Consider the following 48,157-nt stretch of genomic DNA (forward strand, 5'->3'; position numbering starts at 1 on the left):
CAAGGAATGCGGCGGGGAGCTGGTCGGAGAAGGCGCGGCCATGCGGCAGCTCAAGCGCACCATCGCGGCCGTGGCCCAGTCCGAATACACGGTGCTGGTCCGGGGCGAATCTGGCACCGGCAAGGAGCTGGTGGCCCGCATGGTGCACCATCTCGGCGCACGGGCTTCCCGGCCCTTTCTGGCGGTGAACTGTCCTTCCATTCCCGAGAATCTGCTCGAAAGCGAACTCTTCGGCCACGTCAAGGGCGCCTTTACCGGGGCCGACCGCGACCACAAGGGGCTCTTTGCCGCCGCTGACAAGGGGACCATCCATCTGGACGAAATCGGGGACATTTCCCCGGCGGTCCAGACCAAGCTGCTGCGGGTCATGCAGGACGGGGAGGTCCGGCCAGTGGGATCGAACAGATCCTCACGCGTGGATGTGCGCGTGGTCGCCTCCACCAATCAGAACCTTGAAGCCGCCATTCAGGCCAAGACCTTTCGCGAGGATCTGTATTATCGGTTGAACGTGCTGACCATAACCCTGCCGCCCTTGCGCGAAAGGGCCGAGGACATTCCGCTTTTGGCCGGGCACTTCTTCCGGGCGGCCTGCCGCGAGATGGGGCTGGCCGAAAAACAGGTCGATCCGGAGGTCATGCACTGGATGGCCACTCACTCCTGGCCCGGCAACGTGCGTGAGTTGCAGAATTTCGTGCGCCGTCTGACCGTTTTCGCCACCACGGAGCGGGTAGACATGAATCTGCTGCGCATGGTGCAGCAGGGCGGATGTCTGCCCGTGCCCATGGGCAAGAGCCTGGGCGGAGGCGAAACCGCGCTGGAACCCTACAAGAACGCCAAGGCCGAGGCCGTGGCGGCATTCACCCACTCCTACGTAAACGAGCTTTTGGCCCAGACCAAAGGCAACGTGTCCGAAGCGGCCCGCGTCTCGGGCCTGTCCCGCGTGGCCCTTCAGAAAATCCTTTTGCGCATGGGCGAAAGCGCTGCGCGATTTCGGGATTGACCCGCCTGCCTTGCTTCTTCCTCTGAGTATAGCCAAGCGCTTTTCGCGGTTTTCATCGCTGTAGTCTTTGTGTATGCGCAAGTATCTCAAAACATGATATGCGCTTTGCCGCCGATGCCGGAATGAACAGCTGTCTGTAGGCCGTCACGTATTTCCATTTGTAACTCCAATCATGTTTTGAGATTGGAGGATACGCTTTTGAACGTGATGAACGCGGTATTTCCGTCCGCCCTGCATTTTGACGCCGGTCTTCCTGCTTTCCTTGCTCTCCTGCTGTCATTCGGCACGATTTCGCTTCTGCTTGGTGCATTGCTTATTGTCCTTGCCCGCCTTCGATCAAACAGGAGCTCCCTGGAAACTCGCATTCGCGAATTGCGGTCTGCCTACGAGAAAATCGAGACACTGTCTCATGAAAGACGTGAGTTCGAGGAGAAATTTCAAGCCATTTTCGACAATTCACCGTATTCCATTGCGTTCAACGCGCTCGATGGTACATATTTGGGTGCCAATAAAGCTTTTTTGTCCCGATGGGGCATTTCGCGTGAAGAGGCGCTCACCCGTTCGGTGCAGGACCTTGCTGCGGTCGACAATGATGAAAGGTTGCGTTTTATTCAGATGCTTGAGCGCGACGGGAGCTTCAGCAACATGGAAACGAAGATTTCCAGGCCTGACGGCGCGGTGGGCTATGTGCTGTTTTCCGCATCGCTGGTTTCCATTGGCGGGCTGACAAGCATTTTGTCCACGGCCGTGGATGTCACCTCGCTCAAAGAAGCGGAGCAGAGCGTCAAGCGCTGGCGGCAGAAGTTCGATTTGACCACTGCCGCGGCCAAACTCACCTTCTACGAATATGACGTGGATAATGACGTTCTGAGCTGGAGCGGGAGCATGCTGGATGTGTTGGGGTACAACCCGCAGGAGATGCGGGGGGGCCTCGACGTCTGGACGGAGTTGCTTCACCCGGAGGACGCGGACAGGGCGACGGCTCTTTTCGAAGAGGCGTTGTCGCAAAAGAAGAGGTATATCATCGAGTATCGCCTGCGACGCAAAGATGGGTCGTACGCCGATGTTTTTGAATATGGGCAACTGTTCGCAAGGACACCCGATTCGCCAAAGAGGGTGCTTGGCATCATTCAGGACGTTTCCGAAACCAAACGCACCGAAAAGGCACTGATGCAGAGCGAGGAGAAGTATCGGGCCATCTTCAACAACGCTCCCATAGGGATTTTCCGCACCAGCTACGACGGGCGTTTTCTGGAGGCCAATCCGACTCTTGCCCGCATGTTGGGATACCGGGACCGGGATGAGCTCCTGTCCTCGGTGGAGAGCCTGGAAACAGGCATTTATCCTCATCCCCACACCCGCCGCGACATGCTTGAAGCCCTGCTTGTCTCTCCAGGCGGAATACGCAGGGAAATCGAGTTCAAACGCAAGGACGGCTCCCCTTTTTACGCCGTGATCAACGCTTCCCTGCAATTCGACGACTCGGGACGCCCAGCCTATCTCGACGGCACCATCGAGGACATTACCACCCGCAGGGCCGCCGAGGAGAGGTTGCGGCAGTCCGAGGAGAAGTTCGCGAGCATCTTCCGTTTGTCTCCGGACGGCATCGTGCTTTTCGGGCTTGACACGCAGCGCATTCAGGACGTCAACGATGCCTTTGTCGATCTTTTCGGATTCTCCCGGGAGGAACTCCTGGGCAAGACGACCATTGAACTCGGGATGTACCAGACTCCTGCCGTCAGGGAGCGCCTCTACGAACTGATACACGCCAAAGAGACAATCCGGGATTATGAACTCACGGCATATCGGAAATCCGGTGAAGAAATCGTCTGCCTGCTGTCATGTCAGCTCATAGACATCAATGGCCATCCGACTGTTTTTGCCGTCATACGCGATCTGCGCGAAATGAAACGCATGCAGCAACTCATGATCCAGACGGAGAAAATGCAGTCCCTCGGCGGATTGGCGGCGGGGATGGCCCATGAGATCAACAATCCTTTGGGCATCATTGTGCAGGGCGTGCAAAATACCACGCGCAGGCTCGATCCGTTCTTGGAGCCCAACATCGAAGTTGCCAGGAGACACGAATTGGACTTGCATCGCCTGGCCATGTTTCTCGAAGAGCGCAACATCTTTCGCTATCTGAAGGGGATTCGCGATGCGGGTGAGCGCGCCGCGGATATCGTGTCGAACATGCTTTCCTTCAGCCGTAACAGCGAGCGGACGTTTTCCTCCAATGATCTGAGCGCCATTGCGTCCAAGGCCCTTGAGTTGGCGGGCAAGGATTTTGATTTAAAGAAGCATTATGATTTCAGAAGATTGAATATCGTCAGGGAATATGATCCCGCCTTGCCGCTGGTGCCCTGCGTCGGTACGGAAATCGAGCAGGTGATCCTGAACCTCGTGCGCAATGCCGCCCAGGCCATGGCCCGGGCCGGAACGGAAAGCCCGGCGCTGACCCTGCGCACAAAGAGGATGCAGGATTGGGCGGTGATCGAGGTGGAGGACAACGGCCCGGGCATCCCCAAGGACGAACTCGCCCGCATTTTCGAGCCTTTCTACACGACCAAGAAGATCGGCGAAGGAACCGGGCTCGGGCTTTCGGTGTCGTACTTCATCATAACCAACAACCATCACGGACACCTCTCCGCCTCTTCGCGCGAGGGGCGGGGGGCCAAGTTCGTCATCTCCCTGCCGCTAGGCCAGGACGCGTGATGCGGGCGGCGCCGAGCCGGCCGCCACAAGGGCCGCGATGTCGAGGATGAGAGCCATGCTCCCGTCGCCCTTGATGGTTGCGCCGGAAATCCCGCGTATGTCCTGATAGACCTTGCCCAGGCTCTTGATGACGGTCTGGTGCTCGCCGATGACCCTGTCCACGGCGATGCCGACGCTTTGTCCCTGGGAGTTGCAGACTACGACCTGCTGGATCTTCGGGGCCTGTCCCGGGATGCCGAAATCCCTGCGCAGGCTGACATAGGGCACCATCTGGCCGCGCAGATTGATGAGATCGGCGCGGTCCTTGTCCGTGCGGATGAGTTCCACGCATTCCTCCACGGCGGACAGGGGCATGATGAAGCAGCTGTCCTCGACCTGGACCTGCAGGCCGTCGATGATGGCCAGGGTCAGGGGGATGCGCACGGAGATGGTCGTGCCCTGACCGGGAACACTTTCCAGGCTGATGCGGCCGCGCAGGGCGTCGATGTTGCGCTTGACCACATCCATGCCCACGCCGCGCCCTGAAATGCTGGTGACCTTCTCTGCCGTGGAGAAGCCCGGCGCGAAGATGAGCATGAGGGCGTCCTTGTCCGACATGGGCGTGTCCGCGGCGATGATGCCCTTTTCCACGGCCTTGGCCCGGATGCGGTCGGGGTCGATGCCCGCGCCGTCGTCGGTGATGCGGATGAGCACCTCGCCTCCGGAATGTTCGGCCGAAAGCTCTATGCGGCCCTCGGGATTCTTGCCCCGGGCCATGCGCTCCTCGGGGCTCTCGATGCCGTGGTCGATGCTGTTTCTGAGCAGGTGCACCAACGGGTCGTTCAGGCGCTCGATGACGGTCTTGTCCAGCTCGGTGTCCTCGCCGTGGGTTTCAAGCACGATGCGCTTGCCGAGTTCTTGGGAAAGGTCCCGCACCAGGCGCTTGAAGCGGCTGAAGGTCGAGCCGATGGGCAGCATGCGGATGCCGAGCGTATTGTCTCGCAGCTCGTCGGAGAGCCGCTCGATTTCTTCGGAAATGGCTTGCAGCCGTGCGTCGCTCTGCTCGCTGGCGAATTGGGTCAGCCGCGCCTGGGCCGTGACCAGTTCGCCGACCAGGTCAACCAGAAAGTCCAGTTTCTGCGCCGGAACGCGGATGCTTGAGGTCTGCTGGGCCTCGGCGCTGGCCGTCTGGCGCAGGCGTTTGACTTCCTGCTGCTCGACCAATGCCGCCTCGACCTGACTTGCGCTGACCAGTCCCGCCTCTGACAAAAGCTGGCCGATGGGTTTGCGCTCCAGCAGAATACGCTCCAGGGCGTCCTTGGTGATGTCGTTCTTTTCGACCAGGATCTGGCCGATGAGCTTGTAGGATTCCTCGTCGATGCCCTGGCAGCTTCCGACCATCTGGATGGTCAGGTCGCTGTCTTCCTCCACGAAGATGAACACATCGCGGATCTCTTCCTCGCTGCCGGCCGTGGTCAGGATGATGTCCCACCAGACCAGACAGTCCTCGGGATTGAGCAGGGGCAGGGCGGGGATGTCCCTTAAGTGCATGATGACGTGGTGCTCGCCCATTTCGCACAGCTCTTCCAGCAGGGAGGCGGGGTTGGTCCCGCTCAAGAAAAGATTTTTAGGCGGGGTGAAGCGGATGCGCCAGGTACGCAGGTTCGGGTTCATGGCGCATGTAAGCGGTTCGCGGGTTGGCGTGGCTTCGAGGGGCTTGTGTTCCGGATTGAGTGCCCTGAGGCCCCGGATGACTTCCTCAACCCCCGTGTCCGAATCTTTTCCTTCGACCATGGCCAGGATGTGGTCCCGGGCCAGGAGCGTGAGGCTCAACAGTTCCCTGGTAACTTCAATCCGGCCCGTGCGCGCCAGATCGAAGACTGTCTCCACTTCGTGGGTGAAAGACGCGATATTCTCGAAACCGAACATGGCGCCGGAACCCTTGATGGTGTGCATGGCGCGGAAGACCCGGTTGATGACTTTGTCATTGGTCGTGTCCGTCTCCAGTTCCAACAGCGAGGTCTCAAGCTCGCCTAGAAGCTCCAGCGCTTCTTCCTTGAATGCCTGACGGTGCATTTCTTCTCTGAACATCTCTGACTCCGGGTTGATGGGCTAGCGCAGCAGTTTTCTGGCCACTGCCAGGAGCTGATCCGGTTTGAAGGGCTTGATGATCCAGCCGGTGGCCCCGGCCGCTTTGCCCTCTTCCTTGGCGGAGGCCTGCGATTCCGTGGTCAGCATAACAATGGGCGTAAACTTGTACTGCGGCGTGGCGCGTACGGCGCGGATGAGTTCGATGCCGCCCATGCCGGGCATGTTCAGATCGGTCAGAATCATGTCCACGGCACCGGACAGCCTGGCCATGGCGTCCTTGCCGTCGCGGGCTTCGATGACGGCGTAGCCGGCTTCCTTCAGGGTCAGGCTGACCATCTGGCGGATGCTGGCCGAGTCGTCGACGGTCATGATGGTCTTGCTCATGCGTCATCCCCCGAACGGGCCGAGAGTTCCCTGATGATATCGGCCGCTCCCAGAACTCCGGCAGTGTCGGTCACGTGCGTGGGCAGGTTTGCAATTCTGACGTTCCTGTCCGGACATTTGATCAGGGCGGACAGGATCTGGACAAAGGAAAGGTCGATCCGGGCCGACTCCCCCAGGTCAATGGTCACGTCGCGATCCTGGGACAGGCGGGCCAGCAGTTCGGCGTGGATTTCCCTGGAATGTTCCACAATGAGGTCGCCGGACAATTTTACGACTACATGTCCTGGATCGGCCGTGGCGGTGCACGAAAACATCGAAGTCTCCTGACGGGTGTATGTTCTTTCCGTTCCGCCGGTCCGTGAGGATTCCTGCGGCTCGGAATCTTGGGGTTGGGGCGCCGCGGGGGCGCCCCTGGTCATGAATCGGTTTCGAGGGGTTCGGCCTCACCCGGCAAGGAGAGTTCTCCGGGGGAGAAGACCTTGGCGATGTCGAGGATCATGATGAACTCCTCGTTCTGCTTGCCCATGCCGCTGAGGAAATCCGGACGGATGGACGTGCCCATGCGCGGCGGCGGGGTTATCTGTTCGTTCGCCATTTCAAAGACTTCGAGCACGGAGTCGACGATGGCGCCCATGTGGCACTTCTCGCCCTCGATCTCCACGTCCACGATGATGATGCACGTGCTTACCGTGTCCCGGGCCGTGGGCATGTCGAACTTGATGCGCAGGTCGACCACGGGCACGGCGTGGCCGCGCAGGTTGATGACCCCGCGCATGAACGGGGGAGTCCTGGGAATGCGGGTCACGGGCACGAGTTCGATGACTTCGCGCACGAAGCCCGTTTCCAGGGCGAAAACATCCTCGCCCAGGGCGAAGGTCAGATATTGCTTGATAGCGTTGTCATTCATTTGTCATCCCGTCCTCTGGTTAGAAGCGTTCGAATTCGTCGTCTTCATTGTCGCGCCCCATGTCCAGGGCCAGGCCGCCGACAGGAAAGCTGGAAGTCATCGCCTTGAGCGCTTTAGGGGCAGGCTGTGGCCGATTTCGGCGAGTCGTTTGGCGGACGGTTTTGCCCGTATCGGTACCGAGACGGAAGAAAGCGATGGTGCTTTGCAGTTGTTCGGCCTGACTGGACAGCTCCTCGGATGTGGAGGCCATCTCCTCGGAGGCCGAGGCGTTCTGCTGGATGACTTGATCGAGCTGCTGCAAGGCCTTGTTGATCTGCCCCGCTCCGGCGTTCTGTTCGTTGGACGCGGCGGAGATCTCCTGCACCAGTTCGGCCGTGCGCTGGATGTCCGGAACCAGCTTGGTCAGCATCTGGCCAGCCTGATCGGCCACGACCACCGTGGAAGAAGACAGTGCGCTGATTTCGGCTGCGGCCGTGCCGCTGCGTTCGGCCAGCTTGCGTACTTCCGCCGCGACCACGGCAAAACCCTTGCCGTGCTCCCCGGCGCGGGCGGCCTCGATGGCGGCATTGAGGGCCAGCAGGTTGGTCTGGCGGGCGATTTCTTCGACGATGGAGATTTTTTCGGCGATTTCCTTCATGGCGTCCACAGCCTGGACCACTGTCTTGCCGCTCGCGTCGGCGTCTTGGGCGGCCTTGAGGGCGATCTTTTCCGTCTGCGCGGCATTGTCGGCGTTTTGCCTGATATTGGCGGCCATTTGCTCCATGCTGGAGGAGACTTCCTCCACGGACGCGGCCTGTTCCGTCGAGCCCTGGGAGAGTTGCTCGGCCGATGCGCTCATTTCCTCCGAGCCCGATGCCACGTTTTCCGAGGCGCCCTGTACTTCGGCCACGGTGTCGCGCAGGCGTTCGCACATGCGTTTGATGTCGGCATAGACGCCGATATGGTGCGCGGTGTCATTGAAGGCGATGGTCAGGTCCCCGCTTGCGACCCGTTCCGCGACGGAGGCGATAACGCCCGGTTCGGTGCCCAGCTGGCGGGTGATGATCCGGCCCACGAGAAAAGCGACCAGGAGGCCGATAAGGACGGCGGCGATATTGGCGACGAGGATGGACGTGCGGGCATGGGCGTATGTTGTGTCGGCCTCGGCACTGGCGGCATCCGAGGCGCTCTTCTGGAGATGGATGATCTTGTCCAGGGCGTCCTTGGCCGCGTAGTATTCGGCCCGTGATGTCCCACGCATGGCCGTGACCGCTTCCTTGGTCTTCATGGCGCGGGACAAGGCTATGATCGATGCGTGCTCCTTGATGTAGAGATCCCAATGATTCTTGTACTCCTGGTAGAGACGCTGCTCTTCTTCCAGAGAAGGAAGTTTCTCATACGCAGTCCTGACATTTTGTATGTCCGTTTTGTATTGTTCAATACGTTCTTCGTATTCAGACATGCTTTTTTCATCTTCGGAAATCGCATGTCCATATTCCGCATTGCGTACCTCTAGGATCAGGGAATTGAGCTCCCCGCAGGCCTGGACGCTGGGAAGCCAGACGGTGCTGATTTCCGTGGATTTGTCGTTGATGTCGGACATCTCCGTGCTTGCGAACCAGCCAAGCCCGGCCATGATGGCCAGAATGACTCCAAAGGACAGGACAAGCTTGCTCATGATGCGCATGTTGATAAACCATTGCATGGAAATACTCCTTTCAGGCGGTTATCTTCGTGTGTTGACTGTAAAAACCGTGTGCTGCGGCAGGCGACCCGGCCAGGTGCGGCGTCCCGGCCTCTGGTTTCTGCCCCCCGCACGGCCGTTGTTCCTAGATCTTGAATTGTCCCACCAAGGCGCTGAGATCTTCAGCGAGCCTGGACAACTCCTCGGCACTCGTCTGGACCTGCTCCCCGCCCGAACGGATGTCGTTCGTGATGGTGTCGACGGCCGTGATCTCTCCGGTGATGTCCCGTGAAACCGCGGACATCTCCGTGGATCTCATATTGGCGTCCTGCACATCCTCGGTCGCCTGGGCGATGTTGCTGGCCACCTCGCGTGTGACGGCGGACTGCTCCTCGATGGCGGCGGCGATGTTCGCCACGATGGAATTCACCTCGCCGATGACCTTCACGATGCGGTCGATGTCGCTCACGGCGTTGCCTGTGGCGAATTGAATGCCGCCGATCCGTTCCCTGATGTCGTTGGTCGCTTCGGCTGTCTTGAGGGCCAGTTCCTTGATTTCATTGGCGACCACGGCAAACCCGCGTCCCGCTTCACCCGCCCTGGCCGCCTCGATGGTGGCGTTCAAGGCCAGCAGGTTGGTCTGCGACGATATGGCGGCGATGGTTTCCGTGACCTTGCCGATCTCCTGCGCGGCGTCTCCGAGCTGCCGCAGCACGGAGGCGAAGCTGTCCACCTGCCGCGCGGCGTCTTCCGACGTGCCGCTCGCGCGCTCGGTGTTGCCTGCGATCTCGCTGATGGTCGATGTCATCTGCTCGGTGGCTGCGGCAACGGAAGCGAGATTCGACGTGGTTTGCTCCATCCCGGTGGCCACAGACGCCATGTTCGAGTTCATCTCTTCCGAGGCCGAGGCCACCGTGGATGTCTTGGAGGACAGGGACCGGACGCTCTGGGTTGTCTGGCTGCTCACCGCCGACAGTTCCGTGGCCGAGGAAGCCACGGTGCGGGCGTTGTCGGCGATGCCGGCGATGATGGTCTGGAGTTTCGTGACGAAATTATTGAAATGTTGCGACAGTTGGCCGAGTTCGTCGTTTGTCTCGACAGGCAGGCGCTTTGTCAGGTCTCCTTCGCCTTCGGAAATGTCCTTGAGCAGGTTGGCGCAGGTTTTGACCGGGTTCAAAACCCCTCTGGCGATGAGGATCGCCGTGCCGATGCCGACGGCGAAGAAGAGCAGGGAGGCCAGACCGATCATCCAGCGCATCTGGTGGATAGGAGCCAGAATTTCCTCGGCCAGGCCTCCGACCGCGATGGACCATCCTGTGCCCTCGATGGGCGCGAACCCGAAGAAGCGGTCCTTGCCCATGAACGGGTACTGCTCGAAGCCGGTCTCGCCCTTGGTCATGCGTCGAAGCATTTTCGCCACATCCACGAAGTCGGGGTTGGTCTTGCTTTCCTCGATGAAGTTGCGTTGATCCAGGACGAACTGGCGGTTGGCGTGGGCAATGGCTGCCCCGTTGTCGTCGACGATATAGGAATAGCCGTGTTGGCCGTATTTGATGCCGTCGGTGATGTCGCTGAGCAGATTCGCGTCGAGGCGTGCGACAAGAACCGCCTGGACGTTGGAAGCATGGTCCGTGATCGGCGTCGCGGCCATGATGACCGGGGTATTTGTCACTCTGCTGATGATGACGTTCGAGAAGGTTGTCCGGCCGGCCAGGGCCTGCTTGAAGTAGTCTCTGTCGCTCAGGTCCGCAGTGCTTTCATCGGAGTAACGGGCCAGGCCGTCCGGTTCGACGATGCCCATTCCCAGATATTTCATCCTGGCGATCTCGTTCTCCAGCGCCGGTCGTTGCCGGCTCCATTCCATGGAACGGATCACATCACGATTGGCAATGCCTTGCAGAACGGCGACGTGGTAATCCAGACGGTTTTTGGCGAGTTGCCCGCCGTATTTGGCCACGGCGACGATGTTTTCCTCGGCCTGGGTAAAAGTGGCATGCTTGGCACGGTCAAAGGCAATGTAGCCGAGCCCGCAACAAACCAGGCTGACAAGAAGCAGCATTCCGCCAATCAGTTTTGTTCGAATCGTGAGTTTTGCCATGGTGTCTGTCTCCGCATTGTTTCATGTATTTGGTTATTGATGCGTCTCATTGGATACACGGTCACATGCATTGCGAGTGTTCGTTTCTGGCGATGGCGGAGAGAACTCCCGACCTGTTGGCCGCGGTGAAGGCGCAGGCGCAGAGGGGGCAGAGCGTTTTTCCGGCTTCGCGGATGATGTGGGCCATGGCCTCCTCGTGCGAAAGCGCCTGCCGGTAGGGACGGTCCGAGGTGAGCGCTTCGTAGATATCGGCCACGGAAAGGATGCGGGCTTCGAGCAGTATTGCGTCCTGTTTGAGACCGCGTGGATAGCCCGTGCCGTCGTAGCGTTCGTGATGCTGGAGGACGATTTCCGCCACCGGCCCATGGAAAGGGATGTCCTTGAGAATTTCGAATCCCGTTTCCGGGTGGATCTTGACCTGTTCGAACTCTTCCGGCGTGAGTCTGCCCGGCTTGTTCAGAATTTCTCCCGGGACGCTGACCTTGCCGATATCGTGGAGGTTTCCGGCCACGCGCAGGGTTTCGATGCGGTTCTGGGGCAGGCACATGGCATGTCCCAGGGCCATGGCGATGCGCGCCACGCGTTCGCTGTGGCCGGCGGTGTAGGGGTCCTTCTGGGCTACGATGACGCCCAGGGCGTTGACCGTGGATTCAAGGGCTTGCTTGAGTTGCGCGTTGAGATCCCGCAATTCGTGGGTTTGTTGCTGTATTTCGTCTTTCAAGGCTATCTGGACATGGCGGCTTTCCCGATCAAGGCGCGCTTTATTCATGGCCGAGTCGATGGCCTGCTTGATGCGCTCCATTTCCCGAATCGGTTTGGAAATGAAATCACTGGCGCCTTCGCGCAGTGTGCAGAGCGCTTCTTCCAGGCTGGCTGTTCCGGAAATGATGATGACCGGGGTATCGGGGGCGATGGCCTGCAACTGCGTGACGACCTGGTTCCCGTCACCGCCCGGCATGCGCAGGTCGGTGATGACGATATCGGGCCGTGCGTTATCGAAAATGCGCAAACCATCCGCTGACGATTCCGCCTCGAGAACTGCGTATCCGCTGTCGCGGAGGTAGTCGCCAACCAGAAGACGGTTCATCCGCTCATCGTCGATGAGCAGGACCGTAGGTGTTGTTGTTTGATTTGATGTGTCCATAGGGCACCTCCCGGATTGCGATAACCAAGAGACGTGCCATACTGTTTTTGTATTTTAAGATGATTTAAAACAGCGTGTTGGGAGGGGCGTGCGGAAAAGAGGGCGGTTTATGGAATCAACGTATCTTTATGTTCCATATGTCGCGGGAGGCGCAGGCCGTGTGGGCCGGGGACGGAAAGGAAACTCAAGATTTTGGAATGGGATCAATGTATCTTTACACGGACGAGGACGAGCGCCGTTTGAGCCGTGAATTCAGGGCCTGCGGCGTGATGCCCAGGAGCAGGGCCGCCCGACGTTGATTGCCTCCGGCACGTTTCATCGCTTCGGCGACAAGGGCCTCGGAGCCTTCGTGCAGGGTTGGAAGGCGCAGAAAGGTCGAGAACAGTTGATCTGGAGCGCAGCTTTGCTGTGCAGGCTGGATTTGGGACAGTTTCCCGGCCAGGGCGTGGAGGCCGGGCCGGCCGTTTTGAGATCTTCCCGCCGTGTCGAGGAGCAGGGCTCGCAGTTCGCGGATGTTGCCGGGGAATGCGTATTCACGCAGGAGTTCGAGCAGGCGGGCGGGGAATTCGATGGTGTGGCCGTATGTCTTTGCGGCCTGGGCCAGAAAATGATCCGTCAGGGGGGCGATGTCTTCAGGGCGATGCCGCAGGGGAGGGATGGTCAGGGAGTGGGTGGCGATGCGGAAATAGAAATCGGCGCGAAAGCGTTGAGCATCTTTCAATTCATCGACGGGTCGATTGGTGGCCGAGATGATTCTTGCGGTCAGGGGTTTGGGTCGGTCCGCCCCCATGGGGAAGAATTCCCTTTCCTGCAGGACGCGCAACAGTTTGATCTGAGCCTGCAGAGGCAGGTCTCCAATTTCATCCAGAAAGAGCGTGCCCCCGGCGGCCCGCTCCATGAAGCCGCCGCGCGCCCGGTCCGCGCCGGTGAAGGCTCCCCGCACATGGCCGAAAAGAGTGTCGGAAAAGGCCTGGTCGTCGAGTCCGGCCACGTTTACGGCCACGAACTCCCCCTTGCGGGCGCTGGCATTGTGGATGGCCCGGGCCAGCAATTCCTTGCCTACACCTGTTTCTCCCATGATGAGCACCGGCTCCGGGCTTGTGGCGATGGCTTCGCAATATTGGAAGATGCGCAACATGGCCGGGCTGCAGGTGACGAATTCATGGAAGGCTTCGGATTTGGGCGGAGCCGGACTCAGGAATCCGGAGGAAAGGTTGCGGCGCTCCCGGCGCATGGTGCGCAGTTCGAAGGCCCTGGTCAGGGCGGAGACGATGCGTTCCGAGTCGGCGGGCTTGCGGATGTAGTCGTAGGCGCCTTTGCGCATGCATGAAACTGCCAGGTCCACGTCGTCGACCCCGGTGACCATGATCACGGGCAGGTCGGGCTGGAGGTTCAAGAGCCCTTCGAGGATCTCGTCACCCTTGCGGCCGGGCATGAGCACGTCCAGGAGCGCGGCCTCGACTTCCCTGTCCTGGGCGATATCCAGCGCTGTCGAGCCATCGGGGCAGAGAATGGTGTTTGTGATTCCGGCCAGGGCCAGTGTGAGCCTCAGGCTGGCCAGGATTTCTTCTTCATCATCCACCAGCAGGACGGGATGGGCGGGGTAAAGGTTCATGTTCCCGTCTCCATTGTCGGAAGCGTCACCCGGGCCAACGTGCCTCCGCTCTCTACGGGTTCAAAGCAAAGTTCCCCTCCGTGGGAGTCGATGATGGTCTTGCTGATGGCAAGCCCGAGTCCGAGCCCTCCGCAGTCGCGTTTGGTGGTGAAGAAGGGATCGAAGATGTGTTCCATCACCTGCGGGGAAATTCCCGTCCCTTCGTCGCGGACTGCCAACTCCAGTTGGTGCGGACTCTGCCTGCGCAAGCGGACATGGATACCTGCGCTTTTGTCCGGCAGGGCTTCGGCGGCGTTCATGAGCAGATTGATGAAAACCTGCTCCAGTTGTTGTTGCCTGCCCTTTACTGGAGAAAGGTCATCTTCGATGAAAAGTTCCAGGCGGTCCGTGGCGTTTTTGAGCCTGTTGTGCAGCAGGGAAATGGCGGCGCGCAGGACATCCCCCACGTTGACCGGCAGGTCGATGCCCTGGGTGTCCGTCCGGGCGAAATCCTTCATGTGCTGGACAATGTCGCGGATACGGTCCGAAGCCCCGATCATGCCGCCCAGCAGGCGCGGGATTTCCGTATCGAGCTGCCCCATGCTCATGCCGCCGATGGAAATGGAGGCGATTTCAGGAACCGACTCGTCAAGCTGTTCACGGAGCAGCTTCCATATCTGCTCCAGGGCCTGTGCGTTCAGCCGCAGGAGATGGTTGGGGTTGTTGATCTCGTGCGCCACACCGGCCGCCAGGGTGCCAAGCGAGATCAGCTTGTCGGCCTGGATGAGCTTGCGCTGGTTGTCCTTTTCCCTCTCGGCAGCGGCGATACGCTCGGTTATGTCTTCGGTGATGCCCGCGACGCGGGTGAAGACCCCGTCGGTGTCGGCGATGGGGAATATCTTGGATCGCAGCCAGCGGATCTCCCCGTCGGGCCTGATGAACTTGAAATGTTCATCGGCGGAATTTTCCATGGTCTTGAGCCGAAAGAAGTCTTGGGCGCGACCATGGTCATCGGGATGGATGCGGTCGGCCAGATTTCTGATGTCATGCATAATGGCTTCCTCGGACACTCCGAGAATGTCTTCGCAGGCCTTGCTGACATAGAGTATGCGCGGGGGATTGAGCTGCTGGAGCCAAAATATTTCTTTTATGTTTTCGACAAGTTGGCGGAAAAGCGATTCGCTCTCCCGGAGCTTGCGGTTGGTTTCGGCCAGCTCGGCGGTGCGTTCGAGAACCCGTTTTTCCAACTCCTGCGCATATTCGCGGCGCTCCTGCAGCAGATCGAGGCGTTCCCAGGCCTTGTCCAGGGCCAGGTCAAGGAGGGCGAAATCGAGGATCGGCTTGGTCAGAAAGTCCGACGCCCCGGCGCGCAGAGCCTTGATGACATCGTGCATGTCGCCGGCTCCGGAAACGATGATGACCGGAATCTCGGATGATTTTTCCCTGATTCCGGCCAGGATGGCATGCCCGTCCATGTCGCCGAGCCGCAGATCGAGCAGCACAGTCTCGTGACGGTCGATGTCGAGCAGGCGCAGCCCTTCAGCTCCGCTTGCGGCCTCGTCGACGCAGTGACCGTTGTCTTTGAGATGGTCGGCGACGGTCAGGCGGATGAACTCCTCGTCCTCGATGATGAGGATGGATCGTTGGGATGGTTTGGATTTGGTGCTGTGCTCCATGATCTACTCTCGTATCACCGAGAGGGGTGAAGGAAAAGAGGGAGGGCTGATTGTGGCCTGGCGCCGCAAAGGTGGACTCTGTGTGAAAGAGGGGGCGTTTTGAGTGGCTCTCGACAACGGGATTTGAGGCGCGCCTGAAATTTTCCTCGAATATCGAATAGTTGAATCTATTCGACGCGCAGCGGCCTGGACACGCGCAGGCCGTGTTTCCTGATCTTGTTCAGGATGGCGGTGTGGGACAGGCCCAGGGTTCGGGCGGCCTGGCGGATGCTTTTGGCCCGGGTCAGGGCGTTTTCAAGGATGTCTTTTTCCAGGCGGTCCAGCTGCTCCCTGATGGGTTTGCCCGGTTCGGCGGCCTGGACCTGCCGGGTCTGGCCCGGGATGCCGTCGCCGAGTTCGTGGGCCAGGATCAGGAAGCGTTCGTCAATGTTCTCCGTCGGACAGAGGATGGCGGCGCGATCGACCACGTTCTTGAGTTCGCGCACGTTCCCCGGCCAGTGGTGGGCGCGCAGCTTGTCCAGGCCCTTGGCGGTGACGGCCTTGGCCGGACGCCCCATGCGCGAGGCCAGGGTGAACAGGAAATGCTCGGCCAGGAGGCCTAAGTCGTCCAGACGTTCCTGCAAGGGCGGGATATGGATGGGCAGGACGTTGATGCGGTAGTACAGGTCTTGCCGGAAGGTTCCCTCCTCGACCATTTTCTCCAGATTGCCGTTGGTGGCGGTGATGATCCGTGCCCGAATGGGAATTTCCCGCGATCCTCCGATGCGTCGTACGCAGTGGTCCTGCATGACCCGCAGGATCTTGGCCTGGGAAGCCAGGGGCATGTCGCCGATCTCGTCCAGAAAGACAGTGCCCTCCCCCGCGACCTCGAACAGGCCGGGTTTGCCGTCCCTCAGGCCGCCGGTGAAGGCTCCGCCCACGTAGCCGAAGAGCTCGCTTTCCAGCAATTGCTCGGGCAGGGCCGCGCAGTTGATGGGCACAAAGGGCCCGGACCGTCCGCTTGCCGTGTGCATGGCCCGGGCGAAGAGCTCCTTGCCCGTGCCGGAAGCTCCGCGAATGCAGACGATGGAGTCCGTGGCCGCGATGAGCTGGGCGTAGCCGATGAGGTTGTTGATGTTCTGGTTCTGGCCGACGATGTCCGAAAAGCTGATCTGGGCGGGTTCGGAGATGCTGCGGGCCAGCATGCGGATCTCCTGCATGTCCTTGGCGATCTCCACCGCCCCGATGATGTGCCCCTGGGCGTCGCGGATGGGGCGGCAGGTGGCGAAATACTGAAAGCGTCCCGAAGGCGTGACCAGGGTGCGTTTCACGTCTCCGCTTTCTCTTCCGGCGAGGCTGTCCAGAATGGCCGAATCCCCGAGGTCCAGTTCGCGCACGTCCATGCCGGGCACGCTGTCCTGGTCCAGGTTCAGGATCTGGCAGGCGGCGGCGTTGATGGTCGTGACCCGTCCGGCCGCGTCCACGGCCACGACTCCGTCCGCGATGTTGTCCAGAACCACGCGCAGCCGTCTGGCCTGTTCCTCCTGGGGCAGGGTGTCGATGGGGCGCGAGGTGAGCAGGCCCGGGATGTCCCCGAGTGCCTCGGGCAGGTCCGTGGGCAGGGCTTCGGGCTGCCGGTCTTCCGCCTCCACGTAGACATGGGCCAGATCGTCCACGCGGTCCACTTCCATGGCCACGATGTTGAACTTGCGGTCGGCGATGCGGCGGGACAGGTCGGCGACGATGCCGACGCGATCCTGGAAGACGAGATGCAGCTTGATGGCCATGGACCCTCCGGAATGAGCCCTGCCTATCAGGGCTCATCCCGGCTGCCAAGGCCGGGCTCGGCTGCCGGGCGCACCGTGAAGGTCGTGCGCGCGCCGCGTCCGTGATCGTCGGTGACCACGACCTCGTGCGTGCCGCTTTGCAGGGGAATGAAGCAGGGCGTCTCGGGAGCGGTTTGTCCCACGTGGCGGCCGTCCACATACCAGTAATGAACCGTCGCGCCCGCTGCCCCGGCCGCAGTCAGCGCCAGCCGCTGAAACTTTTGGGGCGCGTCGGGGCGGGCCTGGTAGGGCGTGCTCGCGGACGGGGACTGGATGACCGGGCCGCCCTCATCCGGCACGTCTGGACAGTCGGGGTCGATGCCAGGCAGCCCCGGCAGGCTGAGGCCCTGGGCGCGGCGAAAGGCCACCAGCTCGGGAGGCCAGACAAGAGCGGTCTCTTTTCGCGAGTCCTTCATGAGCAGGCAGTCTCCGTGCAGGCGCAGGCCCGACCCGGGGCTGACGAAGATCTCTTTGTGCATGCCGCAGACCGGGAGCATGGTCACCCCGGCGATGGCGTCGGCCGTGGTGAGAGGGCAGCCGGGGCCGGGGCGTTCCCTGCTGACGGCGCAGACCTGGATGCGTTGCAGCGCGGGGGTGGGGAACGAGGGCAGGCGCGTCGTACCGGGGGAGAGGGCCCGGAAGAGATCGAAGAGCAGGGGACCGGCGTGGCGCGCCCCCGAGATGTTCATGCATTGCGAACCGTCGGGATTGCCGACCCAGACCCCGATGGCCAGGTCGCGGCTTACGCCCACGGCCCAGGCGTCGCGGTGTCCGAACGAGGTCCCGGTCTTCCAGGCGACCTTGGGGGCCTGAAGGGTGAACTCCCAGGCGTCGGGCAGGTCGGGTCTTCTGGTCGTGGCCAGGATGCCAAGGGTCATGGCCGAGGCCTCGGGGGAGAAAAGCCGGACGTCCTTTTCGCGCCGGTCCGGGCCCCCGGCCAGGGGGGAAACGGGACGGTGCAGGCCCGCCGCGGCCAGGGTGGCGTACAGGTTGGTCAGTTCCAGCAGCCTCACCTCGCAGCCGCCCAGGGCCATGGACAGCCCGTAATGGCTCGCCGGTCTGTCCAGGGTGGAGAGGCCGCCTTCGCGCAACAGTCCGTGGAAGGGGGCAAGCCCGCAGCGGTTCAGCAGACGCGCCGCAGGGACATTGAGGGAGGTGGCCAGGGCCGTGCGCGCGCTGACCAGGCCCTGAAAATTCTGGCCGTAGTTTTCCGGGACGTAGCCCGCGAAATCCGTGGGCACGTCAAGGAGCATGGAGTCCGGCACGAGGTGTCCCTGGTCGAAGGCCAGGGCGTAGAGAAAGGGTTTCAGGGTCGAGCCGGGCGAGCGCCTGGACAGGGTATTGTCGACCTGCCCCTGCCGGGAATCGTCCCAGAAGTCCGCCGATCCGGCGTAGGCCAGGATCTGGCGGGTCTTAATGTCGAGCACCACCGCCGCCGCATTGCCGATGGCCTGACGGCGCAGGCCGTCCATGCGTCCCTTGATCAGGGCCTCGGTGATGTCCTGGGCGCGTCTGTCCAGACTGCTCAGGATCACGGGCGATTCGGGAAGGCGTGAGCGCACCCAGCGGCTGAAATGCGGTGCGTCCTGTGGCACTGCGAAGCGGCGGCCGGGCAGCGGGCGGGTCTTGCTCTCGGCCACGCGTGCCGGATCGAAGACGCCGTGCGCGGCGAAGCGGTCCAGGACCCGGTCCCGGACCTCCCGCGCGAGCCCGGGGTTTCGGATCGGGTTGTAGCGGGTCGGCGAGCGCGGCAGTACCGAGAGCAGGGCGATCTCCCCGAGGGAGAGGGTGTCCGGGGCCTTGCCGAAATAATGCCAGGCGGCGGCTCCGACTCCGACCACGTTGGAGCCGAAGGGGGCCAGATTGACGTACCAGAGCAGGATTTTTTCCTTGGGGTGATGCCAGCACAGCTGCAGGGCGCGCAGCGCCTCAACGACCTTGGCACCTAGCGTGCGCGGGCGCGGGTCGGCCAGACGGGCGACCTGCATGGGGATGGTCGAGGCCCCGCTTATGATCCGTCCGTGCCGGACATTGACCCACAGCGCGCGCAACACGGACAGCGGATTGATGCCCGGATGAAGGAAGAAATGGCGGTCCTCGGAATCAATGAGGGCCGCGGTCAGGTCCGGGGAGACTTCGCTTAAGGTCAGGGGGAAGCGCCACATCCCGTCGGCGGCCAGAAAGAAGCGCAGCGGCTTGCCGTCCCGGTCCAGGACGCGGACGGCGGCCGGGGCCTCAAGACGCTCCACGGGAAAGGGAAAGAGGCGGTCAAGGGCCAGCCCAAGGCAGGCCGGGAGTCCCAGGATCAAAATGAGGATCGCGGCGGCCTTTCGCCATGGAGCCGCCGCGATCCACCTGAGTCTGTTCATGGGGCCGGCGCTTCCCTGTGGACGGTAATGGCCTCAAGCGCGCCACCGCCGCGCAGGCCGGGATGGTACATGGCCTCGGCCTGCACTGGGGGCAGGGCGAACCGGCCCGGAGTCACCGCCCTCAGCACGCTGTAGCGCGTCTTCCAGCCGTTTCCGTCGAGATTGGTGAAGACGAGGATGCGGTCGTCGCGCAGATCCTGATGGCCTTCCATGAGGGTCTCTTCCGCCATCCAGTCCAGCCGCTCCGTGGTCGCCAGGCGCGGATTTTCCACTTCCAGTCCTGCGGGCAGGAGACTTTGCACGACCACGTTGTCGATGCGTCCGGAGGTGCTGCGCACCCTGGTGCGCATGAGGATCAGATCGCCCTGGCGCACGCCGTTGTCCACCAGCGCCTGCCCGTCTTCGCGCAGCAGCGTCTGCTCCACCTCGATCCCCCGGCTGAAGGCGGCATGGGACGCGGCCCTTGGCGTGGCCGAGGTCAGCACGGTGGCGAAGACGGTCCGGTCGGCAGGCGTTTTTTCAAGGGTCAGCGCCCCTGCGGTTGGGATGTTTTCCCGCATGAAGAGCTTCGTGTCCCCGAAGGTCTGCGCGCCGTCCGGCCAGGCCAGGGTACCCGCGAAGGGACGCCCGTCGTCCAGGGCGGACAGGTATTTGCCCATGGCCATGAAGGCCAGGCTCGTCTCCTGGGTCGAATGCCATTCGCCCCGGCCAAGTTCTCCTGAAAGCCGGGTCATGAGTTCCGGCAGCATGGGATCATCGGGGACGCTCTCAAGGAGGATGAGCGCGATGAGCGCCCGGTCACGCAGGCCCGAGCCCAGGTTGCCGCCGCTCTCCCGGCGATCGTCGTCGACGGCCGGAGCCGCGTGCAGGAGCGCAAAGCCCGCGCCGTGGTTGCTTGTCTGCAGATAGGCTCCGGCCAGAAGGGTCCTGGCCACGCCGCTCAGGGACTTGTCAAAGGTCGTCCGCAGATAGTCCTGGCTGCCAAGATTGGGCTTCTTGCCCAGCGCCAGGACATAGAGCGCGTAGGCGGCCTGTTCGATTTTTTGCGGCGTGCTTCCCGGTTCGGGATTGGCCAGTGATTCAAGATGGTAGAACGCACTTTCGAGCATGCGTTCGGGGATCGTGTGTCCGGCCAGTCGGGCTTCCAGCAGGAAGTGGCAGACATAGGCCGAGACCCACGGGTCGGGATCGCTGTCTCCCGGCCAGAAGGCGTAGCCGCCGGACGGGGTCTGCATTGTCTGCAGGCGACGGATGGCCGCCTGAACCAGCCCGGCCGGACCGCCGGCATTGAAGTGTCCCGGCGCCAGTTCCCGGGCCAGGGCCCCGAAGTGCAGCAGCGGGAAGGCTTTGGACACGGTCTGCTCGGCGCAGCCGTAAGGATAGCCGAGCAGGTTCTCAAGATGCCCGGAGTAGCGCATGAGCGGCCGGGTGGAGAGGTGTACCGTGCGCTTGACCGAGCCCGGCAGGAAGCTGTCCGGCACAGGCGCGCCGATTTCGCCCGCTTCCGTCTCAAGGGTCGTGGTCTCCATGGTCCGGGTCACGGGCAGGGGCGAGCGCTGATCGAGCTCTTCCCCGGCCGTGGCGGTCTCACCGCCTCCCGTGGCGGTGAAGCTCAGGATGACCTTGCCCTCCTCCATGCCGCAGCGCAGGGGCAGATAGACCGTGTCTTCCTGGCCGGGTTCAAGGGTCAGGGGGGCGGGCATGGCTCCAAGCGTGGCCGGTCCGGTCACGCTCGCTCCGATGCGGAAGGAAGCGCCGGAGGGCGTGTCGTTGCGCAGGGTCAGGGGAATCTCGATCTCGTCCCCGAGGGACAGAAAGCGGGGCAGGGTCGGGGTCAGGACCAGCGGCGTGCGCACGCGGGTCATGGCCGTGCCCGTGCCGAAGCTCTTGCCCTGGTTGCCGACGGCGACGATGCGCAGCGCCCCCTGGAAATCGGGCAGGCGAACGCGGTGCGTGACGATCCCGGTGTGGTCGGCGTCGAGCACTCCGGACCAGAAGGTCACGGGCTTGACCCGGCGGATGCCTTCGGTGCGCATGAAGGAGGAGGCTCCGCCCAGATCGTCGCCGCCGCCGGCCAGAGGCCTTGCCGCGCTCACGTGCGGGAACATGAAGGCGAAGTTGTCGTAGCTGATCACGTCCAGGGCGCGCTGGGCGTAGAAATGGGCGAAGGGGTCCGGGTTTTTGCCCCCGGCCAGCTGCATGATGCCCTCGTCGACCACGGCCACGGTCAGCCGCGAGCGGGGGCTGGCCTGGAGCCGGATTTCAAGATCCGTCAGCGGCCGGACCTCGTCCGGGGCGTCGACGCGCAGGTCCATGCGGTTCGAGAGGCTGTCCACGAACAGGGCCGTGGCCCCGAAGGCCCGTCCCGCGCTGCCGGGCGTGATGTCCGTGGCCCGGCGGACCAGGGTGGCCGTGAGATGCACGTTGGGCTGCCAGTCCTCGCGCACCGGGATGCGCAGCTGGCCGGTGTTTCCGTTCAGTTCCACGATTTCAAGATGTTCCACGTTCCGGCCTTCGACGGTGACCAGCGCCTTGCCCGCGAACGGCGAGCGGATCTGGATGGAGGCCGTCTCTCCGGCGAGGTACCCTTCCTTGTCCGGAATAAGCTCCAGTCTGGCCGGGTTCTTGACCGCCCAGGGCGAGTAGCCCCAGCCGCCGCAGTAGAATTCCAGCTCCGAGGCCGCGCCGCTCGCCGGGTCGGTCAGGCGCACCCGGTAGGAGCCGTAATCCGGGGGCGTGACCGCGAAAGAGCCCGCGCCGTCGCCCGGCGCGACGCGCTGGGTCGAGATTTCCACGGGGTTGCGTACGGATTCGTAGCTGAAACCGGACTGTGTCCTGCGCATGACCGTCTGCCACTGGTCCTGAAAGAGGGTTGCGACCAGCTCCGGATGTGCGGTCTTCTCGCCGTCCGGGCTCACCGTCACGAACTCGAACACGGCCCGTTTGCGCGGCTCAAGCTCCATGGACCCTGGCCGCTTGATGCCGGGGTAGAGGGCGTAGGCGTGCACTGGGATGCGTTTTCTGGCGGTCACGCCGCGTCCGCCCTGTTCGCGCACGCGGCCGGTGAACTCGGCCCAGAGCGCCAGCGGCGGGGTCAGATCCTTCGGGATGCTCACGTCGAAGGCGGCCCGCCCGTCGGCGTCGAGGCGGGCTTCGGTGGCAAGGAGCGGCAGGGGCTCGAAGCTCTTGCCCGGATCGCCGAAGCTGTAGGCCTCAAAACCCTTGGGCGCGAAGTCGGCGGCCAGCAGCCGCGCCTTGACCGAGACGGCCAGTTTAGATGCCGCAGGTCCGAAGAGATAGCGCGAGACGACCTCGAAGGGCAGAAGCTGGCCCGGTTCGCCCCGGGTCTGGGGCGAGGCGATCTCCACGCTCAGGCGGTCGGGGATGAACTCCTCCACTTGATAGGCGTAGGAGCCGATGACCTGCCCGCCGCTCAGGGCCTGCAGAAGATAGTGCCCGGTCAGGGACCAGTCCGGGATGTCCAGACTCAGCCCGGCCATGCCCCGGTCCAGGACCAGGTTCAGGGTGCGCAGCAGGCGCCCCTCGGGGTCGCGCTGCTCCAGGGTCACGGGCAGATCGGGCGGGGTGCCGATGCGTCCGTCACGGACCAGCACGGCGGCGTCCAGGGTTTCGCCGGGACGGTAGATGTCGCGCTTGCCGTAGATATAGGCCTGCAATCCGGCCTGGCTGATTGATGCGCCGCTGACATCGAGGCCCGTGGTGTCGATGCGGAAGCGGTCCAGAACGATGAAGCTGAAGTCCTCGCCGTGTCGTGCCAGGATCATGGCCGGTGAGCCGAGTTCGTCGTCATGCCCCGCATAGGGGATGCGCGCCAGGCCGGCGGCGTTGGTGCGGGTGGTGCCGAGGACCTGGTTCCTGAAGCTCAGCAGCGTCAGTTCCACGCCGTCCAGGGCGCGCAGATCTCCGATGGAACTGGCCCAGACCAGAAAGCCCGCGCCGTCCTCCTTGGCCACCAGGCCGATGTCCGTGCGCAGAACCCAGCGCGTGGCGCCGCGATAGTCCGCGGGCAGGCTGAGGCCAAGCTTGTAGAGGCCCGGACGCTTGTCGGGGATGAGCTCGGACATGGACAGGGTCCGCTCCTGCACCTTGTTGGTGGCGGAGCTTACGCTGAACGTTTCGCGGTGGATTTCGCTGCCCAGATGATACGGCACGGAGTCCCGGGCGGCGGAGCTGTCGAAGATGGAATAGCCGTAGTCCTGGAAGAGGGTGCTCAGGTTGTTGGGGAAGACCCGGCTCACGGTCAGTTCCACCGTGTCGGCGTTGACGTATTCGACCCCCAGGAGCCCTTGCCCCTGTCGCGGCAGGAACATGCCGGCAGAAGAGAAGTCCACGCTCGGGGGCAGGTCCGGCATGCGCAGGTCCTGCCTGAAAGGAGCTTCAAGCACGGCTCCGTCCTCGGCCACAAGGCCCTTGGCGATGCGGACCGTGCAGGTGCTGCCGGGTTCGAGCTTGCCGCTCAGGGAGGCGGTCTTGCCGTGGGCCGAGACCGAGATCCGGGTCTCGGGCTCGATGCGCACCAGTTCGCGCAGGGATGCCGCGCTGACGGGCGCGGAAAATTCAAGGTCGATGCGCGACTGGTCCTTGTCGGCCTGTGGGCTGGCGCTGACGACCCGCAGCACCGGGTCCAGGCGCAGCTCGATGTCCCGGCGGAATTCCTGCCCGAGGGCCAGGCTCTTTTCGGCCACGGTCAGCTCCGGAGCCAGACGCAGGGTCAGGGTGCGCCCGGCCGTATCCTTGCGCACTGGCGCGCTGCGAAAGCCGAAGCTGGTCGTGCGCCACTGGGTCAAAAGCGAAAGCTCGACAGGGTCGCCGTCTTTTTCGCCAAGGCTCATGGCGGCCAAGAGATTCGCCGGGTCCACGGGCGCGTTGAAGACGATCCGGCCCTCCAGTTCGACCATGTCCGGCCCGGCTTCCGAGGCCAGTTCGTTCACGGTCATCTCCTGCACGGCAAAGCTTCCGGTGCGGATGAGCCGGGTGCGTTCCGCGTTCAGGATTTCATCCGGAAAGACCTCGGGGCTCAAGGTCAGGGAGTATTGCATGTCGAGGGGCAGGGGCGTCTGGGCCAGGAATTTCAGGGTGTAGGGATTGGTCCACACCCATTGCCCTTCGGCCTTGGGCTCGATACCGGCCGGCGCCGTCTGCGCGCGCATGGACTCCGGAACGGGCTGGTCGAATTCCACGGCCAGGGTGGTGCGCATGGCGCTGTCGAGGCTGACGCCGATCACGGACAGGGTCTTGGGTTCGTCGCTTGAGTCCTTGTCCAGGAGCAGCCAGGCCTGGCCTGCGATGACCAGAAGGAGCAGGGCGATGATCCAGTTCTTGGGATTGGACATGGGAACCTCACGCGCGTGATTGAGTGTTGCGGAACTCATGATCTGGCAAGGACCGGCTCAAAAAGCAAGGGCCGTCTTTTCAACGGGCGGGCTTTGCTCTACATCATGGGCACAAACATTCCGTCATGGAGGAATCATGATCGCTTTTCTTGTCGTGCTTGTCCTGGTTGCCGCCGTTCTGCTGTGGGGCATCCTCATCTACAACGGTCTGGTACGCATGCGTAACATGGTGCAGGAGGCCTGGAGCGGGATCGATGTGCAGCTCAAGCGGCGCACGGATCTGATCCCCAACCTCGTGTCCACGGTCAAGGGATACGCCGCGCACGAAAAGGGCACTCTGGAAGAGGTCATCCGCTTGCGCGGGGTGGCCCAGAACGCGCAGGGCGTGGGCGAGACGGCCCAGGCGCAGGGTCTTCTGGGGGCGGCGCTGGGCAGGCTTTTCGCGCTGGCCGAAAACTATCCGGACCTCAAGGCCAACGCCAATTTCGCCCAGTTGCAGGCTTCCCTCGGCGAGATCGAGGACGAAGTGCAGCTCTCCCGGCGCTATTACAACGGGGCGGTGCGCAATCTGAACATCGCGGTGGAGTCCTTCCCGTCCAATCTGATCGCCGGGCGCTTCGGCTTTGAGAAGGCGGAATTCTTCGAGCTGGAAAGTCCATCGGAGCGGGCTGTGCCCAAGGTGGAGTTCTAGAATGGCGGGGGTCCGGGGCCGGATATTTCTCGCCGCGCTGATCTGGCTGCTTTCTTGCGCGCCCTTGCTTGCCGAGACCGAGCGGGTTCTCGATTTTTCCTCCCTGGTCCTCATAGATCCCGACGGCTCCATGGTGGTCACGGAGACCATCACGGTCCAGGCCACCGGGGATCAGATCCGACGCGGGATCGTGCGTGAATTTCCAACGCTCTACACCGGGCGGGGCGGGAACAGGGTGCGCGTCGGATTCACGCTTCTTGAGGTTACCCGCGACGGCGTGGCGGAGCCCCACCACGTCGAGAACAGATCCAACGGAGTGGCCATCTATGCCGGCAGCAAGGATGTCTTTCTGCAGCCGGGGCGTTATTCCTACACCCTCACGTACCGCACCACCAGACAGCTGGGTTTTTTCGAGGAGCATGACGAGCTCTACTGGAACGTCAACGGCAACGGCTGGCGCCTGCCCCTGGACCGGGTCAGCTGCACGGTGCACCTGCCGGACGGCGCCACGGCTCTTGAGGCCGTGGCCTACGAAGGGCCCATGGGCAGCAGGGACAACCGCGCGATTCCGGCAAGCGGGCAGCGGGAGGTGACCTTCACGTCCTCGCGGCCCTATGCCCCCGGCGAGGGCCTGACCATCGCCGTGTCCTGGCCCAAGGGCTTTGTGACCCCGCCTTCGGCCACGGAGCAGGCGGCGCAGGTTCTGGACAGGAGCGGCGGAGTGCTTTTCGCGGGCCTTGGGACCGTTCTGCTCGGCATCTATTACGTGCTGGCCTGGATGAAGGTCGGTCGTGATCCGGCCAAGGGAGTGATCATTCCCCGCTTTGCGCCGCCGCGTGGATTTTCTCCGGCCATGGTGCGCATGCTGACGCGCATGAAGTTCGACAACACGGCTTTCAGCGCGGGCGTGGTCAACATGGCGATCAAGGGAGCGCTGAAAATCGGGGACAATGCGAAGATGCGCCTGACCTTGGCCGACCAGCCCCCGGAGACTCTGTCCCTCGGCGAACGGGCTGCCTGGGATGAATTGGGCAAGGCAGGGACGGTCGTCGAACTCAAGAACGTGAACCACAAGGTCATCGGCGGCGCCCGGCGGGCCATGAAGAACAAGCTCATGAAAGAGCTGTCCTCCAACTATTTTTTGACCAACACGGGCTGGCTGGCGCCGGGGCTTGGCATCACCCTGGCCTCGGTGGCGGGCATGGTCTGGAGTGCATCCGTTCCGCCCGGGACGCTTTTCATCTGCGTGTGGCTGACTTTCTGGACTTTCGGCTGCTTCATGCTGGTGCGCCAGGTCGCCGCCGCATGGCAGGGCGGCGGCATTCGCGGCAAAGGCTCGGCCCTGTTCCTGTCCGTCTTCACGATACCTTTTCTGGGCGGCGAGGCGGTTGGATTGTGGCTCCTCTCCAGTCAGTTGGGGATTGCGGCGGTGCTGGGGTTTGGGGCCATGATTTTCATGAATGCGCTCTTCTATGAACTTTTGAAGGCACCGACGCGCATCGGCCGCCAGACCCTGGACGAGATCGAGGGCTTCAAGCTTTACCTGTCGGTGGCCGAGGAGGACCGGCTGAACTTCATTCATCCTCCCGACGAGACTCCCGAGCTGTTCGAGAAGTTTCTGCCCTACGCCATGGCGCTGGGTGTTGAAAATCAGTGGGGGGAACGTTTTGCGCGCTTGCTGGACCGGGCCGGATACGATCCGGACTGGTACGAAGGCCGTCACTGGAATCGCATGCATCCGGGCCTGTTCGCTTCAAGCCTGGGACGGGGCATGGAGTCCGCCGTATCCTCGGCTTCATCCGCTCCGGGCAGTTCCTCGGGCATGGGCGGGGGCGGCTCGTCCGGCGGAGGCGGCGGCGGAGGCGGCGGGGGCGGATGGTGATCGCCGGGCATGAAAAACGCAGACGGGCCGGTTCAAGGGAATCGGCCCGTCTGCGTTTTCAGTCGGAAGGAAAGCGCGACAGCGCCGGGTGAATCAGCCGACTTCTCCCACAAAGTCCACGTAATCTTCCATGGTCAGCTCCAGTTCGGCGACCTTGATCTCGGAGAGGTCCAGCTGGATCGCCTCGGGGCTGGTCGCCAGATCGATGTCCGGCGTGTGCATGATCCCGATGCCGGCCTTGGCCAGGACCTTGTTGGCCAGACTGACCATGATCAGCACGATGTCCTGGCCGTCCATGTTCTCGTCGTGGTGGTGTTCGGCCACCGTGCAATAGATCTCCGGCAGGTTCCAGGTCTTGAGCAGCTGTGCTCCGATGCTTTGGTGTTGCGTTTCGAGGACTTCCTCAATGAAGGACTGCGGGATGGTATCGCCCATCTGTCCGTTTTTTTTGAGGTCGGAGATGGCCATGAGCAGGAAGGCCTTGCCGATGTCGTGCAGGAGGCCAGCGAAAAAGGCTTCGTTCATCTTGCTCGGCAGTCGGCATTCCTTGGCGATCCATTTCGCGCCAAGGGCGCAGGCCACGGAGTGAATCCAGAGCTGGTCCATGTATTCGCGGATGAAGGAATCCTGGGTGCTGAAGGATTGTTTTTGGGTCAAAAGGGTGACCAGATTGGAGACTTCAGCCAGGCCGAGGCGGACCATGGCGTTTCTGACCGTGGTCACTTCGATCATGCCCCGGTAGAAGGACGAGTTGGCCACTTTGAGCAGCTGACCGGCGACGGCCGGGTCGCGCAGGATCTGCTTTTCTATGACCTGCATGTCCGGATCCGGTTTGGCCATTTCCTGCTGAATGGCAAGGCCGGTCCGATTGAATGGCGGGAGCTGCGCCTTGTCCGAGTTCACATGCTCCATGAGGATTTCGATAAAAGACTTGGCCTCGTTCATTGCTAGACTCCGAGCATGCGGCGGGTTTCTTCCAGAGGGCGTGGTTTCAGAACTAGAGGCAGGCAGCGCATGACCTCTTCCAGAGTGGTCTGGCCTTCGGCGGCCTTGACCAGACCTTCCTCGAACAGGGTCACAAGCCCGGCGCTCTCCAGGGCGATCTTGCGGATGTCGAAGCTGGTCCGCCGTTCAAGGATGGCGGCGCGGACCATTTCATCGAGGATGAGCAGTTCGAACACCGCGATGCGTCCTCGATATCCGGTGTAGCGGCAGTGGGAACAGCCCGTGCCCTTGCGAAAATTGGAGCCCTGGATCGTGGCCTGCGTGTAGCCGAAAAGCTGCAGTTCGCCGGGGCTTGGCTTGTACGGCTGGGAGCACTCCGGGCAGATGCGCCGCAGAAGCCGCTGTGCGACCACGCTGACCACGGTGGAGGAGATGAGGAAAGCCTCGATGTCCATGTTCATGAGTCGGATCAGGCCACCGATGGAGTCTTCCGTGTGAAAGGTGGTCAGGACCTTGTGTCCGGTCAGCGCCGCCTGCACGGCCACCTCGGCCGAATAGTTGTCGCGGATTTCGCCAATGAGGATGACGTCGGGGTCCTGGCGCACGATGTGACGCAGGGTTTCTTCGAAGGTCAGGTTGATCTTGGGGTCGATGGAACACTGGGAGATGCCTGGGATGACGTATTCGACCGGTTCCTCGGCGGTGATGATGGAGAGGAGCGGCGTATTCAGGTGGTGGATGCAACTGTAGACCGTGGTCGTCTTGCCCGATCCCGTGGGGCCGGTGATGATCACGACGCCGCTGGGCCGGGACAGCGCTCCGTCGATGAAGCGCTTGAGTATCTTCGGATACATCCCGATGCCCGTGATGTCGATCAGGTTGCCCTGGCGGTTCAGAAGGCGCAGCACGATGGCCTCGCCGTGGATGGTCACATAGAAGGAGGCGCGCATGTCCAGTTCGCCACCCGGATATTCGAACAGGATGCGGCCGCCCTGGTGGCGCCGCTTCTCGGCGATGTCCGCCTTGCACATGATCTTGATGCGGCTTGAGATGTTGGGAATTATCTCGCGCGGGAAGTCCTTGTAGGGCTCAAGCACCCCGTCCCGGCGAAAGCGGATGCGCAGGCGGTCCGGGAGCGGCTCCATGTGGATGTCGCTGACGTCGAGTTCGATGGCGTCGAGGATGATGCGCTCCACGATGCCCGAGGCCGAATCGTCATCGACGGATTCCTTGGACTGGGCGCCGCGCTCGAAGCGCTGGTAGGTTTCGACGATGGATTCGCGCGTGGCGATGGCCGGCAGGATGCCTTCGGGAAAGATGGTGCGTGCCTCTTGCTGGTCGTCCAGGTCCAGGACATTGGCAAAAGCCACGACGACCTGATGCTCCTGCCGCTCAATGGGTACGTAGTTCGCCTTGTTTCTGTATGTGAGCGGAATCTGATGCAGCAGGGAGGCGTCGAGGTTGGTGAATCTGGGATCGATAAAAGGGTAGCCAAGCTGCATGGACAGCGCTTCCAGGGGCTTGAATTCCTTGATGAAATTATTGTTGACCAGGACTTCGCCCAGTTTCTGCGGGGTCTTGCTGGTGCGCTGGATCTGAAAGGCGGCCTCAAGATCGGCCTCGCTGATCAGCCCGAGTTCCAGGAGCAGGCTGCCGATGCGCATGGACAGCTTGTTCTTGCGAATGGCGGCGGTGACCTGGTCGGCGGTCACATAGCCGAGTTCCTTGACGATTTCGAGCAGGGGCTTGGGACGAACGAGCTTTGTGCGCAGCCGGGAGGCGTGGAGCGCCTGCTTTTCCGAGAGGAGCCCTTCCTTGATGAGGATGTCGATGAGTTCGCCGTGGGTGGTCGTTTCGCTGGTCTTGGGTTTGTCCTTCGGCATTGGGGCTCCACATTGAGAGTTGATCAGTGGCGAAAAAATCCTATCGAGAGAAAATTATGGAGTCAAATTGAGCGGATGGCTCCTTTTTGTCAGACGCGGGCATCATTTCGGTGAGCTTGCAGGCAGACGAACATGAAAAATGGAGCCTTGGCCCGAAGTGGACTTCACGCTGATGGAACCGCCCATTTTTGACAGCAGGTCCCTGCAAATGGACAGGCCAAGACCGGTGCCCTTGCCGGCGGCCTTGGTGGTGAAAAACGGCTCGAAAATGCTGGGCAGGATGTCTTCGGGGATGCCCTGGCCATTGTCCTCGACATCGATGCGCACGAAGCCATCCTCGCGGCTGGAGCGCAACTGCACCAGCCCGTTGTCCTTTTCGATGGCGTCGATGGCGTTATTGACGAGGTTCAGGATGATCTGCTGAATTTCCGTGGGCGAACTTTCGACTTCCCCCGCCTTGGGATCAAGGGCCAGCCTGATTTCCACGCCCCGGTATTTGGCTTTTTGCCGCGCGAACCCGGCAATGTCCTCCAGCAGCGAGTTGATGTGCACCACGTTGGTCGTGGTGTCGGCCTTGCGCGCGAAACTGAGCAGCTTGTGCGTGATCTCCCGGCAGCGATGGCCCTGGGTGGTGATGGTCTGCAGGGACGAGAAGATCTCCTCGGTGTTCTCCTCGCTGTGCGGATCGTCGGATTTGAGCAGGTCCTGAATCCAGCCCGCGTTCTCCATCATGATCGCCAGGGGGTTGTTGATCTCGTGGGCGACGCCGGCCGCCAGTTCGCCGATGGCGGCCAGCTTGCCTGCGTCCATGACGTGTTTTTGCATGTGCTGCAATTCCAGTTCAGCCTTGAACAGGCGCTGTTCCGTCCGCTTGGCCAGGGCCAGCGCGGTGATGATGATGCCTCCGCAACCGGCGAGGATGATGGCCAGGGCTACAAGGCGGGCCTTGAACAGCGGCCGCAGGAGCTGGGCCCTGGGCTGATGGATGGCCAGGATGTTGCCCGTGGAGCGTAGCGGGGCGCAGCCGTAAAGATTGGTCTGGCCTTTGGCGTCCTTGGCCTCCAGCACCACGGGCCTGCCTTCGGGAAAGAATTGCTGGGCCAGCAGTAACGCGGTCTCCGGGCTGTCCGGTTCGGTGCCGCTGGCGGCGCTGTAGGCGCCCTGACGGTCCAGAAAGAACGCGCCCCCGGTTCCTCCGGGGTGGAAGAGGCGGATCTTTTCCTGAATCAGATCCGGATCGAGGTGGGCCCGAAGCAGCCAGGCGCTCTGTTCGGTGGTGATGCGCACGGCAAGGAAGCAGTACGTGTCGCACAGCGCCAGATTGCTGACGAACTGGGGGCGGCTTATGGCCTGCGCGAACCAGGACTCTCCGGCCGGTGTGGGCAGGAGGCTTTCGTCCCCGGTGCGGGCGATGATCGTGCCGCTTGCATCGACAAGGTCAAGGCCGAGGAAGACGCCTTGATAGGCATTTTGCAAAGAATGCAGCCGGGCGCGCAGATGGCCGGAGTCCGACAGTTCCGCAATGGCCGCCGAGTCGGTCTCCTGCCTCAGATTGGCGATCTTCTCTTCGAGAAAGCCGTCCAGGCTCTGGACCGAGTTCATCGCTTTTTCAGCCAGGAGCGCATGGGTTTTTTCCCGGTACGCCGCATCGTAAAAAACATAGCCCAGGGTCGCGACGCACAGGAGCGGCACCATGGCCACCAGAATGGAGAGGACGGTCAATTGTCCGCTCATGAGGCGGGGAGACGTTTTGTCTTTGTATGTCCGGGGCGTGTTGTCTTTTGCAGGAGAGGGTTGGGTCATGGTCCGTCCGAAAGATGCGGGTCACTTGTCCCGGTTTCGAATGTCCTGTCGCCAGGAGTTGAGGGGCGCGCAACAGCCCCCGCCGGTGTGTTGATCACGGCGGATTCCGTCCCCGGATTCGCCTTCGAGCATGGTCAGACACAGGTAGCGCCCGGCTTCATCGCTCCAGAAAAGTTCGGGGCAGCGGGGCAGGTAGCCGTGGCGACGCATGGAATCGGTGCACTGGTCATGCAGACAGCACCAGCCACATCCAACGCAGGGCAGATACGACATGCGATTCTCCGTGTGTTGGGGGCGGTGTCGGAACATGGGGCTTGTAATGCAAGCCTTTTGAGGAGGCTAGCTCAAGGGCATGTGATGGTAAAGTGAATTCTGGGAATTGGGAGTTTCCGTCACGTTTTGGTCGCACAAAACGTTTGCGGGGATTCGCGCATGGTCGCGGTGGCGGGACGTCTTGCAGGCAACCTGGGGCGGCTGTCCGCTGATCGCACGGACCGGGGTCAGACTCCCCGGTCCGTGCGGCTGGAATTAGAGTTGACCGAGAATGTTGGGGTGATGGAACTCGTCGTACTTGTCCTCGGTATGGCACACCGCACAGTTGTCCTTGCTCCCGATGGGGCCCGGATGGCCCTGGTACTGCAAGGGCTGGATGGCGTCGAGATCGGGATGAAAGGCGTTGACGGCCGGATATTCGGCGTGGGTCGAGCCGTGGCAGGATTCGCACATGAGCCCCGCGTCATCGGTGCGCATGCGATAAAGCCCTTCCGGTCCGCGTACCCATTGGTTGAAGGCCGAAGGCGTGGCGTCCTGCGGCGGCTCGAAGTCCACGTGGCAGTTCAGGCAGTCGGGCTGATCGTTCCACGGTTTGCGCGGTTCGATTTCTTCAACGGATGCGACCAGCCTGGGCTTGATGTGGCGCATGAGCAGGTCGGCCTTGGGCTTGCCTGCTTCCTTTTCGGCCTTGAGCAGGCTCAAGGCGTGGTCTTCCATGGTACCGTGGCAGTTGACGCAGGTCAGTCCCTTGCTCGCGTGCGTGCCGCGGGCGCAATAGGTGTAGCTGTCCGGCCCGGTGGGGTGGCAGGTGTGGCAGGGCTCGGCGTCGGGAGCCTCGGACAGGTAGTTGGCGTGGAAGCCGTGGATGGCGGCCGGGAGGTTGAGGAGCGCCGGATCGCCTTCAGCCTTGAGCAGCGGATCGGGATGGCAGCTCTGGCAGAGTACGGGCTTGCCCGCTTCGGCCTGGGGCAGCAGCTCGGTCTTGTGACGCCGATCGTGTCTGGCCAGCACGTCCGAGGCTGTGGTCACCGAGATGCCCATGGCGCCGTCGTGTCGCCAGGTGCCGTCATGACAGTTCCTGCAGCCGATCTCGGTCGAGACCGGAGCCACGACCTTGGTGGTAGCCAGAATCTCTCCGCTGGCCTTGTCCTTGGCTTCGATGGTGAAGACGGGATAGGGGTTGACGGTGCCGTCGTCCATGTAGGGCAGCACGGGGATGCCGTCCGCCAGGAAGGTCAGGTTCTGGTCGCTTGGTTTCATCGTTCCCGACATGCCCAGGCCCTTGGCGCTGACGTTCGGCGCCAGCTCCTTGCCCACCAGGGAGGGCGCGTAGTCCCAGAATTCCACATGGTTACTCGGATTCTCGAAGCCCGCCGGGGCCGTGAAGGTGATTTCCACGTCCTCGGTCACGAGCTCGGGCAGGGGGCCGCGCCGGATGAGCTGGGCCATGAGCGTGCTGCCCGGGGGCAACATGGAGAAGCGGCTGTCGCTGTCCGAGATGCATTTTTCGCCCAGTGTGCACCAGGCCAGGAGCACGTATTCGTCGCCCTCGGCATCGAAGGCCGGGATTTCAAGATCGAGCTCGGGGCGGGGACGGGTCTGCTGCGTCACTTCGGGGTCGTCGATGAGGTCATGCACGATGTATGCGGCCAGGGCCTTGCGCTCCTGCACCGTGCCGGCAAAGCGCGGCATGTAGGAGTATACCTTGCCCATGCCCGCGATCTGGGCCTCCAGACCGACGGTTCCGAACTTCGCGCTCAGACGCTTTATGTCGTGCAGGGGGCCGCCGATGGAGTGGCAGGCGGCGCATTGGCCTCGAAAGATCTCCCGGCCCGCGTCCCTTGCGTTTTCGGGGGTGATCTCCCTGTTCCGGTGCCAGCCCGAGGTCTGCAGATAGCCCTCGGCGCTGATGGCGTCTTCGGTGCCGGCCAGGATGGCGTTGGAATACATGTAGCCGTTGATCAGGTAGGGCCTGCGTCCGGCTTCGCGCACGGTTTCAAAGCAGCCCATGTACAAAAGGCCGATGACGAGCAGAACCAGGGCCATGGGGCGCTTGACCGCGGCCGGCATGCGTACGGCCATGAGCAGTCCTCCGGCGAAAAGCACCGCCGATATCCACAGGAAGCCCTGCATGTACGGGGCGATTTCCGGGTTCGCGCCCAGGACCATGGCCTGCGCGCCTTCTGGCAGCACGCTTACGTACCACCACCCCGAAAGGAGCAGAAAGGCGAAGGGCGCCAGCAGCCAGGCCGCGCAGTAGCGGACCAGGGTCTCGCGGGTCTGGGGATCCTTTTCCCAGGTGGCGGTGACGAATCCGTAGAGTCCGGCCAGGATGAAGGCGATGAAAGTTCGAAACGCCAGGGACGGCCAGAATGACGGGTTCAGGAATCCGTCCCAGAAATCCCTGGTGGTCAGCCAGTCTCCGGGAGTGAGCATGAAGCCGATGATGCCGTTGATCATGAAGAGCGACATCCACCCGAAGAAGAAATAGATCCAGCCGATGGTGAGATGGTTGCGCGCCCCCATTTTTCCGAAGGTGTAGAAGTAGATGAAGAGGGCCACGATCTCGCCCAGGAAAAAGACCCACTCGATGGCCCAGGCAAAGACGAAGATGTGGATGAGCTGCGACGTGGCGGCGGGCGCGACCAGGGAGATGATGAACCAGATGCCCACCCCTGTGATTCCGCCCAGGACCATGGTCACGAGCAGGAAGAACTTGGTGTGACGTTTGGTGTAATCAAGAATTGCCGGGGAGTTTCGGCGATAGCCCAGATGTTCGGTGAGGACCAGAAAGAGTCCGCCGCCCACGGCGAAATGGGCGATATAGACATGAAAGACGGCGATCAGCGCGATGAGCAGTCCGCCGCCGGCCCACTGGAGTTCCCAGATTGGAAAATTCATGAACGCACCTCCGAGTCCGTGGCGGCGGTGCGGAGCATCCAGGCAACGACGCACAGCCCGGCCGCCAGGGTCAGGATGAAAAGGACAAGCGGGAGATATTCACCGGTGACGACGCGGTCGCTGACCTGAAAATACGGGGCCAGATAGGCGTCCCTGACCAGGTCCCGCAGGAAGAGCATGAGGATTATGGTGGTCAGCGACAGGATCGCCGACGTGCCGACGTTGTAGCTCAAGGCGTTGCTGATGCTGAAGATGCCGATGGTCGCGCCCGTGACGAAAATCAGGGTGTGTGCCAGGGAGCCCCCCAGCAGGAGATTCATGACGTGTTCGGGCAGGGCGGCGAGGAACCACAGGCCAAGCGCCATCTGCAGCATGGTCGTGTAGGCGTACCAGTTCATGCCGTGCCGGACCCAGCGCTGGGCTCCGGGATCGTTCTTGACCTTGAACCGGTAGAAAAGGGCCAGCGCCAGACCCGCCACCGCCACCGATGACGCGACGAAGTGCAGGTAGCGCGGCAGCACGGTCGGGTCCATGGTGTTGAGCAGCGTGCCCCACGGATTCTCGAAGTATGCCGCCCAGTTTGCGGGACTGAGCATGAGGGTCATGTTGTTGGTGTATATGAAGGCCGTGGTCAGCAGGCACACTGTGGTCACGGCGATGAAGACCGTGCGCAGTCTGCCAAGTGATACGTAGCTGAAATCGTAGATGTAGGCGCTGGAGTAGGCGATGATGACCAGTCCTACGACCGACAGCCAGTAAACGGCCATGAGCACGCTGCTGGTGTAGATGAACTGTCCGTAAAGCACCTGTATGAAGAGCAGGGGTGCCACGCCGAAATTGACGGCGAAGGCGATGGTGAAGGGCAGCTTGACGGAAATGGACTTGGTCAGGGGCTCGGTTTCGGCCTTGCCGCGCAGATGATGGACCAGGGCGATGATGGACGCGCCGAGCATGACATTCATGACCAGGATGTGCAGGATGAACGTGAGCATCTGGAAGAAGTAGAACCAGCCCCATTCCACCGGAATGGGCAGGGCTTGGGGGATGAAATTGGTGGGGTCCATGAATTTCTCCGTTTTTTTGGGTGTGCTGCTTGCCGGAAAACGTATTTTCGCGGAAATTTTACCTATCCGATTCAGCCTTTGGCGTCAAAAGTTGCACACATTATTTCAGGCCGGTCCTTGGAAAAAGGATTCCACGCATTGCAACGATCACTCTGCGTTCTGTTTTTTGAGCAACTCTACGAACTGCGCCGCGGTCACCGGAGGCGAAAACAGATACCCCTGTCCAAGCCGGCATCCAAGAGATCTGAGCAGCAAGAGCTGTTCAGGGGTTTCGATGCCTTCGGCCAGGGGGGTTATCTCCAGGCTGATGGCGATGCCGAGCATGGCGCGAATGAGCGCCAGCGCCGACGCTTCGGGCAGGTTCTTCACGAAGGACTTGTCGATCTTGAGGACGTCAAAGGAGAGGGAGCGCACGTACGACAGGGACGAATAGCCGGTTCCAAAGTCGTCAAGAGCGCTTGAGACGCCCATTTCGTCGATGGATTCGAGGATGCCGCGCACCTGATCGATGTTTTCCATGTACACCGTCTCGGTGACTTCGAGGGTCAGCTGTTCCGGGGACAGCTTGCTGGCTTCGAGGACCCGCTGCACTTCCCTTGGCAGGTTACCGCGTTGGAAATGCCGCGCAGAGATGTTGCAGGAGATGCGCAGCCTGCCCCATCCGTCTTCATCCCAGCTTTTGGCCTGATGGCAGGCCTGGGAGAGGATGCTGAAATCGATGTCGGTGATGAGGTTTGTCTGTTCCGCCACGGGTATGAAATCCATCGGAGAGACGAGAGTGCCGTCCGATTTGCGCCACCGCGCCAGGGCTTCGGCTCCGACGATTTTTTGGGTGTCGAGGTCGATGACCGGCTGGAAGAAAGCCTCGATCTCTCCCGCGTCGAGGGCCAGGCGCAGCTCCCGTTCGATCTCCACGCGACGCTGAGCCTGCAGGGTCAATTCCGGCGAATGGAAGTGGAACATGTTCTTGCCCAAGGATTTGGACTGATACATGGCCAGGTCCGCGCAGCGCACCAATTGTCCTGCCGTGTCGCCGTCCTTGGGAAAGACGGCCACGCCCACGCTGACCCCGAGAAAGGTTTCGGAGCCTTCGAGTTCAAAGGGGCTGCTGAACGTGTCGATGAGCTTTTGCGCCAGCCCCGAATATTCACTGTCGTCGGCCCCGATGCCGGACACGACGATGAATTCGTCACCGCCGAGGCGGGCCAGCATTTGCGAGGAATCAAGGACACTGAGCAGGCGTTGTCCCACTTCCATGAGAACGATATCCCCGGCGGCGTGGCCCCAGGAGTCGTTGATGATCTTGAAATCATCAAGGTCGAGCAGGTAGACGGCCAGGTTGGAGCTGTCCGGGTCGAGGCGCGTCAGGGTCCGGGTCAGCCTGTCCAGGGCGGAGAGGCGGTTGGGCAGGCCGGTCAGGGCGTCGGTGTAGGCGAGTTCATGCAGTTTTCCTTCGGCTCTCTTGATGTCGGTTATGTCGAGCAGGAAGGCGATGGACTGCTGTGAGCGTGGGATCATGGCCACGGTGAGCTTGACGTGATGTTGCGCTCCCGAGGAATCCATCAGGCGCGCCTCGTAGGTTCGCGGGGCGGCATTGTCGTCCTGGCGCCGCAGCGTGTGATAGCGGAGCATCCTTTCCGCATCCTCGGGGTGGAAGAAGCGTGTCCAGGGCGGGCTTTGGCGCATGTCATCCTGCGTGAGCCCTGCAAGATGGAGAAATTCCGTGTTGGCGACGGCGATGGACGTGTCCTCGTTGATGAGGATTCCCGGTGTGCCGGTGTTCAAGAACATCGCCCGGTAACGTTCCTCGGATTCTTCCAGGAGGCGCCGTGTGCGTTCGATTTCGCGGATGTCCCAGAATGTTTCGAGCAGATATTCCTGCTCGTTTCGCGTGATGATGGTCACGGATTTGAGGATGTCGATCCGTTCGCCGTCTCTGCCGAGAAACTCGCACTTGTAATTGTTGAGGTTCTGCCCGAGATCGCAGACTGGGCATTGCCCGATTTCGGCGCCGCAGGTGAACTGGTGGCAGACCTTGCCCACAAGGTCCTTTTCGGGGCGGCCGGCCAGGGCGCTCGCATACGGGTTCGCGCTGACGATGACCCTGTCTTCCTTGCGGATGAGCATGACGCCGACCTTGATCGCGCCCAGGATTTCCTTGAGAAATCGCTCGTTCTCACGGATGGATTCAAAGGCGGTGTCCACCAGGTTGGAGAGTTGGTCGATTTCGTCGCAGTGCTGATCCAGTCTGCAAAACTGTGCGTCCGGCGCATCCTTTCTGACGCGCCCGCTAAGGAGCGACAGCCTGGACAGGATGCTTTGTTCGAGAAAGGCGAAACCGCTGAAAAAACCGACGACAGCGAACACGATGACCACCGCGAGGCTGGTTTTCATTGTTGAGCGGGCCAGGATCGTGAGTTGTCGCGGAGCATTGGCGATGATGGCTATGGGCGGGCCGCCCGCAGCGTCGGTAAGAAGCAGGGCGCTCCAGATGAGGTCGCGCTCGGGAACGACGAGGGTCTCGCCCGTCGCCGGAGGAGCGGTGTGCAGCGCAAGCATGGCCCGAGGCAGCTTTTCCTGCTCGGCGACGTGAATCTGCAGTGCCAGTTCCGTGCGCTCGGTGAGTCTCTCGACGTAGGTCTCGTCGATCTGCTGGATCATCCACAGCCGCCCGCGCGCCGGTCCGGTCTGCTGGGATGTCAGCACCGCGCGGCTTGCCGCGATCCACAATGATCCGTCGATGTTCACCAGCGCGGGGCTGCCGCTGAAGAGTTCTTCGGGGGGATAGGACAGGCCCGTTCTTCTGACATAATTGAGCAGGTCTTCGCTGGGCACGCCGAGCGTCTTTTCATCGCCGGACATCCGCGAGGCGCTCAGGATCTCGCCTTTGTCGGTCACGAACACCATGGCGCTCAGGCCCTGGTTGATGAACACGTCCGGCGTGATGTTGCTCTGCGCATAGTCACCGGAGACCGAGAACATGAATTCGTAGGTGTCATCCCACCACGCCCAGTCTTTGAGCAGGTTGTCGATGCGTTGCATGTCCTGTTGCAGCGCGTTGCGCGCACGGCGCACATTGGCCGCGGCCAGGTCGCGTTCGAAGGAGTCCAGACGATCGGTGATGATCAGTCCGACCATGAGCACGCAACCAAGGCTCATGACCAGGAAGATCGCGGTGAGCGCGACGATGGCCCGCGAGCGCAGGGTGGTGAAGAGTTTTTTTGCCATGGGGCGTTTCATAGGATTGAAGCCCGGTTAGGGCAAACCAAAAGTGGTGCGCGGATCTTGCGCATATGGCTTGTCGCCGGGCTCCACGCCCAGGGCTTCCTGCATGGCCCTGGTCATTTCTTCGAGGGTTGCCGGTTTGGCGACATATGCGTTCATTCCGGCGGCCAGGAACTTCTCCCTGTCTCCCTCCATGGCATAGGCCGTCAGCGCGATGATGGGGATGTTCCTTTTTGGGCCAAGGGCCTCGGATTCCCGGATGGTGCGCGTCGCTTCGATTCCATCCATGACGGGCATCTGGATGTCCATGAGGATGCAGCCGAAGTCGTATTCGGCCAGCAGTTCAAGGGCCTGCCTGCCGTTTTCGGCCAGGGTGACCACGTGTCCGGCCTTTTCCAGCAGCTTTTGGGTGGGAATCCGGTTGGATGAATCGTCCTCGACCAGAAGCACTCGGAATCCTGCGCCGGTACTGATGGCGGCGGGCTCAACGGTTTTTGACGGGTTTTCGCGGTTCATCTTGAAGGGCAGGACGACATGCACCGCCGTACCCTTACCCGGCGTGCTCTCGATGCCGATCTCTCCGTCCATGAGACCGACCAGCCGATGCACGATGGACAGGCCAAGTCCCGCGCCCTGATAGTTGCGAGTGAACGAGTTCTCGACCTGCCGGAACGGCTCGAAGATGACGGAAAGTCTGTCTTCGGGGATGCCGATGCCCGTATCCGCGACTTGGAAACGAACGCGGATGTCGTCATCCGTGCGTGGCGGAAGGGTCGTGATCTCCATGCTTACCGTGCCCCTGTCGGTGAATTTGAGGGCGTTGCCCACCAGGTTGAAAAGAACCTGGCGCACCCGCGTTTCGTCCCCGACCAGGGTGGCGGGCATGGTTGGGTCCAGACTGCATTCCAGGGTCACGCCCTTGTTTCTGGCCGTGACGTTGAAAAGCCCGGCCACGGAATCGGCGATGTCCCGGATCTGGAAGGGAGCCTTGCGGATCTCCATCTTGCCCGCCTCGACCCGGGAGAGATCCAGAATGTCCGAGAGGAGTCTGGTCAGTCGGTTCGCGGCTTCGGCGGCCATTTCTACGTAGCGGGTTTGCTCGTCGTCGAGCGGGGTCGTTTCCAGAAGCTGGAGCATGCCCATGACCCCGTTGATGGGGGTGCGGATTTCGTGACTCATGTTGGCCAGAAACTCGCTTTTGGACTGATTGGCGGCTTCTGCAGCTTCTTTAAGCTTGCGCAGGTTCTCTTCAGCCTCTTGTCTGTTGGTCAGATCGATGTCCACACAGAAAAGTTCGGCTTCGCCTGCCGCATTCGTGACGATGGCATGGCTTGAAAAGACCAGCACCCGGGAGCCGTCCTTGCGCATGAGGGTCAGTTCGCTGGCGGGGATGGGGATTTTTGTTTTCGCCATGGAGCGCATGTCGGCCTCGACGTACTCGCGTATTTCGGGCGGGATGATCAGGTCGGTCAGCTTTGCGCCTATCGCTTCGCTTGCGCTGTATCCGTAAAGATTTTGCGAGGCCTGGTTCCAGTAGCGCGTCCGGCCGTCCATCCCGTAACCTTGAACTGCGATGGAGGGGATCTGTTCGAAGAGTTTGCGGAAACGAGCCTCGCTTTCCAGCAGCGCAGTCTCTGTCCGCTTGCGATCGGAAATGTCTTCAAGGGTGGCGATGACGCCTGTTGGCGTCCGTTCCGGCGTTATAGGATTGAACACGACTCGCAGGCTTTTCGTGATTCCGCCAGTGATGGAGGTGTACTCGTCCTCAAAGACCGCAACCTCCCCCGCCAGGGCTTTTTTGATCGTTTCGCGCATTTTGGGGGAACTTTGGCGGGCCGTGTTGAATCCGATCAGTTTTTCCCGGGAGGAGCCCATGGTTCGAATGAACGGTTCGTTGCAGTCGACAATGAAACCCTCGGGGTCGAACAGGATTATGCCCAGTGGAGAATTCTGGAAGATGATTTTGTAGCGGTGTTCGCTCTTGCGCAGCGCATCTTCCGCTCTGGCGCGGTTGATCGTGTCCTGTTCAAGGGATTCGGCCATGTTGTTGAACGCCTGGGCCAGGACATCCACCTCGGTGATTTCGGGCGCGGGGGCTACCCTGACGGTGAGATCTCCCTCGCCGATCCGTTTCGCTGCCCCAGCCAGTTCCTCAAGCCGCATTCCAACCGTCCTGCCTCCCAGAAACCAGCCGCTCAGCATGGTCAGGCCGATGGTCAAAAAGAGGACCACGAAATCGCGCAGCATTCCGCTCTTTGCGTCGGCGTAGAACATGGCGCTCGGCGATCCGACAAAGAAGTACATGTAGGGCGGGCTGCCTTCGGTCAGGCTCAGCTTCTGGAATGCGACGATACGTTCCACTCCGTCCGTGCTTTCTTCCAGGAGAAACCCCTCGGAAGGCCCGGACACGGCACGTTCAAAGACCGTTTGCTTGATCGGTTCCCCGAGGATCGTGGCGGAGTTTTCAGGGTAGCGGAAGAGGCGCAGCCCGTTCCTGTCACAGACGCCGACGAAAGAACTGTCCGGAAAGGTGGAGTGGCTGAACAATTCTCCGTATCTGTCGAGGCGGATAGCGGTCAGCAGAGCACCCGCGATGTCTCCCTGGTCGTTCAGGACTGGATATCCGAAGGTGAAGACGGGAACATGCAGGGTCACACCCAGGAGATATTCGCCGGTGGCGAAGGCCTTGGTGGCGACGGATTCCCTGAAATGCCTCGTGTGGGCGAAGTTCGCGGGCTTGCGAGCGTTGCCGGACGCGACAAGATTTCCGTTTGGATCGACCAGATGGAGGGCCGCGTAGTCCGGGTTTATTTTGAGCAGATTGGCGAAGAGGCTATTGCATGCCTCGACGTCGCCCTGGCGCACTTCGGGCAGCATGGCCAGGCCTTCAAGGAGGGCCTGGGTGGCCTGGGTGAGCTGGGTCTGCGTGTCCGCCATATGGCGGGAAAAAGTCTGCAATTGCTGTTCGGCGTCGGCCACCGCCCGCCGATGGTTGTCCAGTCCGGCAATGACGATGATGACGATGGCGGGAAGCGCCGCCATCAGAAAGAGGATGGCGAGCTTTTTTTTGATCGAGCCATGCAACAGGCGAGCGAACATGGGGCCTCCGGATACGTGCGGCGACGCATGACGGGGTTTGTGATGCATGCCGACTGGAAAAGAGCACCCTGCATCAAGGGCCGTGCCTTGAGCCAGCTGCCCTGGCGGCTCTGTGGCATGCTGAAATATGTAACCTACCTTTTCCACTCGCGAAAGGGAAAATTTGAAACTGGGTCGCCCGAGGAGTGGTTGCCGGTGGAAATGAGAGCATATTTTCATAGTGAAAAATGAATGATTCACTCTCTGTCATGGATTTCTGCATCAAATAGAGGCAAACGCGAGCCAATTTTTTTAGCATGCCTTGAGATTTTCATGGATGTAGTCCAAAAGGGCGTCTGGCCATGAAGACTGATATCCCAAGGTGTTCTTGAAAAAATGAGCGCACAGATCCTCTTTGCATCCGACGACTGGAAACATTCGGGCATGCATGCGACCAGACCGGGGCGGCACATCGCTGCACTGATCGCGTCCATGCTGCTCGCACTCATCCTGCAAGTCCCGCGAACCGCCGAGGGGTCCGAGCCATCGGCGCCCGTCGTGTCGGCAGCCGAGATCGATTATCCGCCTTTTTCCGTTGTGGACGGCTTGGGCCGTGCAGACGGCTTTTCCGTGGAACTCATGCGGGCCGCCCTTGCGGTCATGGGCCGCGACGTCACCTTTCGCACGGGCCCTTGGAATGAAGTCAAAGGCTGGCTGGAAAAGGGGGATGTGCAGGTCCTGCCATTGGTTGGCCGCACGCCCGAGCGCGAAGAACTCTTTGATTTCACCGTGCCCTACATGACTCTGCATGGGGCCATCGTTGTGCGTTCCGGGACGGATGATATCCAGAACCTGGCAGATCTGAAGGGACGGCGTGTGGCTGTCATGCGGGGTGACAACGCCGAGGAATTCCTGCGGCGAGAAGAGCGTGGCATGCAGATCCAAACCACGCCCACCTTTGAACAGGCCCTGCACGAACTGTCACAGGGACATCACGACGCCGTGGTCGTGCAACGACTTGTGGCCTTGCGCCTCATCCCTCAAACCGGACTTGGGAATCTGAAGATTGTCGATAATCCCATCGAGGACTTCCGGCAGGATTTCTGTTTCGCCGTCAAAAAAGGCGATAGCCGCATGTTGGCCCTGCTGAACGAAGGGCTCGCCATAGTCATCGCCGACGGGACCTACCGTCGCCTGCATTCACGCTGGTTCGCCGCCCTTGAACTGCCGAAAGACCGCCGCATCATCGTGGGTGGTGATCATCAGTATCCTCCGTTCGAGTACCTGGATGAAAAGGGAAGCCCGGCCGGCTTCAATGTCGAGCTTACTCGGATGATTGCCAGGGAGATGGGGCTTGATGTCGAAATCCGTCTCGGGCCCTGGACTGATGTGCTGCACGACCTGGAGCGAGGCGAGATCGATGCTGTTCAGGGAATATTCTATTCTGTGGAGCGGGACCGTAAATTCGACTTCACTCAAGCCCATTCGGTGAACAATTACGTAGTTGTGGGGCGACGCGGAGAAAATTTCGATCCGGGTTCGATAAGCGATCTTAAAGGCAAGAGCATCGTCGTCCAGAAAGGAGACATCATTCACGACTATCTGTCGGAGCGAGGCCTGGAATCTCAAATTTCCACGGTGGAGACCCAGGAGGACATGCTGAGGGCATTGTCCGAGGGGAAATATGACTGCGCACTGGGCCCCCGCATTATCGCCCTGCACATCATCAAGGCGCTTGGACTGACAAATCTGGCCCTGAGTCAAAATTCCTTTTTTTCCCTGGATTATTGCTATGCCGTGCCCAATGGCCATGCGGCGCTTCTGGCGCAGTTCAGCGAGGGACTCCAGGTGATCAAGGATTCCGGCGAATACCGCCGCCTTCACGAAAAATGGATGGGCGTGTACGAACAGCCAAGCCTGACATTTGTTTCCATCCTGCGCAAGATCGCCATGATTCTGGTGCCGCTGCTTCTCCTCCTGCTCGGATTTTTTCTTTGGTCATGGGCGCTGCGTAGGCAGGTGAAAATGAGGACACGGGAACTCCGGGAAAGCGAGGAACGTTTCAAAGCCCTTCACAATGCTTCCTTTGGCGGCATTACCATCCACGACAAGGGCATCATTCTGGACTGCAATCAGGGCCTCTCCGAAATAACGGGCTATTCCACAGACGAACTGATCGGGATGAGCTGCCTTATGCTCATATCCGAAAAATCCCGCGACATGGTTATGCGCAACATCCTGTCCGGGCACGAAAGCCCCTATGAGGCGTTAGGCATTCGCAAAAACGGGGAAGTATTTCCCGTTCGTCTCGAAGCGCGGAACATTCCATATAAACAGGCGAATGTACGGGTCACGGAGTTTCGGGACATCACGGAACAAAAACGGGCCGAGGAAGCTCTGCTCCAGGCAAAGGAGCAGGCAGAGTCCGCCAGCCAGGCAAAAAGCGAATTTTTGGCCAACATGAGCCACGAGATTCGTACTCCGATCAACGGGGTCATGGGCATGCTCCAGCTCATGGAAACCACGCCTCTTGATGCCGAACAGACCACTTATATCCACATGGCCACAGAGGCCGCCAACCGCCTGACCAGACTCCTCTCGGACATTCTGGACCTCTCCCGGGTCGAGGCGGGCAAGATGGAGATCCGAGAGGGACCCTTCCAGATTCAGGACATCATTGATTCCGTGTCCGGACTTTTCGCCGTCACGGCCAGAAACAAGGGTGTGGCTCTGGAATGCAGCCTTGCCCCTGGCCTGCCCGACGTCCTGGTCGGAGATGAAATGCGGGTGCGCCAGGTGCTTTTCAATCTGGTGGGCAACGCCCTCAAGTTCACGGAGCGCGGCAGGGTCGTCGTGGACATCGAGGCCCTGCCGGTCAAGGACAAAGATGAGTATCGCGTGCATTTTTGCGTCAAGGATACAGGCATCGGCATCGCCCAGGACAGGCTTGGTGACATCTTCGAGCCGTTCCGGCAGGTCGAAAACTCGTTCACTCGCAGTTATCAGGGCGCGGGGCTTGGCCTGTCCATCGTGCAACGGCTGGTCGGGCTCATGCACGGGGAGATCACCATCGAGAGTTCCCCCGGCGAAGGCACGAGCGTGCATGTCGTCCTGCCTTTCAAGATGGACCGCGAAAACCCGTCAAAAACCGTTGAACCCGCCGCCATCAAAACCGGTGCTGGATTCCGCGTGCTTCTGGTCGAGGACGATCCATCCAACCGGATTCCCACCCAAAAGCTGCTGGAAAAGGCCGGACACGAGGTCGCCCTGGCCGAAAACGGCAGGCAGGCCCTTGAACTGCTGGCCGAAAACGACTTCGATTGCGTCCTCATGGACATCCAGATGCCCGTCATGGATGGAATCGAAGCGGCGCGCATCATCCGGGAATCCGTGGTTCTTGGCCCAAAAAGGAACATCCCCATCATCGCCCTGACGGCCTATGCCATGGAGGGAGACAGGGAGAAGTTCCTGGCCGCCGGAATGAACGGATATGTGGCCAAACCGGTCGAGATCGATTCCCTCCTGCAAGGAATGTCCGACGCGATGGCAGAGCAGGGGGCTTAGGAGGCCGGCGGGTCTTGTTGGTTCACAGGATATTCGAGGTTATTCTCGCATGCCGTCCAGAGACAGGAGGTCGTTTTTTTGTGGGATGTTCAAGGCTGCGGTAATTTTTCAAAAAATATCCATTACCGTCTATAACAAGCCCCGATTTTCAACTCATTTTTCGAGAAAAAATTTCCGTACCTCTCGGTGTCCAACAAGCCCTGAAAGAATATCGTATCGATTTCTTTCATATCGAACACGCCCTGCGATCAACGCAGGATGAACTTCCATTTTGCTTGCCAAGTCAGTGACGTGCTCCTTGTTGGGGTGTTGTACATTTGTGATTTTGGAACTTTTCCATATTTCAATTGGAACAACGGCATCTCTTGCAAGAATATTAGCTTCATGTTCTCTTATATCAACTGTTTGAGATTCAAGATCATCGAGAATGAGGCTGTTATCTTCTGAAAGATGCTTGATGACATGGGCACATTCATGGAGCAATGTGAACCAATAATAATCAATCCTGTCGTACCGCAACGTCAGTGCGACAATCGGTATGCCGGATTGAAGAATGGCAGCGCCGTCCAGCTTGGTATGGGAGAAGTGTGGTTCAATAACCAGTTTGATCCCTTTTGAGCTGAGGTACTCAACGGCCTTCATAGGTCCATCGCTAAATATACTCAGCCTTGCCAGACGACTTAGAAATGTCTCATCTAGATTGCGATCGTAAGTACCCGTTGTTTCGATGCGCTGCGCCTTGAGTTGGACACCCAATAGCCAGGCCTGGACAGCGTACATGTCGATATCCTTTGCAGTTCTGGAAATTCCGCATCGATAACACGCCGTAGGCAGGCAATCGGGTTGACCCACCTGTACCATGAGATTGCGGACAACTTCCTCGGCTCTATCCGTGAAGTCTTTGGTATCTTCAATCCAGCCGCGATTGGTCATCTCCTTGATAGGAAACTGACTCCAGTCAACATCTGCCAAACCCTCGGGCAACTTTTTGCCAGGCTCCTTCAGGAGGGTGTCTGCTGGGATGCCTAAGCCTTCGTGAAGCGAGCGGATCATTTTTAGAGTCAGCTTTCTTTTGCCGGCAAGCACTTCGGATACTTTGCTTTTCGATCCAATAAAGGGGATAAGATCTTTCTGCTTAAGCCCTTTCTGGTCCATGACAAATTCGATAGCTTCAAGCGGAGTAGGCGGCGGTACAGGATGATTCTCATCTTCATATGCGCCTATGAGAGTCCCCCAAACCTCCAGTTCATCAAACTCAGGGCTGCCTTGCTCCGAGTCGAAAATTTTTTCGACCCGAGCCAGCGCCGCTTCGTAGTCGGCATCTGTCTTAATGGCACGGATCATCATACGTCACCTCTGCTGCCTTTATTTTGTCGTATTCGGCGTGGGTTCCAAACCATTTTACATACACTTGGCCAGCTTCAAATCGAATCCAGGCTATAAGCCTGAAATTGTTTCCTTTAATGTTGAAAATATACCTGCTTCCACCGATATGGTCGGCGCTGGGGAAATCTTCCTTCAACTTTGCGTGATTCGCGTACCGTTTCTTCGAAACCAGATCATACCAAGCCAGAAGGCTTCCTCTCGCTCCTGCATATTTCTCGCAGTAGCAATTTAGAGTTTTCCGACTGAGTATGTTCATGCCTGTTATCTAAAAGTTCCCATTTTTCTTGTCAAGAGATTGTTCCCTTAATGGGAACTTTAAGGGGCGTCAGGCACCGGACCTCGTCGGGTTGTTATCAACTTTGGCTGATTATGTTCGCCTTGTCCGCGCGGCCTTGTTGCCGGTTATCTTTGCCGGAGGACCAGTATTTGGTGCGCTGAAAATCAGGGAACGGGATCGGCTTGCCACTTTCCGTATTGAAGGCGTGTGTTGAGGCCAGTTGCGCATTCCGGACAAACTGACCAGTGATTCCACGGCAAACCGCCCACCTGTTCCGGCTGAAACTGACCAGGAAATCGGAGCGAAGCGACGCTGGTTTTGGGACGCTATGGGAACTGGTCAGTTGGGGTCAATGATGGATTTCATCTTCCGCATGGATTCTCCTTTGAGGTTGAGCTGGTAGGCG

27 protein-coding genes (1 of these 27 running past the window's edge) are annotated in these 48,157 nt (G+C 60.9%); 5 read left to right on the plus strand and 22 right to left on the minus strand.

The window, feature by feature from the left end; translation table 11 throughout:
• Together BMZ24_RS07475 and BMZ24_RS07480 are read left to right on the plus strand one after the other, a co-directional pair.
• A protein-coding gene (locus BMZ24_RS07475; protein WP_425266265.1) for a sigma-54-dependent transcriptional regulator crosses the window boundary here: on the plus strand, positions 1-1,000 show its 3' portion. The gene continues 443 nt to the left of window position 1, outside the view; only the last 1,000 of its 1,443 coding nucleotides appear in the window; its start codon lies off the left edge, out of view; it ends in the stop codon at positions 998-1,000.
• A 207-nt stretch (positions 1,001-1,207) separates the two neighbouring features.
• Entirely contained in the window at positions 1,208-3,715 is a 2,508-nt protein-coding gene (locus tag BMZ24_RS07480; protein WP_143077851.1) for a PAS domain-containing sensor histidine kinase, read from the plus strand.
• Here the strand turns inward: BMZ24_RS07480 and BMZ24_RS07485 are convergent.
• The 12 genes from BMZ24_RS07485 to BMZ24_RS07540 form a co-directional block, all read right to left on the minus strand.
• Positions 3,698-5,785: a chemotaxis protein CheA gene (locus BMZ24_RS07485; RefSeq protein ID WP_092190818.1), complete on the minus strand. Its 2,088-nt coding sequence runs from the start codon at positions 5,783-5,785 to the stop codon at positions 3,698-3,700. The genes BMZ24_RS07480 and BMZ24_RS07485 overlap by 18 nt on opposite strands.
• A gap of 21 nt (positions 5,786-5,806) precedes the next feature.
• On the minus strand, positions 5,807-6,169 hold the full coding sequence (locus BMZ24_RS07490; RefSeq protein WP_092190820.1) for a response regulator: 363 nt from the start codon (positions 6,167-6,169) through the stop codon (positions 5,807-5,809).
• Positions 6,166-6,483 carry an STAS domain-containing protein gene (locus tag BMZ24_RS07495; RefSeq protein WP_092190822.1) on the minus strand — a complete coding sequence of 106 codons (318 nt, stop codon included), beginning with the start codon at positions 6,481-6,483 and terminating at the stop codon, positions 6,166-6,168. Before BMZ24_RS07495 ends, BMZ24_RS07490 begins: the two co-directional genes overlap by 4 nt.
• Before the next feature lie 101 nt (positions 6,484-6,584).
• A complete protein-coding gene (locus tag BMZ24_RS07500; RefSeq protein ID WP_092190824.1) occupies positions 6,585-7,076 on the minus strand; it encodes a chemotaxis protein CheW in 492 nt (163 codons plus the stop codon).
• 19 nt (positions 7,077-7,095) lie between these two features.
• Entirely contained in the window at positions 7,096-8,760 is a 1,665-nt protein-coding gene (locus BMZ24_RS07505; protein WP_092190826.1) for a methyl-accepting chemotaxis protein, read from the minus strand.
• 124 nt (positions 8,761-8,884) lie between these two features.
• Positions 8,885-10,837: a methyl-accepting chemotaxis protein gene (locus tag BMZ24_RS07510; RefSeq protein WP_092190828.1), complete on the minus strand. Its 1,953-nt coding sequence runs from the start codon at positions 10,835-10,837 to the stop codon at positions 8,885-8,887.
• 61 nt (positions 10,838-10,898) lie between these two features.
• Positions 10,899-11,981, minus strand: coding sequence for an HD domain-containing phosphohydrolase (locus BMZ24_RS07515; protein WP_092190830.1), 1,083 nt, complete (start codon positions 11,979-11,981; stop codon positions 10,899-10,901).
• Positions 11,982-12,195: 214 nt separating this feature from the next.
• Positions 12,196-13,596, minus strand: coding sequence for a sigma-54-dependent transcriptional regulator (locus tag BMZ24_RS07520; RefSeq protein ID WP_092190832.1), 1,401 nt, complete (start codon positions 13,594-13,596; stop codon positions 12,196-12,198).
• Positions 13,593-15,251 carry a hybrid sensor histidine kinase/response regulator gene (locus BMZ24_RS07525; RefSeq protein WP_092190834.1) on the minus strand — a complete coding sequence of 553 codons (1,659 nt, stop codon included), beginning with the start codon at positions 15,249-15,251 and terminating at the stop codon, positions 13,593-13,595. Before BMZ24_RS07525 ends, BMZ24_RS07520 begins: the two co-directional genes overlap by 4 nt.
• A gap of 167 nt (positions 15,252-15,418) precedes the next feature.
• A complete protein-coding gene (locus BMZ24_RS07530; protein ID WP_092190836.1) occupies positions 15,419-17,017 on the minus strand; it encodes a sigma 54-interacting transcriptional regulator in 1,599 nt (532 codons plus the stop codon).
• 26 nt (positions 17,018-17,043) lie between these two features.
• On the minus strand, positions 17,044-19,425 hold the full coding sequence (gene pbpC, locus BMZ24_RS07535; RefSeq protein ID WP_092190838.1) for a penicillin-binding protein 1C: 2,382 nt from the start codon (positions 19,423-19,425) through the stop codon (positions 17,044-17,046).
• Complete coding sequence (locus BMZ24_RS07540) at positions 19,422-24,779, minus strand: alpha-2-macroglobulin family protein (protein WP_161949075.1); 5,358 nt, start codon at positions 24,777-24,779, stop codon at positions 19,422-19,424. Before BMZ24_RS07540 ends, pbpC begins: the two co-directional genes overlap by 4 nt.
• A 136-nt stretch (positions 24,780-24,915) precedes the next feature.
• Between BMZ24_RS07540 and BMZ24_RS07545 the strand changes: the two genes are divergently transcribed.
• Positions 24,916-25,470 carry a LemA family protein gene (locus BMZ24_RS07545; RefSeq protein WP_092190843.1) on the plus strand — a complete coding sequence of 185 codons (555 nt, stop codon included), beginning with the start codon at positions 24,916-24,918 and terminating at the stop codon, positions 25,468-25,470.
• 1 nt (position 25,471) lies between these two features.
• Positions 25,472-27,352 carry a DUF2207 domain-containing protein gene (locus tag BMZ24_RS07550; protein ID WP_092190845.1) on the plus strand — a complete coding sequence of 627 codons (1,881 nt, stop codon included), beginning with the start codon at positions 25,472-25,474 and terminating at the stop codon, positions 27,350-27,352.
• Between the two features lie 93 nt (positions 27,353-27,445).
• Here BMZ24_RS07550 and BMZ24_RS07555 read toward each other — a convergent pair whose 3' ends face one another.
• From BMZ24_RS07555 to BMZ24_RS07590, 8 genes are all read right to left on the minus strand, one after another.
• The gene (locus tag BMZ24_RS07555) at positions 27,446-28,297 is read right to left on the minus strand and encodes an HDOD domain-containing protein (RefSeq protein WP_092190847.1); all 852 of its coding nucleotides are present in this window, start codon (positions 28,295-28,297) and stop codon (positions 27,446-27,448) included.
• Positions 28,298-28,299: 2 nt separating this feature from the next.
• Positions 28,300-30,180, minus strand: coding sequence for a GspE/PulE family protein (locus BMZ24_RS07560; RefSeq protein WP_092190849.1), 1,881 nt, complete (start codon positions 30,178-30,180; stop codon positions 28,300-28,302).
• A 102-nt stretch (positions 30,181-30,282) separates the two neighbouring features.
• Entirely contained in the window at positions 30,283-31,983 is a 1,701-nt protein-coding gene (locus BMZ24_RS07565) for a sensor histidine kinase (protein WP_092190851.1), read from the minus strand.
• Between the two features lie 21 nt (positions 31,984-32,004).
• Positions 32,005-32,256 carry a hypothetical protein gene (locus BMZ24_RS07570; RefSeq protein ID WP_092190853.1) on the minus strand — a complete coding sequence of 84 codons (252 nt, stop codon included), beginning with the start codon at positions 32,254-32,256 and terminating at the stop codon, positions 32,005-32,007.
• Positions 32,257-32,511: 255 nt separating this feature from the next.
• On the minus strand, positions 32,512-35,157 hold the full coding sequence (locus BMZ24_RS07575) for a cytochrome ubiquinol oxidase subunit I (RefSeq protein WP_092190855.1): 2,646 nt from the start codon (positions 35,155-35,157) through the stop codon (positions 32,512-32,514).
• On the minus strand, positions 35,154-36,221 hold the full coding sequence (locus BMZ24_RS07580; RefSeq protein WP_092190857.1) for a hypothetical protein: 1,068 nt from the start codon (positions 36,219-36,221) through the stop codon (positions 35,154-35,156). The genes BMZ24_RS07575 and BMZ24_RS07580 overlap by 4 nt, the downstream gene beginning before the upstream one ends.
• Before the next feature lie 147 nt (positions 36,222-36,368).
• Entirely contained in the window at positions 36,369-39,449 is a 3,081-nt protein-coding gene (locus BMZ24_RS07585) for an EAL domain-containing protein (RefSeq protein ID WP_244150299.1), read from the minus strand.
• A 27-nt stretch (positions 39,450-39,476) separates the two neighbouring features.
• Positions 39,477-42,545 carry a PAS domain S-box protein gene (locus BMZ24_RS07590; RefSeq protein ID WP_161949076.1) on the minus strand — a complete coding sequence of 1,023 codons (3,069 nt, stop codon included), beginning with the start codon at positions 42,543-42,545 and terminating at the stop codon, positions 39,477-39,479.
• 375 nt (positions 42,546-42,920) lie between these two features.
• Between BMZ24_RS07590 and BMZ24_RS07595 the strand changes: the two genes are divergently transcribed.
• Positions 42,921-46,088: a transporter substrate-binding domain-containing protein gene (locus BMZ24_RS07595; protein ID WP_092190862.1), complete on the plus strand. Its 3,168-nt coding sequence runs from the start codon at positions 42,921-42,923 to the stop codon at positions 46,086-46,088.
• A gap of 153 nt (positions 46,089-46,241) precedes the next feature.
• Here the strand turns inward: BMZ24_RS07595 and BMZ24_RS07600 are convergent, their stop codons facing one another.
• Together BMZ24_RS07600 and BMZ24_RS20475 are read right to left on the minus strand one after the other, a co-directional pair.
• Positions 46,242-47,432: an ImmA/IrrE family metallo-endopeptidase gene (locus BMZ24_RS07600; protein ID WP_161949077.1), complete on the minus strand. Its 1,191-nt coding sequence runs from the start codon at positions 47,430-47,432 to the stop codon at positions 46,242-46,244.
• Positions 47,416-47,730, minus strand: coding sequence for a type II toxin-antitoxin system HigB family toxin (locus tag BMZ24_RS20475; RefSeq protein ID WP_092190866.1), 315 nt, complete (start codon positions 47,728-47,730; stop codon positions 47,416-47,418). The genes BMZ24_RS07600 and BMZ24_RS20475 overlap by 17 nt, the downstream gene beginning before the upstream one ends.
• Positions 47,731-48,157 lie beyond the last annotated feature (427 nt).

Origin of the sequence: Desulfomicrobium norvegicum (assembly GCF_900114595.1) — a bacterium.
In the GTDB taxonomy this organism is placed as follows: Bacteria; Desulfobacterota; Desulfovibrionia; order Desulfovibrionales; family Desulfomicrobiaceae; genus Desulfomicrobium; species Desulfomicrobium macestii.

Bases quoted from the DNA above. Each gene is read 5' to 3' on its own strand.
- BMZ24_RS07480 (WP_143077851.1), top strand. From the start codon at position 1,208: ATGAACGCGGTATTTCCGTCCGCCCTGCATTTTGACGCCGGTCTTCCT.
- BMZ24_RS07485 (WP_092190818.1), bottom strand. From the start codon at position 5,785: ATGTTCAGAGAAGAAATGCACCGTCAGGCATTCAAGGAAGAAGCGCTG.
- BMZ24_RS07490 (WP_092190820.1), bottom strand. From the start codon at position 6,169: ATGAGCAAGACCATCATGACCGTCGACGACTCGGCCAGCATCCGCCAG.
- BMZ24_RS07495 (WP_092190822.1), bottom strand. From the start codon at position 6,483: ATGTTTTCGTGCACCGCCACGGCCGATCCAGGACATGTAGTCGTAAAA.
- BMZ24_RS07500 (WP_092190824.1), bottom strand. From the start codon at position 7,076: ATGAATGACAACGCTATCAAGCAATATCTGACCTTCGCCCTGGGCGAG.
- BMZ24_RS07505 (WP_092190826.1), bottom strand. From the start codon at position 8,760: ATGCAATGGTTTATCAACATGCGCATCATGAGCAAGCTTGTCCTGTCC.
- BMZ24_RS07510 (WP_092190828.1), bottom strand. From the start codon at position 10,837: ATGGCAAAACTCACGATTCGAACAAAACTGATTGGCGGAATGCTGCTT.
- BMZ24_RS07515 (WP_092190830.1), bottom strand. From the start codon at position 11,981: ATGGACACATCAAATCAAACAACAACACCTACGGTCCTGCTCATCGAC.
- BMZ24_RS07520 (WP_092190832.1), bottom strand. From the start codon at position 13,596: ATGAACCTTTACCCCGCCCATCCCGTCCTGCTGGTGGATGATGAAGAA.
- BMZ24_RS07525 (WP_092190834.1), bottom strand. From the start codon at position 15,251: ATGGAGCACAGCACCAAATCCAAACCATCCCAACGATCCATCCTCATC.
- BMZ24_RS07530 (WP_092190836.1), bottom strand. From the start codon at position 17,017: ATGGCCATCAAGCTGCATCTCGTCTTCCAGGATCGCGTCGGCATCGTC.
- pbpC (WP_092190838.1), bottom strand. From the start codon at position 19,425: ATGAACAGACTCAGGTGGATCGCGGCGGCTCCATGGCGAAAGGCCGCC.
- BMZ24_RS07540 (WP_161949075.1), bottom strand. From the start codon at position 24,779: ATGTCCAATCCCAAGAACTGGATCATCGCCCTGCTCCTTCTGGTCATC.
- BMZ24_RS07545 (WP_092190843.1), top strand. From the start codon at position 24,916: ATGATCGCTTTTCTTGTCGTGCTTGTCCTGGTTGCCGCCGTTCTGCTG.
- BMZ24_RS07550 (WP_092190845.1), top strand. From the start codon at position 25,472: ATGGCGGGGGTCCGGGGCCGGATATTTCTCGCCGCGCTGATCTGGCTG.
- BMZ24_RS07555 (WP_092190847.1), bottom strand. From the start codon at position 28,297: ATGAACGAGGCCAAGTCTTTTATCGAAATCCTCATGGAGCATGTGAAC.
- BMZ24_RS07560 (WP_092190849.1), bottom strand. From the start codon at position 30,180: ATGCCGAAGGACAAACCCAAGACCAGCGAAACGACCACCCACGGCGAA.
- BMZ24_RS07565 (WP_092190851.1), bottom strand. From the start codon at position 31,983: ATGACCCAACCCTCTCCTGCAAAAGACAACACGCCCCGGACATACAAA.
- BMZ24_RS07570 (WP_092190853.1), bottom strand. From the start codon at position 32,256: ATGTCGTATCTGCCCTGCGTTGGATGTGGCTGGTGCTGTCTGCATGAC.
- BMZ24_RS07575 (WP_092190855.1), bottom strand. From the start codon at position 35,157: ATGAATTTTCCAATCTGGGAACTCCAGTGGGCCGGCGGCGGACTGCTC.
- BMZ24_RS07580 (WP_092190857.1), bottom strand. From the start codon at position 36,221: ATGGACCCCACCAATTTCATCCCCCAAGCCCTGCCCATTCCGGTGGAA.
- BMZ24_RS07585 (WP_244150299.1), bottom strand. From the start codon at position 39,449: ATGGCAAAAAAACTCTTCACCACCCTGCGCTCGCGGGCCATCGTCGCG.
- BMZ24_RS07590 (WP_161949076.1), bottom strand. From the start codon at position 42,545: ATGTTCGCTCGCCTGTTGCATGGCTCGATCAAAAAAAAGCTCGCCATC.
- BMZ24_RS07595 (WP_092190862.1), top strand. From the start codon at position 42,921: ATGAGCGCACAGATCCTCTTTGCATCCGACGACTGGAAACATTCGGGC.
- BMZ24_RS07600 (WP_161949077.1), bottom strand. From the start codon at position 47,432: ATGATCCGTGCCATTAAGACAGATGCCGACTACGAAGCGGCGCTGGCT.
- BMZ24_RS20475 (WP_092190866.1), bottom strand. From the start codon at position 47,730: ATGAACATACTCAGTCGGAAAACTCTAAATTGCTACTGCGAGAAATAT.